Here is a 57,671-nt window from a genome sequence, read left to right as displayed (position 1 = left end):
GATATCTCGGGCGACCCGGGCTGACCGCCGACAGGTTCGTGGCCAATCCGTTCGCGACGGCGCCCGGCGCCCGCATGTATCGCACCGGCGATATGGTGCGGCGCACCTCGGCCGGGCTGATCGAATACCACGGCCGAGTGGATTTCCAGGTCAAGATCCGAGGGCTGCGAATCGAGCTCGACGAGATCGACAACGCACTGACCGCCCACCCCGACGTCGACTACGCCGTGACGCTCGGCACGACGCTGCCATCCGGTGGCAGAGCGCTGGTGTCCTATGTGCTGCCGCGCGTGGCGTCCGCCCCTGGCGACTGCGGCCGGGTGACCCTGAACACCACGGAACTGATCGATTTCCTAGCGAAAACCCTTCCCGCATATATGATTCCGGCGTCGATCACGGTGCTCGACGAACTCCCGCTCACACCGGTCGGCAAACTGGATCGCGCGGCGCTACCGGAGCCGGCGCTCACCACCAGACGGTTCCGTGCGCCCGCTACGCCGACCGAGCGGGTGGTCGCCGACATCTTCGCCGCGTTGCTGCTGCCGCACCCCGGCGCAGGCCAGGTGGGGGCGAACGACGATTTCTTCGAACTCGGGGGCAACTCGCTGATCGCCACACAGGCCGCGGCGCGGCTCGGCACCGCGCTGGGTGTCCGTGTTCCGGTCGCGCTGCTGTTCGAGGCGCCGGCGGTGGCGAAACTGGCCGAACGCCTGGGGGACCTGACCCGGGCGTCGCATCCCGCGCCGCGACCGATGGCACGGCCCGAGCGGGTGCCGCTGTCGTACGCGCAGCGGCGGATGTGGTTTCTGAATCGGTTCGACCCGGCCGCGGCGAGCAACCACATTCCGCTGGCGGTGCGGTTGAGCGGGCAGCTGGACGTGGACGCGCTGCGCGCCGCGATCCGGGACCTGGTCGAGCGGCACGAGGTACTGCGGACCAGCTATCCGGAGCACGACGGCACGGGCAGCCAATGTGTGCATCCCGTGTCGGATCCGAGGGCGGTACCCGAACTGCCGGTGCTCGACGTCATCGAGACCGAGATCCCGGAGCGCACCGTAGCCGCGGTGGTCGAGGGCTTCGACGTGACGGCGGCGCCGCCGATCCGGTTGCGTCTGCTGCGCTCGAACGAGACCGAGCATGTGCTCGTGGGCGCGATCCACCACATCGCCGCGGACGGCTCCTCCATCGGCCCGCTGACCGCCGACCTGATGACCGCCTATACGGCCAGGGCCGCAGGGCACGGTCCGATCTGGACGCCGCTGCCCCTGCAGTACGCGGACTACACGCTGTGGCAGCGTCGAATGCTGGGCGAGGAGAGCGATCGGGGCTCGACACTCGCCCGCCAGATCGGATTCTGGCGAGAACGGCTGGCGGACCTGCCGGAAAGGCTGGACCTACCCGCGGACCGGCCGCGCCCGGCGGTGTTCTCGGGTCGCGGCGCCACGCACGAATTCAAGATCGATGCGACGGTGCACGCGGCGCTGAACCGGCTGGCGCACCACCACGACGCGACGCTGTTCATGGTCGCGCACGCGGTATACGCCGTTCTGCTGGCCAGGCTGTCGAACACCCGCGACATCACAGTCGGCACGCCGGTGGCCGGTCGCGGCGAAGCCGCGTTGGACGGCCTGATCGGCATGTTCGTCAACACCCTCGCGCTGCGTACCGAGATCGACCCCGGTCACACCTTCGCCGAACTGCTCGACCAGGTGCGCGGCCGGGATATCGAGGCGTTCGGATATGCCGACGTACCGTTCGAACGCTTGGTGGAATTGCTGGACCCGGTGCGGTCGAGCGCGCATCACCCGCTGTTCCAGACGATGCTGACCTTCCACAACTTCGCGCAGGCGACGCTGGAACTGCCCGCTCTCATCGTCTCCCCCCTCGACTTCGCGCTGCCACTGGCGAAGTTCGATCTCGAGCTGACCATGGTGCCGCACGAGGACGAGCGGACGCCGCTGGGAATCTCCGCCGCCTTCACGTATTCCACCGACCTGTTCGAGGAGGCGACGGTCGCGGGCTTCGCCCGGCGGCTGTGCGCGCTCCTCGCCGCCGTCCCCGACTCGGCGGATCGCCCGGTGGGCGAGCTGGACCTGCTCGACGCCGCGGAGCGCACCGCCATCCTGGCCCACTGGAACGACACCCGGCATCCCGTCCCCCCGGGGCTGGTGCTCGACGGCTACCGGCGTGCGGTAGCGCGGCACCCGGACGATGTCGCGATCGTCTGCGCGGGCCTGCGACTGACCTACCGGGAGTTCGACGAGCGGGTCAACCGGCTCGCGCGGGTGCTCATCGACCACGGCGTCGGCGCGGAATCGCTGGTGGGACTGGCGATCCGGCGTTCGGTCGACCTGGTGGCCGGGATGTACGCGATTCTCACCGCGGGCGGCGCGTACGTCCCGCTGGACCCGGATCATCCCGCCGAGCGGCTCGCGCATGTGCTCGAGGTCGCCCGGCCCGTCTGTGTGCTCACCACGACCGCCGACGCGGTGCCGATGCCCGATGACGTCGTCGTCCTGACTTCGGACACCCTCGAAGCCGATCGACGCTCGGGGGCACCGATCCGTTCGGATGAACTGCTGCGTACGGTGCTGCCGGAGCACCCGGCCTATGTGATCTTCACGTCCGGGTCGACCGGGCGCCCGAAAGGCGTGGCAGTCTCGCACAAGGCGATCGACAACCAGATCGAGTGGATGCTCGCCCAGTACCCCATGGGGCCGGGAGAGGTGTACCTCCAGAAGACCGCGACCACCTTCGACGTTTCGTTGTGGGGCTACCTCATGCCGCTGCGGTCGGGCGCGAAGCTCGTCGTCGCCGATCACGACGGGCACCGCGACGCGGACTATCTCGCCGCGACCATCGCCGAACACGGCGTCACCGTCACCGACTTCGTGCCTTCCATGTTGACGGTATTCGCCGCGCATGCGGCGCCCGGCAGCCTTGCCACACTGCGGCATCTGTTCGTCATCGGGGAGGCTTTGCCGCCGGAGACCGTGCGTGCGGTCCGGGCGGTCACCGAGGCGCAGGTGCACAACTTGTACGGGCCCACCGAGGCCGCGGTGTCGGTGACCTACTGGCCGGCGGGGACGGGTGAGGGATCGACGGTGCCGATCGGCCGGCCGCAGTGGAATACGCGGGTCTACGTGCTGGATGCGCGCTTGCGACCGGTGCCCGCCGGGGTACCCGGCGAGCTGTATCTGGCCGGGGACCAGCTCGCCCGCGGATATGTGCGGCAGGCTGCGCAGACGGCCGGTCGCTTCGTCGCGAACCCGTTCGACCGCGGAACCAGGATGTACCGCACCGGTGACCTGGCGGTCTGGCGGGCGCCCAGTGCGGACGAGCCCCAGCGACTGGAATATCTGGGGCGCACCGATTCTCAGGTGAAGTTCCGTGGCCAGCGGATCGAGCTCGGCGAGATCGAGGCCGCGCTGCTGGCGCAACCGTCGGTGAGTCAAGCGGTCGCTGCGGTGGCGCCCTCGCCGGTGAGCGATCGGCTGGTCGCCTATGTGGTTGCGCTGCCCGGGCATGTCATCGACGATCGAGAGCTCTTCGCCGGGATTTCGGCGGTGCTGCCCGCGTACATGATCCCCTGCGTGCTGGTCGAACTGCCCGCGCTGCCGCTGAACGTGAGCGGCAAACTCGACCGCAAGGCACTGCCCCGGCCGACGGTCACCCCCGGGAAGTTCCGGGCCGCTCGAAATCCCGTCGAACAGGCCGTCGCCGCGGTGTTCACCGACCTGCTCGGCATCGAGGGAGTGGGCATCGATGACGACTTCTTCGCCCTCGGCGGCAATTCGCTGCTCGCGACCCGTGCGGTCGCGAGGCTCAACGAGGCGCTGCGATCCCAGGTCACCGTGCGTGATCTGTTCGAGGCGCCCCGGGTCGCCGCACTCGCCGCGAGGGCGGTGTCCGACGGTACGGGCGCCGTCCGTCCGCCCTTGGTCCGGACGCGACGGACCGATCGCATCCCGCTCTCGCCGGCACAGCATCGGATGTGGTTGCTCAACCGCATCGAGCCGGACTCGCCCGCTTACAACATGCCCTTCGCCGTCCGGCTGACCGGCATCCTCGACGTGCCCGCGCTGCGCTACGCGGTCGCCGACGTGATCGAACGGCACGAGGTGCTGCGCACCCGCTACCCGGTCGACGCCGACGGGCAGCCGGGTCAGGAGATCTTGACGACCGCCGCGGTCCTCCCCGATGGTCTCGCCGTGGAGCACGACCTGACCGAGGTCGCGGACATGGTGAACGGGCTGATGTGCGCGGGCTTCGATGTGACCACGGCCGCGCCGGTACGGCTGCGACTGTTCACCTCGGGCCGCGATCATCTCCTCGTCATCGTGACGCACCACATTTCGGCGGATGGCGCGTCGCTCGCGCCGCTGGCCCGCGACCTGGCGACCGCCTACGTCTCCCGTTTGAACGGTTGTGCACCGGACTGGCCCCCGCTCCCGGTGCAGTATGCCGATTTCGCGATCTGGCAGCACGCTGTTCTCGGCCGCGACGACTGCGATCATTCCCTCGCCGCGCGGCAATTGTCGTACTGGCGCGATCAATTGGCCGGGCTGACCGCACCGCTGGAGCTGCCTGCCGATCGCCCTCGTCCGTCGAGGCCCGCCAACCGCGGCGCGTCGACCGGCTTCACCATCCCGGCGCCGGTACACCAACGACTGACCGCGATCGCGCGCGAGCACAAGGCGACGTTGTTCATGGTGATCCACGCGGCGCTCGCCACGGTCATCGGACGCCTCTGCGGCACGACGGACGTCGTGATCGGCACCCCGGTCGCCGGACGCGGCGAACGCGCGCTGGACGATCTGATCGGCATGTTCGTCAACACGTTGGCTCTGCGGGTCGACGTCGATCCGGCCGCGACTTTCCACGACCTCGTGGATCGCTCCCGGGAAGCGGCTCTTTCGGCGTTCGCCAACGCCGACGTGCCTTTCGAGCGAGTGGTCGAGCAGGCCGCGCCCGCTCGCACCGGAACGCGGAACCCGCTGGTGCCGGTGATGCTGGCGTTCCAGAACATCGAGCAGCCCGCCCTGGAGCTGCCGGACCTGACGGTCACCGCTGTCGACAACGGCGCGATCACCGCGAAATTCGATCTCCAAGTCGTCGTCGAGCCACGACTAGGCGCCGACGGCCGGGCGGCGGGAATCGCCGTGACATTCACCTATGCCACCGAACTCTTCGACGAATCGACCGTCCGAGCCTTCGGGCGGCGATTCGAGCGCATCGTGGCGGCGGTGGCGCAAGAGCCCTCCGCGGCGGTATGGGACATCGGCATTCTCGACGAAAACGATGTCCTGCCCGCCGATGCGCGCGAGGCGTGTGCCGGGCCGTCCGATATCGCGGACGCGGCGGTGGCGACGCTGCCCGCGCTGGTCTGCGAGCAGGCGCAGCGCAGGCCGGACGCGTCGGCCGTCCGATTCGGCGCCGCCACGCTGAGCTTCGAGACGTTGTGCCGTCGCGCGAATCGAGTCGCCCGCGCGTTGATCGCGGCCGGCGCAGGTCCGGAATCCGTTGTGGCCGTCGCGGTCTCGCGGACGGAGGAACTGCCGGTCGCGCTGCTCGGGGTGCTTGCGGCCGGTGCGGCGTACCTGCCCGTCGATCTCGGCTACCCGGCGCAGCGGCTGGCCTTCGTGCTCGCCGACGCGGCGCCGGTCTGCGTGCTGACCACGGCTGCCGACCGCTCCGACATCCCGGACGCCGGACTACCCACCGTCCTGCTGGAACAGTCGGCGGAGTTCTGCGACGCTCCGATCACCGACGCCGACCGGCTGAGGCCGCTGCTTCCGGACAACCTCGCCTACGTCATCTACACCTCGGGCTCGACGGGCGTGCCGAAGGGCGTCGGCGTGACGCACCGCAACGTGGTGGAACTGTGCGCGAATGCGCGACCGCTGTTCGGATTCGGCGAGCGAGACGTCTGGACGGTGTTCCACTCCTTCGCATTCGACTTCTCGGTGTGGGAGCTGTGGTGCGGGCTCGTGACCGGCGGCACCGTCGTCGTGGTCGACTACGCGACATCGCGAACACCGGAACTGTTCCGGGAGTTGTTGATTCGTGAACAGGTGACGGTGCTGAACCAGACTCCGTCGGCGTTCTGTCAACTCGTCGAAGCCGACCGCGACGCCTGCGCCGCCTCCGGGGAATTCGCGCTGCGATACGTGATCTTCGGAGGCGAGGCGCTGGACCTGCGGCACCTGCGACGGTGGCGCGAGCGTCATCCGGGGGACGCGCCGCGATTGGTCAACATGTACGGCATCACCGAGACGACCGTGCACGTCTCCTTCCTGGAGATCGGCGCGCATCTGATGGACAGTCCGGAAAGCCTCGTCGGCCGAGCGCTGCCCGGTCTGGACACCCATGTCCTGGATCTCCGGCTGCGTCCGGCGCCGTTCGGTACACCCGGTGAGATCTACGTCGCGGGCAGCCAGCTGTCGCGCGGTTACTCGGGACGGCCCGGGCTCACCGCGACGCGGTTCGTCGCGAATCCGTTCGGGCCGCCGGGATCCCGGATGTACCGCTCGGGTGACCTGGCGCGCTGGACCCGGTTCGACTGCGACGCCGGGCTCGCCTATGCCGGTCGCGGCGACCAGCAAGTGCAATTACGCGGTTTCCGGATCGAGCTCGGGGAGATCGAAGCGGCGTTGCTGCGCTGTCCCGGCGTGAGCCAGGCCGTCGCGGTGGTCCGGGCCGATCCGGCACTCGGCGATCAGCTCGTCGGCTACGTGCTGCCCGAGCCGGATGCGCGGCTGGACCCGGCCGGACTGCGCACCCAGGTGGCCGAATACCTGACCGGATACATGGTGCCGGCCGCGATCGTGGTGATCGACGTCATTCCGTTGACCCCCAACGGCAAGCTCGACCGGCGTGCGCTACCCGCGCCCGAATTCCGCGGTCGTGAGTTCCGTGCGGCCGCCACGCCCGTCGAGTCCACCGTCGCCGCCGCCTTCGCCGAGGTGCTCGGCGCCGATCGCTTCGGCATGGACGACAACTTCTTCGAACACGGCGGAAACTCCCTGCTCGCCGCGAAGCTGACGCTTCGGCTGTCGTCCGCGCTCGGCACCCGGATTCCGGTGATGCGGGTGTTCACCGCGCCCACACCCGCGGAACTGGTCGCCGACCTGGCCAGCCGTGCGAGCGGAACGGTCGAGACCGAGGCGGCCTTCGACATGCTGCTACCGCTGCGCCCCCGCGGTTCGGCCGCGCCGCTGTTCTGCGTTCACCCGGTGTCGGGAATTTCCTGGTCGTACGCGGGTCTCGCCGCCTATCTCGACCCGGATCGACCCATCTACGGATTGCAGACGCCGGTGCTGGCGACCGAGGGGGCGATGCCGGGTTCGATCGAGGAATGGGCTGATCGCTACCTCGAGCTCATCCGCTCCGAGCAGCCGACAGGTCCGTACCACCTTCTCGGTTGGTCGTTCGGTGGCGTCATCGCACACGAGATCGCGGTGCAATTGCAGCGCGCGGGCGAGCGGGTCGCGCTGCTCGCGGTGATGGACAGTTATATGGCGGATCCGCCGGGCACCCCGCCCGGTGACGCGGGGCAAGTGCCGGTGGCCGAATTGATCGGCGGTCTGCTCGGTGAGCAAGCGGGCGACCTCGGCAATGTGGCGGATGTGGACTGGGCCGCGCTTCCGCAGAAGATGACCGAACTCCCCGAGCCGTTCGCGTCGTTCGGCGCCGACCGCGTCACCCGGATCCTCGACGCGGCAGTGCACTCGGTGGCGCTCCGCAGCGCCTACGACCCGCCCGTGTACCGGGGAGACGTCATCTATTTCACGGCCGCGCTCGATGATCCGACCGGCTGCGTCGGCGCGTCGATCTGGCAAGAGGTCGTCGACGGCCGAGTGCACAACTACGCCGTACCCACCACGCATTGGCGGATGACCGTCGCGTCGGGGCTCGCCCGGATCGCCGAGGTGCTGACCCGGGCGTGGCGCGGGGACGAGCCGGGCTCGGAATGCCCGGTCAACCGGTGAACCAGCGGCGCAGCCGGGCCTCGGCCTCGGCGGTCTTCTCCCGGGCGAGTTCTACCGAAGGCGGTGTGAACGGGGCGACCGGCGCGGGACCGGACAGGAAATCGGCGTCGACCTTGCCGACCAGCCCGTCCCCGAACTCGATATGGCACGTGCCGCGGCCGCGGTACCGCTGCGACGGCGCCGCTGCGCGCAGCTCGGCTTCGATGCCCGCGGCGACGGTGCGGGCGGCGTCCTCGGCGAACACCCCCGCACGCGGGACCGGTGCGTCGGCGCAGTCGCCGAGGGCGAAGACGCCGGGGTACGGCGTTCGCAGTGTGCGCGGATCGACGGCGATCCAGCCGTCGGTCCCGCCCTCGGTCAACCCGGAGGCCTCGACGACCGCGGGCACCCGGTGCTTCGGGATTCCGATGAACAGGTCGTAGGGAAGATCGCCGGTGCGGGTGACCGCCACGTGGCGGCTCGGATCGAGCGCGTGCACCACGCGCCCGGGTGAGTATTCGATTCCCCGGCGGGTCAGCGCTTCCACGATCGCGGCGGAGGTATCCGCGGACACCGGAATAGGGGAGTCCATCGGGGTCAGGAAGTGGATGCCGGTGCGCTCACGGACGCCACGCCGGGTCAGCTGCTCGTGCAGGAGCATGCCGCCTTCGTAGGGCGCGGGCGGGCACTTGAAGGGGACGCTCAGCACCGCGACGATCACGGTCCCGCCGTCGAAGTCGCCGAGGCGGTCGCGCAATCGCCGGGCGCCGTCCATCGAGTAGTACTCGTATCCGTCTTCGGCGAAGCCCGGGGTCGCGCCCGGGTCGTAGTCGGCGCCGAGCGCGACGACGAGGATGTCCGGTTCGTACTCCGAGCGGTCGGTGCGGACGCGCCGGGCCCGTGGGTCGATTTCGAGGACTTCCTCCTGCCGGAATTCGACGCGCGGATGGTCGAAGCGGGTGTAGGGCACGCGCACGGCCTCCGGCGGTACGTCTCGGAACAGGATGTCCAGTTTGGCGAAGCCGAAGGTGAAGGAGTCGTTGCGGTCGACGATGACGATGCGGAGCTCGTCGGCCGGCGAGCCCGACAGGCGGGTGGCCAGCTCCAGTCCTCCGAACCCCGCACCGAGAATGAGTACGGTAGTCATAGCCTGATTCTTCTCCCGGTCACGCCACCGGTCGAGCGGCTCCCTACCGGGGGAGGAGGCCGGCCGGAGGCGCGAGCGCCTTTCCCGCGACGAACCGGCGGGCAGCTTTCCCGGTCGGAGCCCACACCGCCGTGGCCGGAGTGCCCTGCATTCGGTGACCTTCGGCCATCATCTCCGCCGCCGGATCGCGCGATGCTGAAAGCGAACCGAGTAGATCGCGCAGTGATGGCACCCGCCATCGACCACCCGTAATGAGCATGCCCCATGACAGAACTACGGCCCCTCGATTCGGGCTTCATGGAACTAGAGGACGCCGACCGGCACATCAGTCTCGGAATCGGCGCGGTGGCGATCATTTCCGGTGCTCCGCCGAGCCGGGAGGAGTTCACCGGCCTACTCGCCAGGGGGGTGGGGCAGAACGCGCGCCTGCGCCAGAAGGTGCGGCGGGCGCCACTCGACCTCGCCGCGCCGGTCTGGGAGGACGACCCGAATTTCGATCTCGCACACCATATCCGGTGGACCGCGTTGCCCACGCCGGGCGACGAGCCCGTGCTGTGCGAACTGGTGGCGGCGGAACTGGAGGAGCGGCTCGATCGCGACCACCCGCTGTGGCAGTGCGTTGTCGTCGAGCATCTCTCCGGTGACCGCTGGGCCCTGGTCGTCAAAGCGCATCACAGCCTGGTGGACGGAGTGTCCGGCATCTCGGTGTTCCGGAACCTCTGCGATGCGGTATCGGCGGAACCGCAGGACGCCGCGACCGAGCCGCGGGCTCGTACCGAGGTGCGGTGGCTGGACGTGGTTCGCGACGTGGCACGGCTGCCCGTCGTCGCGCCCCGGACTGTGCTCGGCATGGTGCGCGGTCTTGCTCCGCTCGCCTCCGCCGTCGTGTCACCGGCCGCCGGAGGCTCGCTCAACGGCCCCATCGGACGGCAGCGCCGGTACGTCGTGGCGCGCGCCGCCCTGTCGGATGTCCATCACATCGGTGACGCGTTCGGCGTCACCGTCAACGACGTCGTACTGGCCTCGGTCGCCGCCGCATACCGCGACCTGCTGATCGGCCGGAACGAGCGACCCGCGCCGGACACACTGCGCATCCTCGTTCCGGTGTCGATGCGGTCCGAGAAGGCGAGACACGCGCTGGACAACCGGGTTTCGGCGATGCTGCCGTTCCTGCCGATCGATGTCGCCGACCCGGTCGAGCGGCTGGAGGCGCTTCGGGAGCGGATGGCCGAACACAAGGCGAGCGGCGAAGCACGAGCGGAGAGCTCGGTGCTGGAGCTGGCCGACCGGCTGCCGTTCGCGCCCATCGCGTGGAGCCTCCGTCTGCTGACGCGAGTTCCGCAGCGAACCGTGGGCGCGCTGGTGACGAACGTGCCCGGGCCGCGCGACCAGTTGACCGTGGGCGGGCGCGAGGTCGTGGAACTGCTGCCCGCCACACCGATCGCGATGCGTGTACGTACCGCGATCGCGGTACTGAGCTATGCGGGCCACCTGACCTTCGGCATTACCGGAGACTACGACACCGCACCCGATATCGCGGTGCTCGCCGAGGGTGTCGAGCGCGAGATCCGGCGGCTGCGTGAGCGCGCCGGGATTCGGCGGCTGCCGCGGCCGGAGGTGAGCGGACCGTGACAGGCACCCGGACGGCGGCGGGTCGCCGGCCCCACGGCTTCGGCCGCCGGAAGATGACGGATCGGGGACTTTTTGCCCTGTCCGACAGCGCGACCCGGTGGTGGTATGGGAGGCCGCGGTGACGAGTGAAGACCGGAAAGCGAGGTCGTTGCCAGGTGGATTCGCGCGCAACGTGCCCCGGCACGAGATCATGATCGCGTCGAACGGGCGTATCGCCGACAGCGGCGTCACGAGCCGCGCGATGGTCGAGATCGACCGCGAGGAGGCGTTGCGGCTGCTGGCGAGTGTGGCCTACGGGCGCGTGGTGTTCACCCGCGACGCGCTGCCCGCGATCCGGCCGGTCAACCATTTCGTCGACGACGGCGTGGTCGTCGTGCGTACGCGGGTCACGTCACGGCTCACGGACACGATTCGTGCCGATCCCTGTGTCGTGGTGGCCTACGAGGCCGATGACATAGACCCGGTGACCCATGTCGGCTGGTCGGTTGTCGTGACCGGTCTCGCCCGTACGGTCACCGACCCGGAACGGGTCGTCCGCTACACCCGCCTGCTCCGGCCGTGGGCCGAGGGGGGCATGGATACGGTCGTCGCCATCGAACCAACGATCGTCACCGGCTTCCGGCTCGTCGAGGAACAGCGATAGGTGTAGCGCGCGGCGACGGACGAGACTTTCGGGTACGGAAAGCGACTGGATTGTCCTCACATCACGGGGGCGAGTGATTGTCCCGGGCAGCACGCTGTCGCGTGCGAACCACCTCGCCGAATATGCCGAACCATCGTCCCGAAAATCAGCGCGTACATATCCGGTGGGACCGGTGCTCGGGTTCGGCGGACGGCCGAGTTCCGCTGCGGATTACCACACTCCGTGGTGGGCGGCACGCACTCGGAACGCCGGTGGTGCAGTTCGTTCCCGCCGCGGCGCCGGTCTTCCGCATGCTGTCGTCGGACCGCTCGACGGGGCGGATTCGCGGCCTGACCGGGCCGATACCCACTCGCCTCCGGCGCCGACAGCCACTCGACGTCGTTTCGCCCATCGAACCGAGCTGATCCCTGGCGCGGGAATGCCGATGGCTCGGCGACATGGTTTCGGTAATTGAAGCGATACCTTATATTGCGCTGAAAGAAGATCTCGTAATGAAGTGGGAAATGATTCCAGCCGGAATTGAGTGCAAGAAGGAACATCTTTATGGATGTATGTATTGCGATATGATCGCTACGAGAAGGGTGAATAAAACTAAATTCTCAGCGATCTCTGGCAGATATCCGCTTGGGCGCAGAAATGAATAGTTGCCCATATATTGCTGCGAGCAGTTAAAATGCACTTATTTTCGCTGTGGCCGCACAAGGATGGGCTGTGGGTTCCGCTGTCCTTCTCTTCGGTGGCGGTGACTGTCCCGACTTGATCGCGGTCCCCATCCGGCATGTACCATGCCCGATCGCGGGTGTTCATCATCGGATGCACCCCCGGGTATCAGGTGCTTCGCAGTTGATGCGTGCGCGTGGTGATCGCATCGCGGCGAGGCGTGCCGCGGCCACATCGCTCGAAACGAGATTGGAAACGCCCGGCTTCCGTGCGGAGTCGAGAGCTTTGATGCCACTAGACTGACCCGGACTGCTGTCAGATAGCTTGTTCCGCCTGAGTGTCGATGCTTCACCCCAGATTCAAAAGTTCTGTTTTCAGATTCTGAACTACTGGAAATGACGACAAACGGGAGGTGTGGAAGGCGTCGTTGATGTCACGCACGGATCCGATTCGGATACCTGGCGCTGACGGAACCAGCTACATGCGGTACCTGACCGGCGCGGCGAAGAGCAGGGGCAGCGCCGCCTCGGAGTAGACGAAGTGCATATAAAAGCCAGATTTCGGATGCGGTGGGCCAACGCCCTTCCGCCGTGCTGCGACGCGTCCGGGTATGAATGAGGGGTCATGCGATGAATCTGAAGTCAGACGGAACCGCCGACGGCGATCTGGGGCTGATTCCGCTCTCGAGTGCGCAGTACGGCATGTGGCTCGCGGACCACATGCCCGGCGGACCGGCTGTCAACATCGCACAGTACGTCGAGATCGAGGGCCCGGTGGACCTCGACGTGTTCAACCGGGCCGTGAACGCCGCCGGGCACGAAACCGAGTCCCTTCTCGTGCGCGTGGTCGAATCCGACGGCCGCCCGTACCAGTACGTCGACCGCGGCATCATCCACGACGAGCCGCTGCTGGATTTCAGCGATGCGGAGGATCCGGTCGCGGCGGCGATGGAATGGATGCGTCGCGACTACAACACCAAGGTGGTCGACCTCAGCCGCGACCGGCTCACCGCGACCAGGCTGATCCGGGTCGGCGAAAACCACTACTTCTGGTACGGCCGCGCACACCATCTGGTGATCGATGGGTACGGCGCCTTCAACATGCTGACCCGGATGGCCGAGCATTACAACGCCCTGCTGGAGGGCAGGCCGCCGACGCGACTGGACGCGGCTAGCCTGCGCGAGATCGTCGAAGCGGAGCAGGCCTATCGTGCCAGCAGGCGGTACGAGACGGACAAGGCCTACTGGCTGAACAAGGTTTCCGATCTTCCGACGCCGGTGAGCCTGTCCGGCCGCACTGCCCGGGCAGGCAAATTGGACCGCGTGGCCGGGCTGCAGCTGCCCGCGCACCTGTCCGACCGGCTCGATCGCTTCGCCGAGGAGGTGAACGCGTCCGCCGCGCAGGTGGTGATCGCCGCGTTCGCCGCGTTCCTCGCCCGGATGACCGGCACCGACGACGTCGCTCTGTCGATGCCGGTGACGGCGCGAGTGACCAAGCGCCTGCGCAACGCCGCCGCGATGCTGGCGAACATGGTGCCGATTCGCTTCGCCGTGCGGCACTCGACCACCGTGGAGGAGCTGGTACGCGCCTCGGTGTCCGAGCTCGTCTCGGCGATGCGTCACCAGTTGTACCGGTTCGAGGATCTGCGCCGCGACTCCGCCGCGCTCGACGCGTCGGCGAACTCCTTCGGACCGATCGTGAACATCCTGTTCTTCGACTCGGAGATCCGCCTCGGCTCGGCCGCGGGCCGCTACCGCGCGCTGACCTCCGGCGCGCTGGACGATCTGCAGTTGAACCTGTACCGCTCGGGGGCGGACGCGCCGCTGCTCATCGAGTTGCACGGTAACGCCAACCTCTACCGGCAGGGCGAACTCGAATCGCACGCGGATCGGTTCGTCGATTTCCTGCACCGGATGATGGAGTCGCCCCTGGACACCCGCATCGGCGACATCCAGCTCGTCGGGCCCGCCGAGGAACTGCGCATCGTGGAGGAGCTCGCGGGCCACGACGGCCGATCCCCCTCCGCGACACTGGTGGATCTGCTGGCCCGGCAGGCTGCGGCTACCCCGTCCGCGCCGGCCGTCACCTCGGACGACACCACCCTCACCTACCGCGAACTCGACGAACGTTCCAACCGGTTCGCCCGCAGGCTCATCGCGCTCGGCGCGGGACCGGAATCACTGGTGGCCATCGCGATGCCACGCGACGCCGATCTGATCGTCGCCGCGCTCGGCGTGCTGAAATCGGGCGCCGGGTACCTTCCGCTGGACACCGCCCACCCGGCCGAGCGGCTGGAATACGTGCTGGGCGACGCGAACCCGATCGCCGTGGTGACGAAGCCGGGCATGCGCGAGCAGGTGCCGGGTGACCCCGGCCGCGTCGTGCTGTACGATGACGTTCTCGCCGCGGAGCGGGCCACGGACCCGATCACCGATGCCGAACGGACCGGTCCGCTGCGTCCCGACCACCTCGCCTACATCATCTACACCTCCGGATCGACCGGCCGGCCCAAGGGCGTCACGATCACCCACCGGGCCGTGTCCACCTACCTGGTGAACTCGTGCGCCGAGATCGGTATCCGGGCCGACGACGTCTGGACGTTGTTCCATTCCTTCGCCTTCGACTACTCGGTGTGGGAGATCTTCGGGCCCCTGGTCACCGGAGGCCGGGTCGTCGTCGTGGACAGCCTCACCTCTCGCTCGCCCGATGACGTCGTGCGTCTCGCGGCGCGGGAGAAGGTCACGGTCTTCAGCCAGACGCCCTCGGCGTTCTACCAGTTCGCGGCCGCGCGTCAGCGGTACGCGCACGCCGGGGAGCCCGAAGGCGAGTTGTCGCTGCGGTTGATCATCCTTTCGGGCGAAGCTCTCGATCCGGCCGCCCTGGCCGACTGGTACGAACACAATCCGAATCTGCCTGTGCTGGCCAACAGTTACGGGATCACCGAGACCACCGTCTTCGTCACCTACACCGGCCTCACCCCGGACATCGCCGTTCCGGGCGCACCGAGCACCGTGGGTCCGGCCCTGCCGGGCTTGCGCACGTATGTCCTCGACGAGCGGTTGCGTCCGTGCCCGCTCGGCGCCTGGGGCGAGATCTACGTAGCGGGCACGCAACTCGCGCGCGGCTATCTCGACCGACCGGCGCTGAGCGCGGGACGTTTCGTCGCGAATCCGTTCGGGCAGCCCGGCGAGCGCCTGTACCGGAGTGGCGACGTCGCGCGCTGGAATCACGAAGACGAACTGGAATACCGCGGCCGTGCCGATCAGCAGGTGCAGTTGCGCGGATTCCGAATCGAGCTGGACGAGATCCGCAACGCCCTGCTCGGCCACAGCAGCGTCGCCGCGGCGGTCGTGGTCGTGCATCTGCCCGGCACGGAGGCGGCCCGGCTCGTCGGCTATGTCGTACCCGCCGTGGGCGCCGCCTGCGAGGCGGACGACCTGCGCACGCACGTCGGTGGGCTGCTGCCGGAATACATGGTGCCGTCGAGCATCGTCGTGATCGACGCGGTGCCGTTGACGGTGAACGGCAAGGTCGACTACCGGGCACTGCCCGAGCCGGTGTTCGATTCGGCCGCCGCGTACGTCGCGCCACGCACCGTCGTCGAGGAATCGATCGCGGACGTCTTCGCGGAGGTCCTCGGCACGGACCGGGTGGGCGTGCTGGACAGCTTCTTCGAACTCGGCGGCAACTCGATCACCGCGACCAGCGCGGCGGTGCGCATCGCGGAAGTGACTCGTTGCGACGTGTCGGTCCGTGACCTGTTCGTCAAACAGACCGTCGCCGAACTCGCCGCTCATCTCGAGGACACTCGCCGCTCCGCCAGGCCCGTGCTGCGGGCGGCGGCCAGACCGGAGCCCATCCCGCTGGCACCCGCGCAGAATCGGATGTGGCTGGTCAACCAGACCGACCCGACGTCCGCGGCCTACAACATCCCGCTGATCGTGCAGCTGACCGGGCGGCTCAACGCCGCGGCGCTGCGTGCCGCGCTGACCGACGTGATCGACCGGCACGAATCGCTGCGCACCGTCTACCCCGCCGTCGACGGGGAAGGAACACAAGTCGTCCTGTCGGCCGACGAGGTCGTCGCCGGTCTCGACCTGACCCCGCAGCCGACCGATCCGGACGACATCGACCATCGGATTCGCGAGCTGGCATCGGTCGGGACGGATCTTCGCGAACGCGCGCCGATCCGGGTGGCGCTGCTCGCGACGGCCGACCGCAGGCGGCATGTCCTCGTCGTCGTCCTGCACCACATCTGCTGCGACGGCTCCTCCCTCCGGCCGCTCGCGGCCGACGTCGCCGTCGCCTACGAGGCACGGGCGGAGGGCAAGATCCCGGACTGGGAGCCTTTGATCGTCCAGTACGCCGACTACAGCATCTGGCATCGCAGCCTGCTCGGCGACCCGGACGATCCGGATTCTCGGTCCGCCCATCAATTGCGGTATTGGTCGCGGCAATTGGCGGGGATGCCGCCGGTGCTGGAACTGCCCGCGGACCGACCGCGTCCAGCCCGCCGATCCATGCTCGGCGACGTCGCCGACACCGTGATCCCGGCCGAGACCTTCGCCGGGATCGAACGTCTGGCGCGCGCGGCCAACGTCACCACGTTCATGGTCGTCCACGCCGCGCTGGCCGTGCTGCTGGCCCGGTTGTCGGGTTCGGCGGACATCACCATCGGCACGCCGGTCGCCGGACGCGGCGAACGCGCGCTCGAGCCACTCATCGGCATGTTCGTCAACACCGTGCCGCTGCGCACCGAGGTGTCCTCCGAGGAGTCGTTCACCGAGTTCCTGGCCCGTGTCAAGGACATCGATGTCGATGCCTTCGCCAACAGCGACGTGCCCTACGAGCGCGTCGTGGACGAACTGCATCCGAAACGGTCCATGGCGTACGCGCCGCTGTGCCAGGTGTATCTCGCTTTCGAGAACATGGACCGGGCGAGCTTGGAGTTGTCCGAGCTCACCGTCGAACTCCTGGATCCGGGGCCCGAACCGGCGAAGGTGGACATCATCGTCACCGTCGCCGAGAACACCGCAGCGGGTGGGGATGTCGCACTGCGGATCAACTACGCGACCGACCTGTTCGACCGGGAGACCGTCGACGAGCTCGCCGAGCGGCTGAACCGGGTTCTCGACGCGTTCGTGTCGAATCCGCGGGCGCGGGTCGGTGACGTGGATCTGTTGTCCGGCGTCGAGCGACTGGGTTTGGTCCCGGCCTCCGGCGGTCGTGCCGAGACGCCCCGGGTTCTGGCCGACGTCCTGCTGGTCGGCGATCGCGGCACGCCCGCCGTGGTGTCGGGGGATCGGGTGCTCTCGTACGGGGAGTTGGACGAGTGGTCCAACCGCGTCGCGCGGGTGCTGATCGAATGGGGTGTGGGGCCGGGGGATCAGGTCGCACTGGCTATGGGGCGGTCGGTGGAGTTCGTCGTCGGTGTGTGGGCGGTGGCGCGGGCGGGCGCCGCGTTCGTGCCGATCGACCCGCGCTATCCCAGCGAGCGGGTCGCGCACATGGTCGCGGACGCGGAGGTGGAGGTCGCGCTCACGGTCGAGACTTCGTGCGCTCTGCTTCCCGGGCACGTGCGGCAGCTGGTGCTCGACCATCCGGGCACCGAAGCGTTCATCGCGGCACAGTCACCGGCCGCGGTGACCGACGCGGACCGCGTGCGCGCTTGCCGCGTGGCCGACGCGGCCTACGTGCTCTACACGTCGGGCTCCACTGGCAAGCCGAAGGGCGTGGCGGTCACCCACGAGGGCCTGGCGAATTTCGCGATCGAACAGCGCGAACGGTATCGCGTCGACCGCAGGTCACGGGTGTTGCAGGTGGCGGCCCCGGGTTTCGACGCGGTCATGCTGGAACTGCTGATGGCCCACGCGAACGGTGCGGTGCTGGTCGTGTCACCGCCGGAGGTGTTCGCCGGCGCGCAGCTGGCGGAGTTGATTCGCGCGCACGAGGTGTCGCACGCGTTCGTGACCCCGAGCGTGCTGGCGACGATGTCGCCCGCCGGGCTCGATTCGCTGGAGGTGCTGGTGGCCGGCGGCGAAGCGGTGCCGGCCGAGACGGTCGCGGTGTGGGCGCCGGGACGGCGCCTGCACAACGGATACGGACCGACCGAGACCACGATCATGGTCGCGATCAGCGATCCGTTGTGCGTCGGCGACCCGGTCACCATCGGCGGCCCGATCCGCGGCATCGACGCGGTGGTATTGGACGACCGGTTGCGGCCCGTCCCCGTCGGGGTGACCGGACAGCTGTACGTCTCAGGTGTGCAGCTCTCGCGCGGATACCTCAATCGGCCCGCGTCCACGGCCGCCACTTTCGTCGCCAACCCGTACGGCCCCGCGGGTACCCGGATGTACGGCACTGGTGACCTCGCGCGCTGGACCACCGAGCACACTTTGGAATATCTGGGGCGCACCGACTTCCAGGTCAAGATTCGTGGCCAGCGCATCGAACTCGGCGAAATCGAAGCCGTTCTCGCCGGACACCCGGCGGTCGCGGCCGCGGTCGTGGTAGGCGTGCCCACCGACGGCGGAACACGACTGGCGGCGTACGTGGTGCCCGCCGACGGCGCCGTCGATACCGCGGAGCTGACGAAGTACGCGGCCCAACGCCTGCCCTCGCACATGGTGCCGGACACGACCATGGTGCTCGACACCCTCCCGCTGTCGTCGGTGGGCAAGGTCGACCGCGCCGCGCTGCCGGAACCCGAGTTCGCCCCCGCCGTGGAATTCGTCGCACCGCGCAACGCGACCGAGCAGATCGTCGCCGACATCTGCGCGGGCGTGCTGGGCATCGAACGCGTCGGCGTGCTGGACAGCTTCTTCGATCTCGGCGGCAACTCGCTGTCGGCCACCCGCGCGGCAGCGCAGCTCAGCGGCGCGTTCGGCGTCGAGGTTCCCTTGCGCGCGATCTTCGAGACGCCGACCATCGGCGCGCTGGCGGAGCGCCTGCGCAGCGCGGACGCGGCGACGCGGGAGTCCCTGGTACCGCAGGAGCGTCCGGACCGGATCCCGTTGTCACCCGCCCAGGCCCGCATGTGGTTCCTCAATCAATTCGACACGAGCTCGCCGGTGTACAACATCCCGCTGGTCGTGCGGATGTCGGGCGACCTCGACGTGGCGGCGATGCACGCGGCGATCGCGGATGTGCTCGCGCGGCACGAGGCGCTGCGGACCGTCTATCCGGACAGTGACAGCGGACCGCATCAGGTGATCGTCCCCGTCGAGGCGGCGCTGCCGCCGCTGGCACCGGTGACGGTCGCGGCAGGCGAGGTCGAGGCGCGTGTCGTCGCGGAGGTGACGGTGGGCTTCGACGTCACCACCGAGGTTCCGTTCCGGGTGGCGCTGTTGCGCAGCGCGCCCGACGAGCACTCCCTGGTGCTCGTCGTCCACCACATCAGCTTCGACGGGTCCTCGCTCGCGCCGCTGGCAGCGGACCTGATGACCGCGTACAAAGCCCGTGTCCGGCGCCAGCCGCCGCAGTGGGCGCCGTTGCCCGTGCAGTATGCGGATTACGCGCTGTGGCAACGAAAACTGCTCGGCACGGAGGACGACCCGCACAGCCCGACCGTCGCCCAGACCCGATACTGGCTCGCGGCTCTCGCCGATCTGCCGGAAGTTCTCGATCTGCCCACCGACCGTGCGCGGCCTGCCAAGCAGTCCTTCCACGGGGGGACGGTCTCGGCGACGCTGCCCGCGGATCTCCACCGTGAGGTGGTCTCGCTGGCCCGCCGCCACGACGCGACGGTCTTCATGGTGATGCACGCGGCATACGCGGCGCTGCTGGCACGGCTGTCCGGTACCGGGGACATCGCGGTGGGCACACCGATCGCCGGTCGTGGCGAGCCGGGACTCGACGGCCTGGTCGGCATGTTCGTCAACACGCTGGTGTTGCGGACGTACATCGAGCCCGGCGCGTCCTTCGTCCGGATCCTGGATCAGGTCCGGGCCACCGACCTGGCCGCCTTCGAGAACGCCGACATCCCGTTCGAGCGTCTCGTCGAGGTGCTGAATCCGCCCCGCTCGACGGCGCACGCGCCGCTGACGCAGGTGGGTTTCTCGTTCCAGAACATCGAGATCCCCACGGTGGAATTCGAGGGCCTGACGGTGTCGGCCCAGATGGCCGACCCGAGCGTGGCGAAGTACGACCTGCACCTGAATCTGGTCGACGCCTTGGAACCGGTCGGCGAACCGGGCGACATGGCAGTGGAATTCGGTTACGCCACGGATCTGTTCGACGAGGCGACGGTCACCGCGATGTTCGAGCGCTACCTGCTGTTGCTGCGCGCGATCGTCCTCGATCCCACCCGCCCCATCGGCGACATCGATCTGCTGACCGCGCAGGAGTCGAGCCGGCTCCGGATGCGGTCGTACGGGGTGGCGACACCGCTGCCCGCGGTGACGATCGCGGATCTGTTCGCCGCGCAAGTGGCGGCGACGCCGGAGCATACGGCGGTGCTCGACGACGTGAGCGGCGCCCGTCTCGATTACCGGGACTTCGGCGCGCGGGTGAATTCGCTGGCCCGCGCGCTGATCCGCCGCGGCGTCGGCCCGGGGACCGTCGTGGCGGTGGCGATGCGGCGCTCGGTCGATCTGCTGGCCACGCTGTACGCCGTTCATGCCGCGGGCGCGGCCTACCTGCCGCTGGATCCGGATCACCCGGTCGACCGCGTGCGCGCCGTCCTCTCCGCCGCACGTCCGGTTGCGGTCCTGACCCGGCCCGACGACCAGGCGAGCTTGCCCGGTGACGTGCCGGTGTGGGCGCACGCGGAGCTCGAAGCCGAGCACGAGGACTCCTCCGCGGTGACCGACGCGGACCGGACCCGGCCACTGCGCCCGGAGGATCTGGCCTATGTCATCTACACCTCCGGCTCGACGGGTGTGCCCAAGGGCGTGGCGGTCCCGCACGCCGCGGTGGTGAACCAGCTGCGCTGGATGCACGATCACTACCGGCTCGACGGCGACGACGTCATGCTGTTGCGGACGCCGGTGACATTCGACCTGTCGGTCTGGGAGCTGTTCTCGGCGCTGACCTGTGGCGCGGCAGTGGTCGTCGCAGGCCCTGATGCCCACGGCGACCCGCACGAGGTCGCTCGGCTGATGGCCGAACATCGGGTGACGACGGTGGATTTCGTGCCGTCACTGCTGTCGGCGTTCCTCGAGGTCGCTACTTCGCGTCGGTTCCCGGCGCTGCGCCGTGTGCTGTGCATCGGCGAGGCGCTTCCGACCGAAACCGTTCGGCGTTTCCGGGATTTCAGCGATGCGCGCATCGACAACCTGTACGGCCCGACGGAGGCCGCGGTCAGTGTCACGGCCCATCGGATCGACACTGTCGAGGGCGTGGCCGTGCCGATCGGCGTTCCGGAAGCGAACGTCACCGTTCATGTGCTGGACTCCCGGCTGCATCCCGTTCCGGTCGGCGTGACCGGTGAGTTGTACCTGGGTGGCGTACAGCTGGCTCGCGGATATCACGAACGACCCGGCCTGACCGCGGCGACGTTCGTCGCGGATCCCTTCGGCGCCGGGGGCGGGGCTCGGCTCTACCGCACCGGCGACCTCGTTCGCTGGGACGAAGCCGGCGAGCTGCGCTATGTCGGCCGCGCCGACACCCAGGTGAAAGTGCGCGGCCTGCGCATCGAGCTCGGCGACATCGAAGCCGCGCTGATCGCGCACGAGCAGGTGCACGCGGCCGTCGCGCAGGTACGCGCCGACAGGGGCGAGCAGCGGTTGGTCGCGTATGTCGTCGCGGACGCGACGCTCGACGTCAGGCAGGTGCGGAGCTTCCTGTCGGACCGGCTGCCCGCCTACATGGTGCCCTCGTCGGTGACCCGGATCGACTCCGTGCCGCTCAATGCGAACGGCAAGGTGGACTACCGGGCGTTGCCCGAGCCGGACCCGAGTGCCCAGGTGGCCGAGTTCCGTTCGCCGCAGGGCCTGGTCGAACAGGCGATCGCCACGGTCTTCGCCGAACTCTTCGACCGGCCCGAGATCGGCGCGGACGACAATTTCTTCGAGCTGGGCGGCAACTCCCTCGTCGCGACTCGCGCGCTGAGCCGCATCGGTGACGTCGTCGACGTGACGATCCCGGTCCGAGCGATCTTCGAGGCCCCGACCGTGGCCGGCTTGGCCGAGCGTGTCGCCCGGTTGCGCGCGGTTCCGAGCCTTCCCGCGCCCACCCGGGTCCCGCGGCCGGACCGGATCCCGCTGTCGCACGCGCAGACACGGATGTGGTTCCTCAACCAGTTCGATCCCGCCGCACCCGGATATGTCGTGCCGCTGGCGATCCGGCTGGACGGCGCGCTCGATCCGGCCGCCTTGGCGGCCGCTGTCGGCGATGTCGTGGAGCGGCACGAGAGTTTGCGCACCATGTATCCGGCCGTCGACGGCACACCCACCCAGGTCGTGCTCGACACCGAGGACGTCTTGGCCACCTGCGATCTCACCCCGCAGGCGGTCGGCGAGCGGGAACTGCCGCACCGGCTGGCCGAATTCTGCGGTATCGGATTCGACGTGGCGAAGGCCGTGCCGCTGCGCGTCGCGCTGTACCAGTTGTCGGACGCGGCGTGGACGATCGCGCTGGCTGCCCACCACATCAGTTGTGACGGCTTCTCGGTGGCTCCGCTCGCCGCCGACCTGGTGGTGGCGTATCGGGCCCGTTCGGGCGGTGCCGCACCGGCCTGGGCGCCGCTGCCGGTGCAATTCGCCGACTACGCCCTGTGGCAGCGCGCGGTGCTCGGTTCGGCGGATGACCCGGACTCCTATGTGGCCCGCGACATCGCCTACTGGCGACAGCAGCTCGCGGGGGTGCCGGATCTGCTGGAATTGCCGACCGACCGGCCCAGGCCGCTCGAACAGTCCCAGCGCGGCGCGGTGCTGCACGTCGCCATCCCCGGCGAACTGCAGGGGCGGGTGGAGTCGCTGGCGCGGCGAGCCGGAGCCACCACGTTCATGGTGGTGCACACGGCGCTGGCGGTGCTGCTGTCCAGGCTCTCCGGCAGTGCCGATGTCACCGTCGGGGTGCCGCACGCGGGCCGTGGCGACCGGTCGCTGGACAACCTCGTCGGCATGTTCGTCAACACCTTGGTGATGCGCACCCGGATCACGCTCGATCAGACCTTCGCCGGCCTGCTGGAGGAGGTGCGGCGCACCGATATCGAGGCCTTCGACCATGCCACCGTGCCGTTCGAACAACTGGTGGACGCGCTCAACCCGGTGCGATCCACCGCCCACACACCGTTGTTCCAGGTGCTGCTGGCCTACCAGAACATGACTCGAGCTCGCGTCGAGCTTCCGGGGCTCACCGTGGAGAACGTGGACCCGGGCGACAGCGCGGCGATCTACGACCTGTTGCTCATGATGAGCGAAGGCCACGGCACGCACAACGAGCCGACCGGCATGACCCTGCGCCTGACCTACGCCACGGACCTCTTCGACGAGGACACGGCACGGTGCTTCGCCGACCGATTCGTCCGTGTCCTCGACGCCGCGGCCCGCGACGCCGAGTGCACCGTCGGCGAGATCGAGCTTTTCGGCGCGGCGGAGCGGTCCGAGGTGCTGGAACGGTGGAACGACACCGGTGGCTCCGCCGCACCGGGCCGGACGCTCGTCGACATGTTCGACGAACAGGTCGCGCGCACCCCGGACAGTACGGCGATTCGGCTCTCGGATGGCACCGCGTGGACTTACCGGGACTTCGACGCCCGTGTCAACCGCCTCGCCCGATGGCTCATCGCGCGCGGCGCCGGGCCGGAAACGATTGTGGCGGTGGCCGTCCGTCGGTCGGCCGAACTCGTCACCGCTGTCTACGCGGTGGTCAAGGCGGGCGCCGCGTTCCTGCCGATCGACCCCGACCATCCGAGCGCGCGTATCGCGCACGTGCTGGACGCGGCCCGTCCGCTGGTGGTGCTCACGACCGCGGCCGACAGCGCGGATCTGCCGAGCGGATTCGAGTGCGTGCCCCTCGACCGGCTGGACGTGACGAACCTGTCCGCGGCCAGGGTCACGGATGCCCAGCGGCGCATGCCGCTGCGGCCCAACCACCTCGCCTACGTCCTGTTCACCTCCGGGTCCACCGGCGTCCCCAAGGGGGTGGCCCTGACCCATGCCGCCACCGTGAGCCAGTTGGCGTGGGCGCAGCGGCAGTGGCCGCACGACACCTCCGACGCGGTGCTCCACAAGACGCCGATCACGTTCGACATCGCCGTGTGGGAGTTGTTCTGGCCGTTGCAGACCGGTGCGCATATCGTCGTCGCCGAACCGGACGGACATCGCGACCCCGCTTACCTGGCAGACGTCATCGCCCGGCGCCGGATCACCACCGTGCACTTCGTCCCGTCGATGCTCGATGTCCTGCTCGAATCCGTGGGCGCGGCACGACTGCCTTCGATCCGGCGGGTCTTCGTCGCGGGTGAGGCGCTGGCGCAACGCACCGTCGACGACGCGGCGCAGGTCTTCGCGGGAGCCGAGCTGGTGAACTGGTACGGGCCCGCGGAGGCGGAGGTGGTCACGTCTGCGCGGTGCGCACCGCACGCGACGACCGCCACGACGGTGCCGATCGGAGCGCCCGCGGCAGGCATGAAGGTCTACGTGCTGGATTCGCGGCTGCGGCCGGTGCCGGTCGGGGTCGTCGGCGAACTGTACGTCTCCGGCATCCAATTGGCGCGCGGGTACCACGCGCGCGCCGACCTCACCTGCCGCGCCTTCGTCGCGAACCCGTTCGGTGTGGCGGGGGAGCGGCTGTATCGGACCGGTGACCTGGTCCGGTGGCGGAAGACGGGGGAGCTGGAGTACCTGGGCCGCAGCGACTTCCAGGTGAAGGTGCGCGGTCAGCGGGTGGAGCCCGGTGACATCGAAGCCGCGCTGCGTGCGGTGCCGCAGGTGGCGCGTGCGGTGGCCATCGTGACGACCGAGCGCATCGTCGGATACGTGACGCCGGTGCCGGGCGCGGTGCTCGACGGGCGCGCGATTCGCGAACAACTGACGCGCACCCTGCCCTCCTACCTGGTTCCGGACGGTGTGCAGGTGCTCGATGCGATGCCGCTCACCGCGAACGGCAAGCTCGACCGTTCGGCGCTGCCTCAACCGGTGTTCGACACCGGGGAAACCTTCGTATCGCCGCGCACCGAGGCCGAGGCCGTGCTGGCTCGCCTGGTCGCCGAACTCACCGGGGCCGACCGCGTGAGCGTGACGGCCAACGTCTTCGAAATCGGTGTGAACTCGCTGTCGGCTGCCCAGCTCGCGGCGCGTGCCCAGGCAGCCGTCGGTGTCGACGTCGGCATCAAGGACGTTTTCGACGCTCCGACGATCGCCGCACTCGCCCAACGTATTTCGACGCGCACCGGGTCCACCGTGGCGCCGCTGACGGCACGGCGACGCCACGGGGTCATCCCGTTGGCGGCGGCGCAACGGCGGATCTGGTTCCTCAACCAGATCGACACCGGCTCGGCGGCCTACAACATCTGCTTCGCGGCCCGCTTGACCGGCCCGCTGGACATCGATGCGCTGCGGGCCGCATTCCTCGACGTGGTGACCAGGCACGAGCCCTTGCGGACGGTGTTTCCGCTCATCGAGGGCGACCCCTGCCAGGTGGTGCGGGACGTCGCGTCCATCGCCGCTGATGTGACGTTCGAACCGGAGCCGGTCTCCGGAGAGACGGAACTGGGCGACCGGATCCGGGATGCCGTGGAGGCGGGCTTCGACATCGCCGACGCGGTGCCCGTGCGGGCGCGGCTGTATCGCACCGCCTCCGAGGAGCACGTCCTGGTGGTGGTGGTCCATCACATCGCGGCCGACGGCGCATCGATGGCTCCGCTCGCCCGCGACGTCTTCGCCGCGTACGGGGCGCGGGTGAGCGGCCATGCGCCGCAATGGCAGCCGTTGGAGATCCAGTACGCCGACTACGCGCTGTGGCAGCGGGAGATGCTCGGCTCCGAGGACGAACCGACATCGCTGATCGCGCGTCAGATCGAGTACTGGACCGACGCGCTCGACGGCGCTCCGGAGCTGCTGGCCCTGCCGACCGACCGCCCGCGTCCCGCGACCGTTTCGATGGACGGCGGCAACATCCGGTTCGAGCTGCCCGCGCGGCTGCACGACGACATCGTGCGGCTGGCCCACCGCGAGGGCGTCACCGTGTTCGTCGTCCTGCACGCGGCCTTGGCGATCCTGCTGGCGCGCACCGCGCACAGCGACGACATCTCGGTCGGCACCCCCGTCGCCGGTCGCGGCAGGCCGGAACTGGACGATCTGGTCGGCATGTTCGTCAACACGGTGGTGCTGCGGACGCGCATCGAGGACGACCGGTCGTTCCGGGAACTGCTGGCCCACGTGCGCGATGTCGACCTGGAAGCGCTCGCCCACGCCGATCTGCCCTACGAGCGGCTGGTCGAGGTCATCGGCCGTCCGCGTTCCACGGCGTACTCGCCGCTGTTCCAGGTGATGTTCGGGTTGCAGAACACCCGGGCTGCCCGGTTCGAGCTGCCCGGCATCGGTGTCGAAGTCCTCGATCCCGGTATCGCGCAGGCCAAGGCCGACCTCACCGTGCTGGTGACCGAACGCCGCGACGGCGACCAAGCCGCCGGGATCGACGGCGAGATCATCTATGCCACCGATCTCTTCGTCGAGTCGACAGCGCGTTCACTCGCCGAGAGGTTCGTCCGCGTGCTGGAAGCGGTCACCTGTGATCCGGCCCGTCCGATCGGCCGCATCGGCCTGTTGAGCGCCGCCGACACCGAACGATTGGTGCCCGCGCGGGGCGGCGAGGCCGCACGGCCTTGCTTGCTTCCGGATGTGCTGGACGCGGCCGTGGCCACCGACCCGGCGGCGGTGGCCCTGATCGGGGACACCGGCACGCTCACCTACCGGGAGCTCGATCGCAGGGCCAACCAGCTCGCCCGCCGGCTGATCACACGAGGCGCGGGGCCGGGCGTGTTCATCGCGCTGGCCGTGCCACGGTCGGTCGACTATCACGTCGCCATGTGGGCCATCGCGAAGACCGGCGCCACATTCGTCCCGGTGGATCTGCGCTACCCGGTCGAGCGAATCGCGCACATGGTGCACGATTCCGGTGTCGAGATCGGGCTCACGCTCGCGTCGGCACGCACGTCCTTGCCGGACGTTGTGCGCTGGCTGTTGCTCGACGATCCCCACACAGCGAATGAGATCGCGGCACAGTCCGATCAGCTGGTGACGGATGCCGACCGCGGACGCGCACTGCGGCTCCAGGATGCCGCGTACCTGATCTACACGTCCGGGTCGACGGGCACCCCGAAGGGTGTCGTGGTCACCCATGCCGGGCTGGCGAGCTTCGCGGCCGAGCAGCGGGAACGCTACCGGGTCGACAGCACGTCCCGAGTGTTGCAAGTGGCGGCGCCCGCGTTCGACGCGGTGCTGCTCGAAGCGTTGATGGCACACGCGGCCGGTGCGTCGTTGGTCGTGTCACCGCCGGAGGTGTTCGGCGGACCCGATCTGGCGGAGCTGATCCGGACGCATCAGGTGTCGCATGCGTTCCTGACGCCGAGTGTGCTGGCGACCATGTCACCGGCCGGTCTGGAATCGCTGCGGATGCTCGCCGTAGGCGGTGAGATGGTGCCCGCGGAGTTGATCGCCACCTGGGCGCCCGGACGGCGACTGCACAACATCTACGGCCCGACCGAGACGACGATCGTGATCACGATGAGCGACCCGGTGCGGCCGGGCGATCCGATCGCGATCGGCGGCCCGATTCGTGGCGCGCAGGCGTTGGTGCTCGACGCGCGATTGCGTCCGGTGCCGGTGGGAGTGGCGGGGGAGCTGTACCTTTCGGGCGCACAACTGGCGCGCGGATACCTCAACCGGCGCACGGCCACCGCCGGTGCGTTCGTCGCCGATCCGCACGGTGAGCCGGGTGCACGGATGTACCGCACCGGTGACATCGTCCGGTGGACCGCGCAGCACACTCTGGAATACGTCGGCCGCAGCGACTTCCAGGTCAAGATTCGCGGTCAGCGCATCGAACTCGGTGAGATCGACGCCGCGCTGCTCACCCACCCGCGGGTGGCGGCCGCAGTCACCGTGAGCCGCACCGGCCCCGGCGGGCAGCCGCTGCTCGCCGCGTACATCGTCACCGAGACCGGAACGATCGTGGATCCGGCCACCGTGCTCGACCACGTCGCGTCGGTACTGCCCGCGCACATGGTGCCGTCGGCGCTGACCGTGCTCGACCGCATGCCGATCACCTCGACCGGCAAGGTGGATCGCAAAGCGCTGCCGGAACCGGTCTTCCGAGCCGCCGGAGACGACGCGGTGGCGGCGTCGACCGATCTGGAGCGCACCATCGCGGTCGCCTTCGCCGACGTCCTCGGCATCGCGTCGGTCGGTGTCACCACGTCGTTCTTCGCTCTCGGCGGCGATTCCATTCTGTCCATCCAGTTGGCTTCCCGTTTGAAGTCGGCGGGCGTCATCGTGACGGCGCGCGACATCTTCGAGCACAAGACCGTCCGCGGCCTGGCTCGGGTCGCCGCGGCCGCCGAACGGGTCTCGCTTTCGGAGCTGCCGGGTGGCGGCGTGGGCGAGATCCCGTTCACGCCCGTCGTTTCCTGGTTCACCGAGCGCCTCGGCGCCGCCCCGCGGTTCGCGCAGTCGATGCTGGTGCGCTTGCCGCGTGACGCGCGAGTCGGCGACGTGACCGCGACGGTGCGGGCCGTGCTCGAACAGCACGACATGCTGCGCGCGAGGCTGTGCGACCAGCGGTTGGAGGTGCCACCGGCAAGCGCCGCCGACGCAGAAGGCTCGGTGCTTACTCACACCTTCGGTGCCGACCGGGTTCCGGGCAGCGAAGGTTTCACCGCGGTGGCCGAAGCGGCGCTCGCCGAGGCCTCCGACCGCCTCGACCCGGCTGCCGGCCGGATGGTGCAGGTCGTGTGCCTGCTGCCCGAGCCGGGCGTCGACGCCGAAGCGCGCGCCCTCGTCGTCATCCATCACCTGGCGGTCGACGGTGTGTCGTGGCGGATCCTCATCCCGGACTTCGCGACCGCCTGGCAGCAGGTCACGCAAGGACGAGCGGTGGAGTTGCCCGCGCAGGGCACCTCCATGCGACGCTGGGCGCACGCGGTCGCCGACGCCGCCGCGGGCCGCGCCGAGGAATTCGAGCTGTGGCACCGGATGGCCGCGGCCCCCGATCCGCTGCTGGGCAGTGCGGTGCTGGATCCCGCCCTCGACACGCACTCGACGGTCCGGCATCTGACGGTGACCCTCCCGGTGGAGACCACCTCGGCCTTGCTGGACGCGGTCCCGAGGGCCGTGCACGGCAACGTCGACGACGCGTTGCTGGCCGGCCTGGCCGTGGCGACGACACGCTGGCGCCACCGGCGTGGAGTCGCGCACGCGGGCTTGAAAGTACTGCTGGAGGGCCATGGACGCGCCGAGCAGATCGCCGAGGGCGCGGATGTCTCACGCACGGTGGGGTGGTTCACCAACACCTATCCGGTGGCGCTCGACCTGAGCGGGGTCGAAGCGCGGGATCCGCGTGCCGCGGTGAAATCCGTGAAAGATCAGCTGCGCCGCATTCCGGACAAGGGAATCGGCTACGGCCTGTTGCGCTACCTGCACACGGACACGTCCGCGCGGCTCGCGGCACTGCCGGAGCCGCAGATCGGTTTCAACAATCTCGGCCGGGTCGGCGTCGATCTCACGACGCTGTCGGATCTCGCGTGGATCCCGACCGACGAGACGTTCGACCGGCGGTCGGCGTTCGATCCGGACATGCCCGCGGCGGCGGCCGTCACGATCGATGTGAACATCGTGGACACCCCGGCCGGACCGCGTCTGACAGCACACGTCGGCTACGCCTCCAGGCTGCTCGAACACGACGACGTAGCCGAACTCGTCGACGAATGGGTCGACGCGCTCACCGAGATCACCGCGGCGGCCCGTGCGGAGGAGGATTGGGGCTTCTCCCCGGCCGACGTTCCGCTCGTCGAGGTCACCCAGACCGACCTGGACGCCTTCGCCGGCCGCTACGGATCCCTCGCCGATGTCTGGTCGTTGGCGCCGTTGCAAGCCGGGTTGCTGTTCCACGCCGAGCTCGCGGCGGGTGATCTCGACGTCTACACCGCGCAATCGACACTCACCCTCGCCGGCGTGATCGATGAGCATCGGCTCGAGCGTGCCGCGGCCGCCCTGCTCGAGCGTCATCCCAACCTGCGAGCGGCCTTCGTCCGGACGGCGGACGGCATTCCGGCGCAGGTGATCCCGGCCGCTTCGGTCGGGCGCTGGCGGCGGGTCGACCTGCGGGACGGCACGACGACACCGGAGGAACTGATCGCGGCCGAGCGGGCGGTACCGTTCGATCCCGCCGATCCGCCGCTGCTGCGGTTCCTGCTCATCGCCGTGGCGCCGCAGGAGTTCCGGCTGGTGCTGACGGCCCACCACCTGCTGCTGGACGGCTGGTCGTTGCCGTTGCTGTGGCGCGAGCTGATCGGCCTGTACGCCGTGGGTGCGCGCGCGGAGCTGTTGCCCGCGGTGGCGTCCTACCGCGGCTACTTGGAATGGCTGGATCGGCGCGAACCGTCCGCCGGAATCCAAGTGTGGCGGGAGGTCTTGGGCGATTTCACCGAACCCACGGTGGTCGCCGACGCGCGGACGCACACGACGGTCGGCATCCCGGTCGACTCGGCCGTCGTGCTCGATCGCGCAGTCACCGCCGAGCTGGTGGAGTATGCCCGCGCTCGAGCGGTGACCATGGCGACGATCGTGCAGTTCGCCTGGGGCGTGGTGCTGGGGAACCTGCTCGGCGTCGAGCGCGTGGTGTTCGGTGGCACGGTCTCGGGACGGCCAGCCGAACTGCCGGGCGTGGAGTCGATGATCGGCCTGTTCATCAACACGATTCCGGTCGCCGTGCACGTCCCGCGGGCATCAACCATCGAGGAGGCGCTGCAGCGGTTGCAGGCGGACAACACCCGTCTGCTCGATCACCACGACGTCGAGCTGTCCCGGATCCTGTCGGCCGTGGACGCTGCCCAGCTGTTCGACACGCTGGTCGTCTTCGAGTCCTACCCGGTCGACAGCAGCGGTCTGGGCGAGGCGGACATCGACGGCATGCGAGTGATCGCGGCGGACGGCAGCGACGCCGCGCACTACCCGATCACCGTTCAGGCCCACCAGGACGACCGGTTGCACGTCAGGATCCGCTACCAGCAGGCCCGTGTCGACGACCGGACGGCCGCCGCTCTCGCCGCCCGTCTGGAAACGGTGCTGCGCGCCATCCCGGCCGAACCGCGGGCGCTGTTGGGCGCGGTCGACCTGTTGTCCGCGGCAGAGCGCCGCGCCCTGGTGCCTGCCACGGGCGGGCAGGCGCGGTCGGCCTGTGTGCTGGCGGAGTTGTTGGCCGCCGGTGCGGCGACGAATCCCGATGCGGCAGCGGTCGTCTCGCGTGCGCGGACGATGTCGTACGCCGAGCTGGACGCCTGGTCGAATCGCGTCGCCCGCGCCCTGATCGACTGGGGCGTCGGCCCCGGCGATCAGGTGGCGTTGGCGATGGCGCGGTCGGTGGAATTCGTGGTCGGCATCTGGGCCGTGGCCAAGACGGGCGCCGCGTTCCTGCCCGTCGATCCGCGGAATCCGGCCGACCGCGTGGGACACATGCTCGCCGATTCCCAGGTGCGGGTCGCGGTCACGGTCGCGGCGTCGCGGGAGCTGGTCCCGGATCCCGTCCGGCGGCTGGTGCTCGACGATCCGGCGACCCGCGAGGCGATCGCGGGCCGGTCGGCGGAGGCGGTGACGGACAGCGACCGGCTGCGGACGCCGGATGTTCGCGACGCGGCCTACGTCTTATACACCTCGGGCTCGACCGGGACGCCGAAGGGCGTTGCGGTCACCCACGAGGGCCTGGCGAATTTCGCGGCCGTGCAACGTGTCCGATTCGGCGCGGACAGCCGATCGCGCGTGCTGAACGCCTCCGCTCCGGGTTTCGACGTCGTGGTGCTCGAGATTCTGTTGGCCCACACCAACGGGGCGGTATTGCTGGTGCCGCCACCGGATGTGTTCGGTGGTCCCGAGCTGGCGGAATTCATTCGGGCACAGCGGGTATCGCACTCGTTCATGACCCCGAGCGTGCTGGCGACGATGTCGCCGGAGGGGTTGGATTCGCTGCGGGTGCTGGTGGCCGGTGGCGAGGCGGTGACACCGGAGATCGTCACAGTGTGGTCGCCGGGCCGTCGACTGCTGAACGGGTACGGCCCGACCGAGACGACGATTCTGGCCGGAATCAGTGCTCCGCTGAATCCGGGTGAAACCGTCACGATCGGTGGGCCGATCAGTGGCGTCGAGGCCGTAGTGCTGGACGCGTGGTTGCGGCCGGTGCCGGTCGGGGTGGCCGGTGAGTTGTATCTGGCGGGCGTGCAACTGGCCCGCGGATACGTGAACCGGCCGGTGGCGACATCGGGCGCATTCGTCGCGAATCCGTTCGGTGCGGCGGGGTCGCGTATGTACCGCACCGGCGACTTGGCCCGCTGGACACCGGAACACACCTTGGAATACCTCGGTCGCAGCGACTTCCAAGTCAAGATCCGCGGTCAGCGCATCGAACTCGGGGAGATCGAAGCCGTCCTGGCCGGACAACCCGGTGTGGAACACGCCGTTGTCGTGCTGCGGAAGGATGGGCGCGGTATCGGCCGGCTCGTGGGCTACCTCGTCGGTTCCGAGGACTTGGATCCGGAGGAGATCAGGGCCGCCGCGCGGCTGCGGTTGCCCGCGCACATGGTGCCCGACGCGTGCGTGGTGCTCGCGGAGTTCCCGCTCACCAGGACCGGGAAGCTGGACCGCATGGCGCTTCCCGCGCCGGAATTCTCGGCGGCGCGAGCCTGGGTCGCCCCGCGCACGGAAACCGAACGGCAGGTGGCGGAAGTGTTCGGCAACGTGCTGGACATCGACCGCGTCGGTGCCACCGACAGTTTCTTCGACCTCGGCGGCAATTCGCTGTCGGCGACGCGCGTGACCGCCCAGTTGGGCACGGCGCTCGGAGTCGGCCTCGGCGTCCGTGACCTGTTCGAAGCGCCGACCGTCGCGCAGCTCGCCGCCCGTGTGGCCACCTCCGAGCGGACCGACCGGCTGCCGCTGGTACCGCGCACCCGTCCCACACTGGTTCCGCTGTCGCTGGCACAGCAGCGGATGTGGTTCCTCAATCAGCTCGACACCTCCGTCGGTGCCTACAACATCCCGCTGGTGATCCGGCTGAAGGGCGAACTGGACATCTGTGCGTTGCGGCGCGCGTGCGAGCTGGTCATCGAGCGGCACGAATCACTGCGGACCAAGTTCCCGACCACCGACGGAACGCCTCATCAGGTCACCGTTCCCGCCGAGGCGGTCCCGGCGACGCTGACCGCGGTCACGGTCGAGGCGGAGCGGCTGATGGAGCGGGTGCTCGCCACGGTCTCGGCGAGCTTCGACGTGACACAGGCGCCCCCGCTGCGCATGGAGTTGTTCCGGCTCGACGAGCACGAGCACGTGCTGGTCATCGCCGTGCACCACATCTGCGCCGACGGACAGTCCATGCTGCCGCTCGCGCGGGACGTGGCGGTGGCCTACCAGGCGAGCAAGCACGGGACGCCACCGTTGTGGCCCGCTCTCGCGGTGCAGTACGCGGACTACACCCTGTGGCAACGGGACGTCCTCGGTGACGAGCGCGACCCCGGCTCGGTCATGGCACAGCAGTTGCGGTTCTGGAAGGACACGCTCTGCGGCCTGCCCGAGCTGCTCGAGTTGCCCACCGACCTGCCGCGGCCGCCGGTGGCGTCCATGCGCGGCCGGACGGTCGATTTCGAGATCTCCGCGTCGTTGCAGGAACGAATCGGTGCGGTCGCGCGGGCGGCGAACGCGACGGTCTTCATGGTCATGCACGCCGCGCTGACCGCCCTGCTGTCGCGGCTGGCCGGTGTCACCGATATCGCGGTGGGCACGCCGGTGGCGGGCCGAGGGGAACGCGAACTCGACGATCTGATCGGCATGTTCGTCAACACGCTCGTCCTGCGGACGCAGGTGTCGCCGCGGGAGTCGTTCGCCGATCTGCTCGCCGCGACCCGCGAGACGGATCTGGCCGCGTTCGCGCATGCCGACGTGCCCTTCGAACAAGTGGTGGAGGCGCTGAATCCGCCGCGTTCCACCGCGCATCTGCCGCTGTATCAGGTGACGCTCGATGTCCAGAACCTGAGCAAGGCCGCCTTGGAGCTGCCCGGGCTCACCGTCGAGCCGGTCGAGAACGGTTTCGAACCGGCGCAGGCCGACTTGAACCTGAACCTGGTGGAGCGGTCCGGTGACCAAGGGCATCCGGACGGCATCCGGGGACGGCTGACCTATGCCACCGATCTGTTCGTCGAGGCGACGATGACCCGGTTCGCGCAGGCCTACGTGCGGATCCTGGAAGAGGTGACCGCGAACCCGGCGGTCGCGGTCGGCGACATCGACCTCGTGGACCCGGCGCAGCGTCGCGAACTGCTCGACGCGGCCGGTGACGCCGGGGTCGCGGTGGCTGACACGACCCTCGCGGAGTTGTTCGCCGCCCAGGCCGTGGCGCGGCCGGACACGGTCGCGGTGACCGACGGTGCGTCACAGCTGACCTACGCCGAACTCGATCGGCGCGCCGCCGTGGTGGCGGCTCGGCTGGCCGAGCAGGGCGTGGGTCCGGAAACACTGGTGGCCGTGGCATTGCCGCGCACGGCCGACCTGGTAGTCGGCCTGCTCGGCGTCGTGCGCGCGGGGGCGGGATATCTGCCGCTGGACGTCGCGTATCCGCCGGAGCGACTGCGATTCATGCTCGACGACGCTCGCCCGGCCGCGGTGCTGACGTCGGCGGACCTGTCCGCGGCAGTGCCGGAATGCGCCGCGCCGGTACTGCTGGTCGAGGATTGCCGGAACGACAGCGCGGCCGTGCCGGCCGCGGTATCGGGTGTGCGGCCGGGCAACGTCGCCTACGTGATCTACACGTCGGGATCGACCGGCCGCCCGAAGGGTGTGACGGTCAGCCATCGGGAAGCGGTCACTTTGTTCGCCAACGCGGCCGAGCGGTTCGACGTGGGACCCGGCGACGTGTGGACGATGTTCCATTCGTACGCATTCGATTTCGCGGTGTGGGAGATCTGGGGCGCGTTGCTGTCCGGCGGCAAGGTCGTCGTGGTCAACTACGACACGTCCCGGTCGCCGGAGGCGTTCGTGGACGTCGTCGCCCGGGAGCGCGTGACGGTGTTGAGCCAGACACCGTCGGCGTTCTACGGATTCGCCGAGGCGGAGCGCCGGTATCGCGAAGCCGGTTGTCCGGCAGGTGATCTCGCGCTGCGCTATGTCGTCTTCGGTGGCGAGGCGCTGGATGCGTCCCGGTTGGGCGACTGGTTCGCGGCGCATGCGCCGGGAACGCCGCGGCTGATCAACATGTACGGCATCACCGAGACGACCGTTCACGTGACGTTCTCCGAGGTCACCCACGCCGGCTCGGCGGGGATCGGTTCGCCGCTTCCCGGGTTGCGGGTATACGTCCTCGACGACCGCCTGCGTCCGGCGCCGATCGGTGTGGCCGGGGAGATCTACGTCTCCGGTGGCCAGCTCGCGCGGGGTTATCTGGGCGCGCCCGCCCTGACGGCGGGACGATTCGTGGCCGACCCGTTCGATCCCGACGGCGCCCGGCTCTACCGATCCGGGGACGTGGGCCGGTGGCGGAAGTCCGCCGGCGGGCTGGAGTTGGTGTACGCGGGCCGGGCCGACGCGCAGGTGCAGTTGCGCGGGTTCCGCATCGAGCTGGGCGAGGTGGAGTCGGCCCTGCTGAGGCATCCGCTCGTCACTCAGGCCGCCGTCACGGTGCACCGGCACGATCGCGGTGTGGATCAGCTGATCGGCTACGTCGTCGGCATCGACGGCGAGCGGATCGACCCGGCCGAGGTCCGCGAGACCGCAGCGGAGGTGCTGACCGGTTACATGGTGCCCGCGGCGATCATGGTGCTGCCCGCACTGCCGCTCACGGTCAACGGAAAGCTCGACCGGAAAGCACTGCCCGCTCCCGCGTTCGAGGAGTCGACGGAGACGTTCGTCGCGCCGCGGACCCACACCGAGAAGGTGATCAGCGAGGTCTACGCGCTGGTCCTGGGCGTCGGGCGGGTCGGTGTTTCGGACGGGTTCTTCGATCTCGGCGGCAACTCGCTGCTGGCGACGATGGTGGTCACCGAGTTGCGCACGCGCGGTGTGACGATCCAGTTGCCGTGGATGTTCGACGACGCGACGCCGAAAGCGCTGGCGGCCAGGGCCGACGGCGCGGCAGGAGCCTCCGGGCTGCAAGTGTTGCTGCCGCTGCGTGCGCACGGCGCGAAGCCGGCGATCTTCGCGGTGCACCCCGCGGGCGGGCTGGCGTGGTTCTACGGCGGAGTGGTCGAACATCTGCACAGGGACCGGCCGTTGTACGGCTTGCAGGATCCCCATGTCGTAGCGGGCGAACCGGGTGCGCATTCCGTCGATGAACTCGCCGAACGCTATGTGGCCGAGATTCGCCGAGTGCAGCCGAGCGGACCGTATCACTTGCTCGGATGGTCGTTGGGCGGTGCGATCGCGCACGCCGTGGCGGTCCGGCTCCAGCGAGCGGGACAGCGCGTCGGCATGCTGGCCATGATGGACAGTGCAGTCGGCGACTCGGAGGCGCTGGCCGCGTCGATGAGCACCACCGCGGACCAGCCCGCGCCGGGTGAGCTGATGGCCGATCTGCTCGGTGGCTGGCGAGAGCTGTTCGATCTCGGCGCCGAGGTGACAGCGGACACCCACGAGCGGGCATGGGCGGTGATCCGCGATCAGGTGACCGCCAGCGGAATGTTCACCGCCGAACAGGTCGACCGGGTGATGGAGAGTTTCCAGACCGCGGCCGGCATCGCCCAGGAGTACCGACCGGAGGTTTTCGACGGCGACCTGGTCTTCTTCACCGCGGGCAAGGACCGCGCGGACCACGACGCCGTCGTGCGGACGTGGCGGCCCTTCATCACCGGTGACCTGCACAACACGGTCGTCGACGCACGTCATCTCGAATTGACTCACCCGCACGCCCTGGCTGTCATCGGCCCGATCCTCGAACGGTTCTCGAACGCCGATTCGGCCTGAGCCTGCGCCGCCGCCCCGAACGCGGTCGGCTCGATAGCGGCGGAAACCGCGGCCGGTGATACCGGCCGCGGTTTCCGCGGTGACCGCCGGGGGAGAGCCCGCCGGTCGTGGGATCCGGGCCGGCTCAGAACGCGGCTTCGTCGAGTTCCATGACGCTGATGTCCACGTCGGAGATGACCGACCAATCCGCACTGAGGTGCGGCAGGACGTTCTTGGCGAAGAACGACGCGACGGCGATCTTGCCCTGGTAGAAGGCGCGGTCCTGGTCGCCGGGGTCGGCATCGAGTGCGGCCGAGGCGATTTCGGCGGCGACGATGAGTCGCCAGGCGACGAGGAGGTCTCCGACGGCGAGCAGGAACCGGACGGAGTTCAGTCCGATCTTGTACAACTCGGTGGGCTGTTCCTGCGCGGCGAGCAGGTGCTGGGTGAATCGGCCCGCCATGTCCTGGACGTCTTCGAGCGCGGTGGCGAGCAGGACCTTCTCGACCTTGAGCCTGCCGTTGCCGGTGGTGGAGTGCGCCGTGTCCCGGATCTTGCCCGCGAGATGGGCGAGCGCGACGCCGCGGTCGCGGGCGATCTTGCGGAAGAAGAAGTCCTGCGCCTGGATGGCGGTGGTGCCCTCGTAGAGCGAGTCGATCTTCGCGTCGCGGATGTACTGCTCGATCGGGTAGTCCTGCAGGAAGCCGGAACCGCCCAGGGTTTGCAGCGACTCGGTCAGGTACTGGTAGGCGCGCTCGGAGCCGACACCCTTGACGATCGGCAGCAGCAGATCGTTGACCCGAGCGGCCAATTCGGCGTCCGCTCCCGAGATGTGCTGAGCGACAACATCGTTCTGATGGCCTGCGGTGTAGAGGTAGATCGCGCGAAGCCCTTCGGCGTACGCCTTCTGCATCATCAGCGACCGCCGCACATCGGCGTGCCGGGTGATGGGGACCTTCGGCGCGGCCTTGTCCGCCATCTGGGTCAGATCACTGCCCTGCACGCGGGCCTTGGCGTATTCGAGGGCATTGAGATAGCCGGTGGACAAGGTCGCGATGGCCTTGGTGCCCACCATCATCCGCGCTTCCTCGATGACCTCGAACATCTGCGCGATGCCGTCGTGCACCTCGCCGACCAGCCAGCCCTTGGCGGGGATGCCGTGGCCGCCGAAGGTGACCTCGCAGGTGGCGGAGGCTTTGAGGCCCATCTTGTGCTCGACGTTGGTGACGAACACGCCGTTGCGCTCGCCCAGCTCACCGGTCTCGGGGTCGAAGTGGAACTTCGGCACGAAGAACAGCGACAGGCCCTTGGTGCCCGGTCCGGCGCCCTCGGGGCGGGCCAGTACCAGGTGCATGATGTTGGGGAACAGATCGTCGGAGTCGGCGGAGGTGATGAACCGCTTGACGCCCTCGATGTGCCAGGTGCCGTCTTCCTGCTCGAGCGCCTTGGTGCGGCCCGCTCCGACGTCGGAGCCTGCGTCGGGCTCGGTCAGCACCATGGTGGCGCCCCAGCCCTGGTCGGCGGCGATCTGCGCCCACTTCTTCTGCTCGTCGGTGCCGATGCCGTGGATGATATGGGCCATCGACGGACCGGTCAGGTACAGGTAGGCCGCGGGCTGAGCGCCGAGGACGAATTCGCTGATCGCCCAGCTGACCATCGAGGGCGCGGGTACACCGCCGATCGCCTCGGCCTTGCCGACGCGCCACCAGTCGGCGTCGTACCACGCCCGCACCGACTTCTTGAACGATTCCGGCAGGCTGACCGAGTGGGTGGCGGGATCGAACACCGGTGGATTGCGATCGGTGTCGGCATACGGCTCGGCCACCGGTCCTTCGGCCAGGCGCGCGGCCTCCGCCAGCATCGACCGCACGGTGTCGCCGTCCAGGTCACCGAACGCTCCGGTGCGGAGGACGTCGTCCAGTCCGTACACCTCGAACAGGTTGAACTCGAGGTCACGCACGTTGCTCTTGTAATGGCTCACGGGCCAGGGCCTTTCGACAAAACGGCCGGTGTACCGGCAAGGGATCAGGTGGGCGCACGGATGGGTGATCGCCCCCGGCACACTGTGCGGCACCGAACATGCGAAAGCAATCCGATGTTAATGACTACTAAGTAAATGATTGAATGACCGCTGCATAAAATCCGCTGATAGCGCGCAATTGGCATGGTTAAGTTAATGACCAATAAGTGGCACAAATCACTGTGCGGGAATTCGCCCATGGATTCCGGCCGTTTCGATCCGCTCTCCGATCGTCACGAGAACGTCGACGAGATCGCCGCGCCTGCGGAAGCGTGGATTGCGTACCGCATCGATGACCACGGTGGTGACGGCACGGCTGAGCACCCGCGCCGCCGGAGCGGGCAAGTCCGGCCGCACGGCTTGCAGCATGCGGGCCCACTGGGCGATGCCGTCCAAGCGCACCCTCCGATAGCGCTGCACCGCGTCACCCGGCAGATGCCGGGTCTCGCTGACGGTGATGGCCAGCAGATCGGGCTCGTCGACGCCCAGTTGCGCGAAGCTGCGCAGGAGTGAGCGCATTGTCTCCTCGGCGCCGCAGCCCTCGGCGATCGCCCGGGCGAGCAGCAGCCGAAGCCACTCGTCCTGCCGTCGGACGATCTGGTCCAGCAGCTCGGCCTTGCTCGAGAAGTGGTGGTACAAGGCAGGACCCGTGACGCCGACGGCCGCGCCGATGTCTTCGATGCCTACGGCGGCATAGCCGCGGGTGCTGAATAGTCGCGCCGCTTCGGCGAGCATCCGCTCCGACCGCAGTGCTCGGTCGAGCGCGAGGTTGCCGGTCTCCGTGCGCGGCTGCCGGTTCGGCGCGTGGCCCGCCGGATGCTCGGGCAGCTCGGTGGCGATCACCGCCGCGACGGCGGCGTCGAGCACCTGCGCGGCGGCCGGAGCGGGCAACTCGGCGCGGTGGTAGGAGGGGCTGACCGCGATCGACAGCACGCACCAGCTGAGTAGTTCGACGTCGGCGGTGCTCAGTTCCGGCCTGCGCAGGCGAATCGTGCGTCGCAGGTACCGGGTGATGCGCGAAGCCCGGACCAGCACGGCGGTTTTGTCGCCGGGGGTCAGGTTGCGGAACTCCAGTTGCCACAGCCTCGGCAAGCCGCGCAGTTCGAGCGCCACCCGCACCAGCGCCGCCAGGACCGCGTCGCCGGAATCGTCGGCGCGGTACGCGGCGTCCACCCGGTACAGGGTGTCGTCGAGGCCCACCAGCAGGCACTGTCCCAAGAGCTGTTGTTTGTTGCGGAAGTGCCGGTACAACGCCGTCGCGGAGATGTCGACAGCCGCCGCGATGTCGGCCATCGTCGTGCCGTAATAACCGCCGTGCGTGAACGCGTCGGCCGCGGCATCCAGGATCATCTGGCGCCGATGCGGCGGTCTCCGCCGTGGCTGTCTGCTGTCGGCCTGTGTGCGCATCGCGGTCAGTGTGGCGCATCGGAGTGTCTGTGGCGGTGTGGGGGACGGGTCGGTGTGGGAACCCTCGCCTGTGTGACGATTTCGTCATAAGCGACGTTCCGAAGCTACTGTCGAGTAGGCTTCCCGAGCCATCACCGACCGGGATCGTCGTCGATCAGATAAGCAGAGGGAGCCGCCCGTGAGCGCTGACACCGCGGACGCCGCAGCGCTGTCGTCCATGGCTGCCCGGCTGCGCATCGCGTCCACCGTGATTCTGCGGCGCGCGCGAAGGGATCCCGATGAACGGCGGCTGTCCGCGACGCAGTGGGCGGTGCTGGGGCGCCTGCACCGGTACGGCGCCCTGGCCGCGGTGGACCTGGCACGACTGGAGATGCTGCGACCGCAGACCATGCGCAACGTGGTCGACGGTCTGCGCGATCAGGGCCTGATCGTCGGTGTGCGCGATCCGAACGACGGGCGCCGGGTGAATCTGACTCTCACCGACGAAGGCCGCGCCTGGGTGTGCGGACATCAGGCGTCGGCGAACGACGTTCTGGCGCAGGTCTTGTCCGAGAGCTTGCCCTCCGGCGAGCTGCACAAGGTCGGCGAGGCACTGGAGCTGCTCGAACGCATCGCCTACGGGTGAGCGCGGCGGACCGGATGCGGCTCGCGATGCCTTCCGTGCCCGCGCCGGCGGGGTAGGTAAGGTCTGAAGCGTCGTGGAACGGACTCCACGATGCAGCCGCCGAACAGCTTCGCGCGGACGCGCCGCCCTGTCGAACGAAGAGAGTTGATCGATGCCGACCTCTACAGCGCGTGCACAGATCGGGGTCACCGGTCTGGCGGTCATGGGTAGCAACATCGCACGGAACTTCGCCAGGAACGGCTATACCGTTGCGCTGCACAACCGCACCGTCGCCAAGACCGACGCACTGCTCGAGGCCCACGGTGACGACGGCGACTTCGTGCGCACCGAGACGGTCGAGGAGTTCGTCGCCGCGCTGGAGAAGCCACGCCGGGTGCTGATCATGGTCAAGGCCGGCGCCGCGACCGACGCGGTCATCGAGGAACTGGCGGCCGCGATGGAACCGGGCGACATCATCATCGACGGTGGAAACGCCCTCTACACCGATACCATTCGGCGAGAAGCGGCGATGCGCGAGCGCGGGCTGAACTTCGTCGGCGCCGGCATCTCCGGTGGCGAGGAGGGTGCGCTCAACGGCCCCGCGATCATGCCGGGCGGCCCGAAGGAGTCCTACGACTCGCTCGGTCCCCTGCTGGAATCCATCGCGGCGAAGGTCGACGGAACGCCGTGCTGCACCCATATCGGTCCCGACGGCTCCGGGCACTTCGTCAAGATGGTGCACAACGGCATCGAGTACGCCGACATGCAGTTGATCGGCGAGGCCTACCACTTGTTCCGCGACGCGCTGGGCTTCGACGCCAAACAGATCGCCGATGTGTTCACCCAGTGGAACTCCGGCGATCTGGAGAGCTACCTCGTCGAGATCACGGCCGAAGTCCTCGAGCAGGTGGACGCGAAGACGGGCAAACCGCTGGTGGACGTGATCGTCGACGCGGCGGAGCAGAAGGGCACCGGGCGCTGGACGGTGAAGTCCGCGCTCGACCTCGGCGTGCCGGTGACCGGAATCGCCGAAGCGGTGTTCGCGCGAGCGCTCTCCGGTTCCCGCGACCAGCGCAAGGCCGCCAAGGGGCTCGCTTCGGGCCGGTTGGCCGAGAAGCCCACCGACGTAGAGCAGTTCACCGAGGACATCCGGCAAGCGCTCTACGCCTCGAAGGTGGTCGCTTACGCGCAGGGTTTCGACCAGATCGCCGCGGGCAGCGCCGAATACGACTGGAATCTGCGCCCCGGCGACCTCGCGACGATCTGGCGCGGCGGCTGCATCATCCGCGCCCGCTTCTTGAACCGGATCAAGGACGCCTACGACGAGAATCCGGCGCTGCCGAGCTTGATCCTCGCGCCGTACTTCCGGGAGGCGATCGAGACCGCCATCGACAGCTGGCGCCGCGTCGTGGCCACCGCGACCCTGCTCGGAATCCCGGTACCGGCGTTCGCGTCGTCCCTGTCCTACTACGACGCCCTGCGCGCCGAGCGCCTCCCGGCCGCGCTCACCCAGGCGCAGCGTGATTACTTCGGCGCCCACACCTATGAACGCGTCGACGCCGAAGGCAAATACCACACGCTCTGGAGCGGCGATCGCGGCGAGGTTCGCGCCGACTGATCCCCGGTCCGGTCACAACGCCGCGGTGCGGGCGAGCCCCGCACTGCGGCGGCATCGGCGCATACTCCGTGGCCGCGGACCGTGTCAGCTACGGGTACCGGCGGCGCGTTCCCATGCCGCCCGGCGGAGCAGGCGCAGCCCGTTGAGCCCGACGATGACGGTGGATCCCTCGTGTCCGGCGACGCCGAGCGGAAGGGGCAGGGTGCCGGCGAGGTCCCAGACGACCAGCACGCCGATGAACGTGGCGGCGATGGTCAAGTTCGCGATCACCACGCGCCGCGCCTGCCGGGACAACGCGATCACCGCCGGGATCGTGGTCAGATCGTCGCGCACGACCACGGCGTCCGCGGTCTGCATCGCCAGGTCGGACCCGGCCCCGCCCATCGCGATGCCGACCTCGGCCGCGGCGAGGGCCGGGGCGTCGTTGATGCCGTCACCGACCACGGTCACTTTCCGCCCGTCGGCCTGCAGTTCCCGCACCGCGGTCACCTTGTCGTCGGGCAGTAGCCCGGCCCGCACGTCGGTGATGCCGACCGTGGCGGCGAGCCGGTCGGCCGTGGCGCGGTTGTCGCCGGTCAGCAGCACCGGCGCCGTGCCGATCGAGGTGGTGGTAGCGCGGACGGCCGCCACCGCTTCCGGCCGCAGCTGGTCGGTGAGGGCGAGTACACCGATCGGCTGGTGCTCGCAGGTCACGACGACAGCGGTGTAGCCGTTCGCCTGCACGGTGTCGACGATGGTTCGCGCGATGCCGTCCGATGCCGGTCCTGCCGTGGCGGGGGAGCCGGCGCCGATGCGGCGGTCACCGACGAGCGCGGTCACGCCGCGACCGGGATATGCGGTGAACTCGGTGACGTCGGGCAGTTCCAGATCCCGGACGCGGGCCGCGCGCACGATCGCCGCGGCCAGCGGATGCTCGCTCGAACGCTCGGCCGCGGCCGCGAGCCGCAGCAACTCGCTCTCGTCGAATCGTTCGTCCACGCGGTGGATCTCGGCGAGTACCGGGGTGCCGCGGGTCAGGGTTCCGGTCTTGTCGAAGGCGACGTGCGTCGTGGCGCCGAGCTTCTCCATGACCACCGCGGACTTGACCAGGACGCCGTGGCGGCCCGCGTTGGCGATGGCCGCCAGCAGCGGCGGCATGGTGGCCAGCACCACCGCGCAGGGGGAGGCGACGATCATGAACGTCATCGCTCGCGACAGCGCCCGCTGCAGCGTTTCTCCGAGCAGCAGGGGAATCGCGAACACCGCGAGGGTGACCACGACCATGCCGATCGAGTACCGCTGTTCCACCTTCTCGATGAAAAGCTGTGTGCGCGCCTTGGTTCGGGCGGCTTGCTCGACGAGGGCGGCGATCCGGGCGACCACGGAGTCCTGCGCCCGGCGATCGACGCGGATACGCAGCGCGCCGGTGCCGTTGAGAGTGCCCGCGAACACTTCGTCGCCCGCGGTCTTGTCGACCGGCAGCGGCTCACCGGTGATGGTGGCCTGATCGACCTCGCTGCCGCCGGAGACCACCGTCGCGTCCGCGGCGATCCGCTCACCGGGGCGCACCACGACGACATCCCCGACTTCGAGTTCGGCGGCGTTCACCGTCTCCTCGTCACCATCGCGGGTGACCCGGGTCGCGGTGTCCGGCGTGAGGTCGAGCAGTCCGCGCACCGAGTCCTCGGTCCTGGCGGTGGCCAGCGCTTCCAGTGCGCCGGAGGTCGCGAAGATGACGATCAGCAACGCGCCGTCGGTGATCTGGCCGATCGCCGCGGCGCCGATCGCCGCGGCGACCATGAGCAGGTCGACATCGAGCGTCTTGTCCCGCAGTGCCTGCAATCCCGCCCAGGCCGGTTCCCATCCGCCCGCGGCGTAACAAGCCAGGTACAGACCCCACCACACCCATTGCGGGCCATCGGTCAGCTGCACCGCCAGGCCGGCCAGGAACAGCAGCGCGGCCACCGCGGCCCAACGGACCTCCGGCAAGGCGAACAGCCGGGTCCGGCGCGCGGGCGCGGGAGCGGATGCCGGAGTCGGACGGGTCGGCGCGAGAGTCGGCGCGGCCACAGGGCACCTCCAAGACAACGACGAACAGACCGCCCGACCATATCAGAAAACATGAACACGTCTTCATTTGTTCCTAGAGTATGCTGGTCAGCTATGGGACACGGTGTCGAAGGCAGGGACCGGCCTGTCGCGCGCCTGGACCCGGAATCGGCCGCGCATGTGGCGACCACGCTGCAAGCGCTCGCCACCCCGAGCCGGTTGATGATCCTCACCGAGCTGCGCCAAGGGCCCGTGTCGGTGAGTGCGCTGGCCGACGCCATCGGCATGGAGCAGTCCGCCGTGTCACACCAGCTTCGGCTTCTGCGCAACCTGGGTCTGGTCACGGGAACGCGCACCGGCCGCAGCATCGTCTACAGCCTCTATGACAATCACGTCGCCCAACTGCTGGACGAGGCGATCTATCACAGCGAACATCTGCGCCTCGGGTTGTCCGACCGCCCCGAGACCGTGGGCTGACCGACGTGGTGGCCGGGCGCCTATCGCGCCGTGGATTTCACAATTTGTAGCCGATCCGGCGCAGTAGCTGCTTGCGGGCCGCCTGGTCGTCGGCGCTTTCCACGCCGAGCGGCGCGGAACCGTCGACGACTCCGAGGATTCCTCGCCCCAGCTCGGACTCGGCGATGAGGACTTCGACGGGATTGGCCGTGGCACAGAAGATCCCGCACACTTCCGGGACCTGCTTCACGGCATTGAGCACATTGACCGGGTAGCCCTCGCGGAGGAAGACGATGAACGAGTGTCCCGCCGCGATCGCCGCCGCGTTCTTCGTGGCGAGCTCGACCAGCGAATCGTCGTTGCCGGAGTGACGGATCAGGCGCGGTCCGGAAGCCTCGCAGAACGCCAGCCCGAATCGCAGGTGAGGTCCGACCCCCACGAGGGTTTCGTGCAGGTCCTCCACGGTTTTGATGAAGTGGGACTGTCCGATGATGACGTTGAGATCATCCGGTTTGTCGATGCGCACGGCTGTCAACTCCACGGCGACATCCTGCGCCCTTCCGACGCAGATTCATAGCATTTCAACATATATATTGCTCGCGTCGCGAACGCCTCGGTCCCGACGAGTTGCCGGGGTGGGGGCCGGTCTCGCTGGATGCCGGATTCAGCAGTCGGCGGCGCGGGAGGGCAAGTCCACGGCCAGCGCGGTGGCGTTGTCTTTCCCTCCGGCCAGAACGGCGGCGTCCACCAGGGTGTTCGCGATGGCGTGCGCCGTGTCGCCTTCCGCCAGTATCGCCTTGATCGTGGCGATGCCCAGTGGCTTGTGCACTCCGTCGGTGCTCAGCAGCAGCCTGCCCGTGCTCGACCCGGTCGCGGCGTAGCCGATTTCGTCCGGACGCGCGGTGCGGGCGGAGGTAGTGACGAGATGGCCCATGCGTGGCGTAGGAACGCGTCCGCGAGCTCGGCACATCTCGGCGACGGTGTGATCGGTGGTGATCTGGTGCAGTACCCGGCCGTTCCACCGGTAAGCGCGACAGTCACCCACCCAAGCCACCTCACAGGGCCCATCGGGCCGACCGGCGGCGGGCAGCACCGCGACGACGAGCACGCTGTCGGCCGACGGCTCCGGGACCTCGCGCAGCAGTTCCCGCTGGGCCGCGATGATGCCCGCCCGCGCCCCCTTGCGTGCACCGAACCGCGCCGCCGCCGCGGCGACCGTGCGGGCCGCCCGGGCAGCCAGCAGATGGTCCCCGACGCCGTCGGCGACGACGAACGCGGTCGCCCCGGTCGTGGCGTTGGTTTCGGTCGCTACCGCGTCGGCGTTGATCGACCGCGACGCGCGCCGGCTCGCCGAGGCGCCCATGGCGCCGAGCAGCCACGAGGTCTTGATCCGCGGCATGCTCGCGGTGGTGCCGGTTCGCATTTGCTGGTCTCCTCGGGTTGGGCTGCGGGTGCTGCCGACCAGCACACTCCAAGGAGATCGCTTCATTCTTTGGGCGCGGCCAAATTTTGCCGTGTGAACGCTGAGAAAAAGCTCTCGATCGCGTTACGGAGCATCCCGGTCCACGAAGTCACCCTGTTGGCCGCCCGGAACGAATCCTCGACCGAGTCCGGGAAGCTGAGCGATGATCGATCACTCCTGTACCTTTGCAGCGCTGTACTGACGTCTTCGGAAGTCACTGAGGCTTCCATGGATTGGGTCGGAACTGTGAGCTTCATGGCCGATCTATCGCTGACGCGGCCGCGTTGATCAATGGTTGCTGTTGCACAGTGTGCCACCCCAACCGGCGTCTCGATTATCGTGGTGGGGTAGCGAAAGGGGATGGGAATTGTACGACTCGCGGGCGTGCACTGTAGAGGTCATCGAATCCCACGACTGATTCATCGTGAGGCCGCGGCATCGGTCGACGATGTCTGACCGAATTCCGCTCACCTCCCTCTGGTCGACCCTGATCAAAGCCACACGCCGATAACGTCACAAGGCGCGATCGTCCGCATCAACAGCGAGCTGGGGGTGCATAATTCGATCTCTGGATTCATGCGAGCCGCTGAGCTCCGCCTCATAACGGCCTCAGACGAACTCGTGGCAACAGTTGGCATCAAGGCCATCAAGCTTGCCCGCAAAGAGGGTGCTCCTGTGGTCGACGTCAGTCATGTAAACAAGGCGTACGCTGCGGTAAACGGACCCGGCTGGGACGGGGTGTGGCTCGCATTCTTTGGCGTATTCGCCGGGTTGGCTGGCAACTTTGTGATCACAGCCCTGACCTCGAATCCGGACCGTCATACGTTTTGGTGGGCACTGACCGCGGTCTCCTTGGTGCTAGCAGGTTTCACATTTGCGGGGTGGGTGGTCGCTCGGAAACGCGCCGTAAGCCTATAGACCTAGCGTCCGCAGGTCGGCGGATGAGGCCGCAGGCTTGCGCACCCAGATGATGGCGGCCATGTGCCAGCCCCCAGGGAGGCGGTCAGCATCTGTTCAGCGGAGGCCAGGTCGAGGTCTTCGGTGTCGAGCACCGCGCGGATCTGCGCCGCACGGGTGCTGTCCGAACGCGCGTCCCAGCGACGACGTTCGTTTTCGTAGATGTCGATGACGCCTTCGATAGCCCGGTCGATGTAGGCGTTGACCAGAGTGTCAGCGCACGGGAAGGATCGGCTACCAGGGCGAGGTTGCGGGCACGCTGGGCATCGCGGAAGGTTTGCCGGAAGCCAGCCAGCCCGGTTGCGGGATCGCCGATCGCGATGCGAATCCCCGGCCGCCGGTGCAGATCTCGTTCGAGCCGCCCGGTGTCGAGCGAAGGCTTGCCGCTGGAGATATCCAGGCCCAGCAATTCTGTTCATCGATCACCACCGTCAACGGTTCCTTCCCGGTCGCGGTCGTGAGCATCGCCGCCTGCACTCCCGAGTCGCTCTGGCCAGCTTGCTCATCGATCACCTACCCGACACCGAAGCCTGGGGGCATCGAGTACTGGGCGACCTCATGCGCGACGATACGACGACCGCACGCCTTCGCGAAACGGTGCAAACCTATCTGGACGTCCGCGGCAGTCTCACCGACGCCGCCGCGCGCATGCACGTCCACAAGAACACCGTCCACTACCGGATACGCAGGGCCGAGGAAGTGCTCGGCCACCCTTTGACGGTCAACCGGCTCGAAACCGAAGTCGCGCTGATGATCTCCGAGCAGCTCGGTCTCGATCAGCGGTGATCACCCCGACTCCGGCAACGCGGACCGCGCTCCTCCAGTGCCTCCTGCTGGTAACTGCGTCGAGGTGGTGCCGTGGCTCGACGGCGAAGCGCGACAGAACTCGCGCGGCCGACCGCTTCGAGCACACAAGTCGCCCTTCCCGGGTGCTCCCACGCTCGCAGCGATCGGCCTGGCGCAGTTGTTCGGCCGAGAGTCATGCCAGCCGGTAGAGGGCGGGTTGTGCGGAGATGTCGTTGGCGGCGAAGTTGGCCAGGACGAACCGCCGGAACGAGGGCCGGAAGATCATCTTCGGCGCCACGTCGCGCAGGCGGTCCCACCGGCAGTGGTTGATGATGCCGTAGTCGCGCGATTCCCCGGGGAGCGGCTGCATGACTCGGGAGTTGTCCAGCCCGGTGTTGACCGCCCACCATCCCGCCGTGTATTCCCACACCGGGACGAGTTCCTTTTCCTCCTGCCCGTAGAAGAAGTTGAACAGGAACACCCCTTGCCGCGTGGCGTCGACATCGCCCATATTGCGCGGGTTGGCGGCAGCAAGTTCGAAGGTACGCCGGGCCCCGGCCACGACGAGCTGTGTGAGTCGACGGTAGTGGGCGTGGGTCCGCAGTGTGTCGATCATTGCGGGGCTAGTGACCTCGACGAGGATCACCACGTCGTAGCGGGCCGGTCGCAGCCGATCCGCGGCGACCGCGCGGCGCAGCAAGCGGTGATTCTCGCCGAAGACCAGGTGGGCGAATCCTCGGAACACGGTGGCGCGCACGACCTCCGGGAGCCGCTCGAGCTCCGCGGTGACCGTTTTGGCCTCGCGGATCAGGCGAGCCTTGGCTCGGCTGCCGGGCAGGAACATCGGCCGGCGGTCGACCTCGGCTGCGAGCAGGAGATATCCGGTGCCGCTCGGTGCGACCAGTGCGGCCTGACTCGGGTTGAGGTGTTCGTTCACGATGCGCATGTTCGCACTCCATTCTCGCCTTTTCTGTCAACACTCGTTTGCCAACGAGCGTTGGCAATCATCATGGACCCATGACTCCGGGAAGTCAACAACCGTTTGCAAACGGTTGTTGGTATACACTGCGGGACATGAGAAGGTCGTCGGCGCAGACCAAGGCCGTGATATTGGAGGCCGCCCGGGAGCGGTTCGCCGCCGATGGGTACGACCGCACGACGATCCGCGCGATCGCCGGTGATGCCGGCATCGATCCGTCCATGGTCATGCGCTACTACGGCAGCAAACAGCAATTGTTCGCCAATGCAGTGGATCTGGACCTGGAACTGCCCGACCTGGCAGTCCTGCCGTCCGACCAAGTGGGCCAGGCCCTGGCCGCCCATATCGCCGATCGGTGGGAGGGCGACGAGGTGCTGCGGATCCTGCTGCGGACCGCGGTCACCGATACCGACAGCGCCGAGCGGATGCGCGGTATCTTCGCCGCTCAACTGGTCCCGATGATCGCCGAGCTCACCGGCGATCCCGCCGGGGCTCCGGCCCGGGCCGGGCTCGCGGCCTCCCAGGCACTCGGCTTGGCGCTGTGCCGGTATGTGCTGCTCATTCCGCCGGTGGTCGATCTCTCCCGCGAAGCCATCATCGAATGGCTCGGCCCCACACTGCAGCGCTACCTGGTCGGTACGCAATAATTCTGCGCTGTCGGGTATTTCGTGCAGACCAGCGGTATCGGCCACGGCCGGTACGGCGTAACCGGCTCCGAGAGGGACCACCACACGCCGGCCCAGCCACCGCCCATCGACCTCGACGCCCAGCCCGGTGACGACACCGGCCACCTCTTGCCCCAGCGTCATCGGCACCCGCGGCGGCGGAACCGGAGCCGGGCGTCTCCGGCGGGAGCACCGAATCGATCCGGTGCGCCCCCCGGCCGCGTGCAGCTCGACCGGTATCTGCCATGCACCCAGCACCGGGTCGGGCACCGACGCGCACACCAGCCGTTCCGGCGCACCGAACTCGTACTGCCGTATCGCGTACACCTCGACTCCCCGAGTTCGAGGTGGCCAGGTTCTCAGCGGCGGTCGAGTCCGGACAGGCGCCACGCCAACCGGTTCCGCACGGGCGCGGCCTTACCTGCCAGCGCCATAGCGGTATTGCGCATCGGTCGCACCCGCGCGGAGGCGGTGGCCAGGTCGGTGAGCCGGCTCGCTGTGGATACCACGGTTGCGGCGGTGCGGCGCCGAGCGGCGGCGTATTCATCGAGCAGGCTTTCCGGTTCACCGGTCAGGACCCGGGACAGCGTCGTCGCGGCCGTGACGGCGTCCTCGATACCGAGGTTCATTCCCTGGCCGCCTGCCGGTGAGTGCACGTGCCCGGCATCGCCGGCGAGCAGGACCCGGCCGTGGCGGAAGGTGTCGGCGATCCGGTGGTGGACGCGGAAACGTGACCCCCACACCACTTCTTCGACCACGACCGGGTGGGCCTGCGGGCCGCGTTCATCGAGCAATCCCTGCACGAACGCGATATCCGGGTCCTGCGGTGCCTCGTCCACGGTCGCCACGATCCGAAATCTGTCGTCGGGCAGCGGCGCGACCACTACCAGCCCGGCCGGTGAGAAGAACAGGATGACCTCGTCGGTGGGTACTCCGCCGCTGAGGCGGACGTCGGCGAGGGTGAACGATTCGGCGTAGGTGCCGCCGGTGAATCCGATTCCCGACCGTTCCCGCGCCAGGCTGTGCATGCCGTCCGCCGCCAGCAGGTAGCGCGCATGAAGCGGCCCGCCTTCCGAAAGGGTCGCGGTGACCGAATCCGGTTCCTGCGTTATCCCGGTGACCGTGGCCGGGCGGGTGACCTTCCCGCCCAGTGCGGTGAGCCGATCCAGCAGGAATTTCTCGGTGTCGGCCTGGGAGATCATCAGCGTGTACGGGTAGGCGGTGGGAAGCTCGTTGAACGGAATCGCCATCAGCAGGCGATCCCGGTCGCGGATCGTGAAGGTCGGGGTGTGCACGCCGCGCTCCACCAGGGCCGGGACCACGCCGTAGGGCTCCAGTATTTCCAGGGTGTGCGGGTGTACCACCGCCGCGCGGGAGGTGTTGGCGCCCTCGGCCTGCCGGTCGACGATCACAACGTCGTGTCCCCGTTGTTCCAGTACAACCGCCGCGGTCAGGCCGACCGGGCCCGCTCCGACGATCAGCACTTCCGCTATCGGATTGTTCATGACGGCTCCTCGAGCTCAATACTTTTCGGGATCGGAGAAAGGGGGCGAATTCACGGTTGTCGATAGATAATCGAGAAGTCTCAGCGGAGGAATCCGGTGATCAGCGGGTTGGTTTGCGCGGGGCAATCCTCATGGACGGTGTGCCCGCAATTCGGGAGGACGGTGGCCGCCGCATCCGGGATGCGCGCTGCCAGGCGGCCCGCCTGGGATGCGGGCAGCCAGCTGTCAGCGCCGCCCCACAGCACGAGCGTGGGTGCGGCGACCCGGGCGAGCCCGGCGTCGGTGAGCCGGAAGTCCATGTTGCGCCACAACGACAGGAAACCCGCGCGATTGGCCGGCCGGGAGAACGGTGCGTAGAGCTCGTCGATCACCTCTTCGGTGACCAGATGCTTGTTGTGGAAGGTGCCGCGGATATTGTCGGCATAGAAGGACCGGGTGGTGAGGTCGGTCGCGAGCTCGCCTACTACAGGGGTGGTGAACAGCGGTGTGACCGGGGCCTTTTCGGCGTCCAGACCGGGCGAGTCGAGCAGGACGAGGCGTTCGACGCGGTCGGAGTGCTGCTCGGCGAAGTACAGGCTCCAGGCACCACCCCACGAATGACCGACGAGCGCCGTCCGGTGCAGGCCCACGGCATCGAGGAAGGTCGCCAGCGCCTGCGACATCGCCGGCAGATCGTAGGCGAAGTCGCCGCGGTGCAGTTCGGTGAATCCCTGGCTGGGCAGGTCGACGGCATAGACGGTGTGTTCGGCGGCCAATGCCGGGATCACGTCTCGCCAGGAGTACCCCCACAGCCCACCACCCGCGACGAGCACGACGGGCGATCCGGTCCCGGTCCGGGTGTAGTGGAAACGAGCGAGCTCGGTGTCGACATACCGTGACTCCACCCGCGAAAGGTACTGCGACTGATGGCCCAGGGTCGGCGGCTGCGCGCGCGCGACGGGAACGACGAAGGCGGCAAGTGCGCCGACCAGCACGGCGGCGATCGCGGCAAGCCGGGTGAACACCGGTTTCGATGTCATGACACAACTTTCTGATCAGAGGAACCCTGTGCCTCTTGGACGAACGACCGTCGCCCCGCGTGACGGACCGTGTCGCAGGTCACATCCCCGCCAGATAGTTTCGGTGGATCACGGCTCCGTGCCCGGTTCCGGCCCGGGGAGTAGAGCCGCGGCGGCGGCCCATGCTCGGGCGAGCCCGAACTCGGCCACGCCGCGGATCAGATCTCGGAAGGTCTCCTCCGTGGCGCCGTCCGCCCGCGCCAGCTCCGCGTGCAGATGCAGAGATGCTCCCCGGGTCTGATAGAAGATATCCACGACCAGGCAGGCGAGTGCCCGCTCCCGGACACTGAGATACGGGCGGGCTCAGCGCTGGGCGAACTGGTCCTCGGTGAACGCCGCCAGTCCCGGGTCCACGTCCTGCATACCGCGCACCGCGCGGGCGAGTGCGCCGCTGGGCGGCACCGGCGCGACCGGGCCGGTGTCCTGCGCGGCGGGTAGGCCGAGCTCGGCCAGGCGCTGGAAGGCGGAGACCAGGACGGGGTAGCCCACATAGGGGGGCCAGGTGACGGTAGAGCTCCCTGATGGCCTCGGGCTCGACCCGTCGGCCGTGGTGTCTACGGTGGGGACAGATCGGTCGCTGACCGCGTCGCGACGTGTTCGGTCCGATCCACCACCCGCCGTTGCCTGGTCGGCGGCGGTTGCGGCGGTTACGGGAGTCCGGCTCGATCGTCGTCGAAAGTCGAGGCGCGCTGCGTGCGCGGCGAGGCTTGGAAGAAGGACTCGAGGTGGAACTCGCTGACGGCAGGACATCCACCACCGGATCAACCGCCGCCGAAGAACGGGCACGGCCTGCTCGATGTCGAGGGAGATCCCGAGCCGGCGTTGGTTCACTCGATGGACGCCGACGCGGCTGTGTGCGGACTGGATGTTGCTGCCGCCGCCGGCGGCGGTCGAGGTCAACCGCGCCTACGCCCGCGTCTACCCGGGTGCACTCGAGGAAGCGACGGGACTACCGGGAGAGGTGCTGTTCGACGCGCAGGGGTGGGCTCGCGCGATGATCGGTGACCCTGCTCCTCCGGTGAGGGATCCAGGGGGGCGGGTACTGGTGCCCGGGATGGCGCCGGTGCCACCGCCGGGCTGGCGCTCTGCCTACCCGCAGCCGGGTCTTCCGCGTCGCGGATCGTGGTTCGCGCGGCTGCGGCGGCGGTTGCGCGGTGCCATCACGCGCGCCGCGGCCGACGTGATCACAGCTGGCCCTGTTCCATTGGAGCGCGATCTCATTCCGACGCGTGAAATCGGACATGCTGCTGGTCAGGCGCATGAGCCGGAGTAATTCAGCACAGTTGGGGTCGCTGTTGCCTGCCGGTATGGCAACTTCGCGCGCGTTGCGCGGCCGGCCGAGGGGGGAGCAGCAGCTGATGAAGCTGCATGCCTGGCTGCTCGACCAGAACCCGTGCCGGACCCGAAAGTGTCTGCGGCGCTGAGTGTCGCCGACATTGTGCATTTGCTGCCCGAACTCGCCTGTGTCCTGCCCCGCACAGCCTTCGAAGCGATGACCGAGGCGATTTGGCGTTATGGCCCCGGTGCGCGCTGGTCGGACTGATTCGTGTTCGGGTCGGGTAGGAAGGGCCTTATGGTCTCGGCATTCGATCGGCACTTGGACGCTTTCCGTGGTTACCAGGCCACGCCGTGGGGTCGGCTGCGCTATGAGCAGGTGGCGGCCAATCTCGCCCGGCATCTGCCGGACCGGTCATCGCTGGCGGTGCTCGACGTGGGCGGGGGCAATGGCTTGGACGCGGTGCGCTTGGCCGCTGTGGGACACCGCGTGACTATCGTCGACATGTCGCGTGCCTCGCTCGATGAGGCCATGGCGCTGGCCGCGGCGCACCGTTGCGCGGATTCGATCGAGATCCGGTGCGCAGACATCGCGGACCTGACCGCTGTGGTGGCGTGCGATTCGTACGACGTGGTCATGGCCCACAATGTGCTGCAATACGCGCCGGACCGACCTGAAGCGCTCGAGTCGATGGTGTCGGTGCTGGGGCCGGGCGGACTGCTGTCGGTGCTCGTGCCCAATCCCGCCAGCGACCCGTTGACCGCGGCTGTGCGGCGCGGGGAGCTGGACGAGGCCGTGCGGCTGCTGGACGCCACAACCCGGACGTCGGTCACCTACGACACCGAGATCGACGCGGTCACAGCGACCGAGCTGGCTGCCGATATGGTCGCCGCAGGTCTGGGTCGACCGGTCCGTTACGGGGTGCGCGCGGTGTGCGATCTGATCAGTGACGACGACGCCAAACACGATCCGCAGTTCTTCGCCCAGCTGTTGCGGCTGGAGAATCTGCTCGCCGACCGGCACCCCTATGTCGAAACGGCCCGCTTCGCCCATCTGATCGCGGCGAAACCCGAAGCGACACTACCGGACAGTGTGGCTGACCTCGAGGCGCGCCGTGTGCCGATGGATCTGGCCGGCTACGAACGGCGGGTGCGGGCCGAGCAGTGTTTCGTGTGCGCCTTCCTGGCCGGCGAGCCCGGCTACGAGCACCACACGGTCTTCGACGACGGCGAGCATGTCGCGTTCCTGAACCGGTATCCCACGTTGCCCGCCTATGTGCTGGTGGTGCCGCGCCGCCACGTCGAAGACGTGGTGGGCGATCTCACCACCGAGCAGTACCTGCGGCTGCAATCGGTGGTGCACCGGGTCGCCCGCGCCGTCGCCGCGGTGACGAATCCGGAGCGTACCTACGTGATGTCGCTGGGCGCGAAACTCGGCAACGCGCATGTTCACTGGCACATCGCCCCGCTGCCGCCCGGCGTGCCCTACGCCTGCCAGCAGCTCTACGCGGTCGACGCATCCAACGGCATCCTCGACTACAACGACACCGAGATGACGCAGTTCGCGACGCGGATCCGTGCAGCACTGGCCGACGACTCATGACTGCGATCCGCTCGGCTCAGGACGGCTCGGGCTGGACTCGGCGCACACGCACAATCGGCGCGGCGATCAGCTGATCGCGGAGTTTCGCCAGCCGTGGGTAGCGGTCGATGAGCGTATGCCTTTGCGGCTGACCACCAACCTGCACCCCGCTGACCGAGGTGACTATGCCACCGAACAGTCTGTCCGCTCAATGCTCGCTCGGCTCGCCGCGACATTGGCCGATATGACCTCTGTTCGCGAAAGAAAGCTCTGCACAACGATTCCCACGGATAAGCGGCGTGCGGCCGGTAGTATCCACAGGGGCGTGCATGCCCGGCAAAGGGATGATGTGGGCCGCAGGCCCGATACCACGCAGTCGCCCGCACTACTCGGCAAAGGTGTCCATCATGGGTCTTCTAGCCGACAGCTCCGACCGAGAGAAGATCGTCACCGAGCTGCCCGAACAGCTCCACGAACAGCTGAAGGCCAGAGCAGGCCAGTTCGGCCTCGAGGTCCAGACCGCCGTGGAACAAGCCATCGCCGGATGGCGCGAGCTGGAATCAATACCCGCCACCATTGACACGGCGGGGGCCGAGTCGTTCGCGACCTTCCTCCCAATCGGACAGAGGGCGGAATTCCGGAGTATCGCCCAACAGCGCCGCGTGCCGCTGGTTCAGGGGGTCGCCCAGGCAGTCCACATGTGGCTGGAGGCCAACCGCCCAGCGGAACTACCCAGGCGAGACTCGATCATCTTCGGCTGAGCCGACCAGAACATTCAGTAGTTCTGGTTCAGCCGAGTGTGGCATACATGCGATCACCGCGGCGGCGCTGGGCTCGTTCACGACCGCCGATATCCGCAGCCACAATTGCAGAGGTTAGCGCAATGGATAGGTGGAAGAATGAACCGACTTAAAAAGCTGGCAGCGGCGCTCTGTGTGGCTCCTATGGTGATTCTGGCGCTATCTGGCCCGTCAGCGCAGGCCGATGACTCTTGGGCTACCGGCCATTTAGTGGGGGCGGCTGGTAAATGCATGGCCGTGAGTGGGGGCGGCTCAGCAGATCGTACGCCGATCGTGTTGGCAGACTGTACCGGCGCAGTGAACCAGCAATGGGTGGTTCAGCCTGACGGCTCCCTGACCGCTCTTGGCAAATGTCTCGGCCCTTGTCGGCACCGGAACCGGGAGTGGAACACTGACCCATCTGTATACTTGCAACGCAACAAAAAGACAGCAGTGGAGGTCGGACGGATCGAGGCTGCGTAACGTGCAGACGGGTAAATGCCTGGATATCGTGGACGGCTCCACCGATAGCGGTGCCCGGCTTCAGATCTGGGAATGTCACGAGGGGGCGAACCAGAAGTGGAGCCTCCCTAGGACCGGCCCTGTCGTCGGGCCTGGCGGCAAGTGCATGGACGTTTACGGGGGCTCAGATGCCGCGGGCACATCGATTGTGTTGTGGCCCTGCCTTGGGGGAGCGAACCAGAGGTGGACCGTTAACGCAGACGGCACGCTGCAAATCCTCGGAAAATGCCTTGATGTAGACGGTGGCGCCACGAAGAACGGCACGCGAGTGCAGTTGTGGCCCTGCAATGGAGCCGAAGCGCAGCGGTGGGAAAAAGGCGGAACACCAACGCGTTCTACGCTCCGTAACCCTCAGTCGGGTCGATGCCTGGACGCCGAGGATGTTTCCGATGGCACCCAGCTGCGGATTTGGAACTGCCACGGGCAGCCGTGGCGACTTCCGGCCCACATCAAGTAGAACAACTCTACCGAAGACCAAAAGCACAGACCTACCCGACCGACTGTATCCATTGTTACGGCGAGACTTTCCAGCACGGCTACAGACGGTCTGGGAACGCGATACCAGACATGGAGAGGATGGAGAAGATGAAAACCTGCCCGGCGACGGTACCGCGGCGCGTTGGGCGAGCGGCCCTGATCTCGATCATGACCCTCGGAATTTTTTCGATAATGACGCCGACAGCCTCTGCCAACGAGATCATCGAGATTGGCGTCTCGGATCCGTCCGGTTGGGAACTATTGACGGAATGCGAGAGTCATGGCATGAACTGTACATTTACCGTCCAAGGGACAAGTGACGTGCTCGAGACGCCGAGAGTGCCATTCAAGCAGGTGGGT

General features: G+C 68.4%; 25 protein-coding genes and 1 pseudogene (2 of these 26 cut by a window edge). 14 read left to right on the top strand and 12 right to left on the bottom strand.

Annotated features, from left to right (window positions below; genetic code table 11):
• Positions 1-7,991, top strand: partial view of a non-ribosomal peptide synthetase gene (locus tag M8859_RS05485; RefSeq protein ID WP_249643946.1) — the 3' portion only. Its footprint begins 1,129 nt before the window's first position; only the last 7,991 of its 9,120 coding nucleotides appear in the window; the start codon falls outside the window, past its left edge; its stop codon occupies positions 7,989-7,991.
• Here the strand turns inward: M8859_RS05485 and M8859_RS05480 are convergent.
• Positions 7,981-9,117 (bottom strand): NAD(P)/FAD-dependent oxidoreductase, encoded by a 1,137-nt coding sequence (locus M8859_RS05480; protein WP_249643945.1) that lies wholly within the window; start codon positions 9,115-9,117, stop codon positions 7,981-7,983. The genes M8859_RS05485 and M8859_RS05480 overlap by 11 nt on opposite strands.
• A gap of 264 nt (positions 9,118-9,381) precedes the next feature.
• Here M8859_RS05480 and M8859_RS05475 point away from each other — a divergent pair, with 264 nt between their 5' ends.
• The 3 genes from M8859_RS05475 (at position 9,382) to M8859_RS05465 (ending at position 37,152) form a co-directional block, all read left to right on the top strand.
• On the top strand, positions 9,382-10,749 hold the full coding sequence (locus M8859_RS05475; RefSeq protein WP_195139333.1) for a wax ester/triacylglycerol synthase family O-acyltransferase: 1,368 nt from the start codon (positions 9,382-9,384) through the stop codon (positions 10,747-10,749).
• Positions 10,750-10,939: 190 nt separating this feature from the next.
• Complete coding sequence (locus M8859_RS05470; protein ID WP_159925912.1) at positions 10,940-11,392, top strand: pyridoxamine 5'-phosphate oxidase family protein; 453 nt, start codon at positions 10,940-10,942, stop codon at positions 11,390-11,392.
• A 1,289-nt stretch (positions 11,393-12,681) separates the two neighbouring features.
• Positions 12,682-37,152, top strand: coding sequence for a non-ribosomal peptide synthetase (locus M8859_RS05465; RefSeq protein ID WP_249643944.1), 24,471 nt, complete (start codon positions 12,682-12,684; stop codon positions 37,150-37,152).
• Positions 37,153-37,276: 124 nt separating this feature from the next.
• Here the strand turns inward: M8859_RS05465 and M8859_RS05460 are convergent, their stop codons facing one another.
• Together M8859_RS05460 and M8859_RS05455 are read right to left on the bottom strand one after the other, a co-directional pair.
• Positions 37,277-39,112, bottom strand: a complete 1,836-nt coding sequence (locus tag M8859_RS05460) for an acyl-CoA dehydrogenase (protein WP_195071114.1) — start codon at positions 39,110-39,112, stop codon at positions 37,277-37,279.
• 216 nt (positions 39,113-39,328) lie between these two features.
• Entirely contained in the window at positions 39,329-40,558 is a 1,230-nt protein-coding gene (locus M8859_RS05455) for a TetR/AcrR family transcriptional regulator (RefSeq protein ID WP_249643943.1), read from the bottom strand.
• A 178-nt stretch (positions 40,559-40,736) separates the two neighbouring features.
• Between M8859_RS05455 and M8859_RS05450 the strand changes: the two genes are divergently transcribed.
• A complete protein-coding gene (locus tag M8859_RS05450) occupies positions 40,737-41,183 on the top strand; it encodes a MarR family winged helix-turn-helix transcriptional regulator (protein WP_159925808.1) in 447 nt (148 codons plus the stop codon).
• Between the two features lie 151 nt (positions 41,184-41,334).
• Positions 41,335-42,780, top strand: a complete 1,446-nt coding sequence (gnd, locus tag M8859_RS05445; protein ID WP_195071112.1) for an NADP-dependent phosphogluconate dehydrogenase — start codon at positions 41,335-41,337, stop codon at positions 42,778-42,780.
• A gap of 84 nt (positions 42,781-42,864) precedes the next feature.
• Here gnd and M8859_RS05440 read toward each other — a convergent pair whose 3' ends face one another.
• Complete coding sequence (locus M8859_RS05440) at positions 42,865-44,829, bottom strand: heavy metal translocating P-type ATPase (protein WP_195071111.1); 1,965 nt, start codon at positions 44,827-44,829, stop codon at positions 42,865-42,867.
• A 93-nt stretch (positions 44,830-44,922) separates the two neighbouring features.
• Between M8859_RS05440 and M8859_RS05435 the strand changes: the two genes are divergently transcribed.
• Complete coding sequence (locus tag M8859_RS05435; RefSeq protein WP_159925802.1) at positions 44,923-45,285, top strand: ArsR/SmtB family transcription factor; 363 nt, start codon at positions 44,923-44,925, stop codon at positions 45,283-45,285.
• A gap of 37 nt (positions 45,286-45,322) precedes the next feature.
• Here the strand turns inward: M8859_RS05435 and M8859_RS05430 are convergent, their stop codons facing one another.
• The 3 genes from M8859_RS05430 to M8859_RS37530 form a co-directional block, all read right to left on the bottom strand.
• Positions 45,323-45,805 (bottom strand): adenosine-specific kinase, encoded by a 483-nt coding sequence (locus M8859_RS05430; RefSeq protein ID WP_159925800.1) that lies wholly within the window; start codon positions 45,803-45,805, stop codon positions 45,323-45,325.
• A gap of 123 nt (positions 45,806-45,928) precedes the next feature.
• Positions 45,929-46,687 carry a PP2C family protein-serine/threonine phosphatase gene (locus M8859_RS05425; protein ID WP_249643942.1) on the bottom strand — a complete coding sequence of 253 codons (759 nt, stop codon included), beginning with the start codon at positions 46,685-46,687 and terminating at the stop codon, positions 45,929-45,931.
• Positions 46,688-47,729: 1,042 nt separating this feature from the next.
• The gene (locus M8859_RS37530) at positions 47,730-48,092 is read right to left on the bottom strand and encodes a hypothetical protein (protein WP_195071110.1); all 363 of its coding nucleotides are present in this window, start codon (positions 48,090-48,092) and stop codon (positions 47,730-47,732) included.
• An 89-nt stretch (positions 48,093-48,181) separates the two neighbouring features.
• Between M8859_RS37530 and M8859_RS05420 the strand changes: the two genes are divergently transcribed.
• A complete protein-coding gene (locus M8859_RS05420; RefSeq protein WP_249643941.1) occupies positions 48,182-48,469 on the top strand; it encodes a helix-turn-helix domain-containing protein in 288 nt (95 codons plus the stop codon).
• A 193-nt stretch (positions 48,470-48,662) separates the two neighbouring features.
• Here M8859_RS05420 and M8859_RS05415 read toward each other — a convergent pair whose 3' ends face one another.
• On the bottom strand, positions 48,663-49,415 hold the full coding sequence (locus tag M8859_RS05415) for a hypothetical protein (protein WP_195071109.1): 753 nt from the start codon (positions 49,413-49,415) through the stop codon (positions 48,663-48,665).
• Positions 49,416-49,543: 128 nt separating this feature from the next.
• On the opposite strand from M8859_RS05415, the gene M8859_RS05410 reads away from it, so the two are divergent.
• Entirely contained in the window at positions 49,544-50,095 is a 552-nt protein-coding gene (locus M8859_RS05410) for a TetR/AcrR family transcriptional regulator (protein WP_249643940.1), read from the top strand.
• Positions 50,096-50,472: 377 nt separating this feature from the next.
• On the opposite strand, the gene M8859_RS05405 is transcribed toward M8859_RS05410, so the two are convergent.
• From M8859_RS05405 to M8859_RS05390, 4 genes and pseudogenes are all read right to left on the bottom strand, one after another.
• On the bottom strand, positions 50,473-51,618 hold the full coding sequence (locus tag M8859_RS05405; RefSeq protein ID WP_195071107.1) for an FAD-dependent oxidoreductase: 1,146 nt from the start codon (positions 51,616-51,618) through the stop codon (positions 50,473-50,475).
• An 80-nt stretch (positions 51,619-51,698) separates the two neighbouring features.
• Complete coding sequence (locus tag M8859_RS05400; RefSeq protein WP_195071106.1) at positions 51,699-52,637, bottom strand: alpha/beta fold hydrolase; 939 nt, start codon at positions 52,635-52,637, stop codon at positions 51,699-51,701.
• A 108-nt stretch (positions 52,638-52,745) separates the two neighbouring features.
• Positions 52,746-52,955: pseudogene (locus tag M8859_RS05395) on the bottom strand (hypothetical protein); the annotation flags it as partial.
• 24 nt (positions 52,956-52,979) lie between these two features.
• Entirely contained in the window at positions 52,980-53,165 is a 186-nt protein-coding gene (locus tag M8859_RS05390; protein WP_195071104.1) for a hypothetical protein, read from the bottom strand.
• Between the two features lie 1,084 nt (positions 53,166-54,249).
• On the opposite strand from M8859_RS05390, the gene M8859_RS05385 reads away from it, so the two are divergent.
• The 5 genes from M8859_RS05385 to M8859_RS05375 form a co-directional block, all read left to right on the top strand.
• Positions 54,250-55,554: an HIT family protein gene (locus tag M8859_RS05385; RefSeq protein ID WP_195071103.1), complete on the top strand. Its 1,305-nt coding sequence runs from the start codon at positions 54,250-54,252 to the stop codon at positions 55,552-55,554.
• A gap of 386 nt (positions 55,555-55,940) precedes the next feature.
• Positions 55,941-56,294 carry a hypothetical protein gene (locus M8859_RS05380; RefSeq protein WP_195071102.1) on the top strand — a complete coding sequence of 118 codons (354 nt, stop codon included), beginning with the start codon at positions 55,941-55,943 and terminating at the stop codon, positions 56,292-56,294.
• Between the two features lie 138 nt (positions 56,295-56,432).
• Positions 56,433-56,795, top strand: coding sequence for a ricin-type beta-trefoil lectin domain protein (locus tag M8859_RS37525; RefSeq protein WP_372492858.1), 363 nt, complete (start codon positions 56,433-56,435; stop codon positions 56,793-56,795).
• Entirely contained in the window at positions 56,677-57,291 is a 615-nt protein-coding gene (locus M8859_RS37520) for a ricin-type beta-trefoil lectin domain protein (RefSeq protein ID WP_372492857.1), read from the top strand. Before M8859_RS37525 ends, M8859_RS37520 begins: the two co-directional genes overlap by 119 nt.
• A gap of 119 nt (positions 57,292-57,410) precedes the next feature.
• On the top strand, positions 57,411-57,671 hold the start of the coding sequence (locus M8859_RS05375) for a hypothetical protein (RefSeq protein ID WP_159925792.1). 399 nt of this gene lie beyond the right edge of the window; only the first 261 of its 660 coding nucleotides appear in the window; it begins with the start codon at positions 57,411-57,413; its stop codon lies beyond the right edge, outside the window.

Source organism: Nocardia sputi (assembly GCF_023501985.1).
The sequence above is the reverse complement of the archived record's forward strand: the minus strand, read 5'-3'. Positions and strand labels throughout refer to the sequence as shown.

Bases quoted from the DNA above. Each gene is read 5' to 3' on its own strand.
- M8859_RS05435 (WP_159925802.1), top strand. From the start codon at position 44,923: ATGGGACACGGTGTCGAAGGCAGGGACCGGCCTGTCGCGCGCCTGGAC.
- gnd (WP_195071112.1), top strand. From the start codon at position 41,335: ATGCCGACCTCTACAGCGCGTGCACAGATCGGGGTCACCGGTCTGGCG.
- M8859_RS05385 (WP_195071103.1), top strand. From the start codon at position 54,250: ATGGTCTCGGCATTCGATCGGCACTTGGACGCTTTCCGTGGTTACCAG.
- M8859_RS37525 (WP_372492858.1), top strand. From the start codon at position 56,433: ATGAACCGACTTAAAAAGCTGGCAGCGGCGCTCTGTGTGGCTCCTATG.
- M8859_RS05475 (WP_195139333.1), top strand. From the start codon at position 9,382: ATGACAGAACTACGGCCCCTCGATTCGGGCTTCATGGAACTAGAGGAC.
- M8859_RS05465 (WP_249643944.1), top strand. From the start codon at position 12,682: ATGAATCTGAAGTCAGACGGAACCGCCGACGGCGATCTGGGGCTGATT.
- M8859_RS05410 (WP_249643940.1), top strand. From the start codon at position 49,544: ATGAGAAGGTCGTCGGCGCAGACCAAGGCCGTGATATTGGAGGCCGCC.
- M8859_RS05470 (WP_159925912.1), top strand. From the start codon at position 10,940: ATGATCGCGTCGAACGGGCGTATCGCCGACAGCGGCGTCACGAGCCGC.
- M8859_RS05405 (WP_195071107.1), bottom strand. From the start codon at position 51,618: ATGAACAATCCGATAGCGGAAGTGCTGATCGTCGGAGCGGGCCCGGTC.
- M8859_RS05480 (WP_249643945.1), bottom strand. From the start codon at position 9,117: ATGACTACCGTACTCATTCTCGGTGCGGGGTTCGGAGGACTGGAGCTG.
- M8859_RS05400 (WP_195071106.1), bottom strand. From the start codon at position 52,637: ATGACATCGAAACCGGTGTTCACCCGGCTTGCCGCGATCGCCGCCGTG.
- M8859_RS05380 (WP_195071102.1), top strand. From the start codon at position 55,941: ATGGGTCTTCTAGCCGACAGCTCCGACCGAGAGAAGATCGTCACCGAG.
- M8859_RS05455 (WP_249643943.1), bottom strand. From the start codon at position 40,558: ATGCGCACACAGGCCGACAGCAGACAGCCACGGCGGAGACCGCCGCAT.
- M8859_RS05425 (WP_249643942.1), bottom strand. From the start codon at position 46,687: ATGCGAACCGGCACCACCGCGAGCATGCCGCGGATCAAGACCTCGTGG.
- M8859_RS05415 (WP_195071109.1), bottom strand. From the start codon at position 49,415: ATGCGCATCGTGAACGAACACCTCAACCCGAGTCAGGCCGCACTGGTC.